The organism is Sinomonas sp. RB5, assembly GCF_054063535.1.
In genome coordinates, this window is sequence record NZ_JBSSGJ010000015.1 from 1 (window position 1) to 56,843 (window position 56,843).

Annotated in this window: 49 protein-coding genes and 1 tRNA gene (1 of these 50 running past the window's edge); 20 read left to right on the plus strand and 30 right to left on the minus strand. The window is 71.7% G+C overall.

The features are described 5' to 3' along the window. Nucleotides 1–356: 356 nt before the first annotated feature. From glgB to ACVWWH_RS15710, 3 genes are all read right to left on the minus strand, one after another. A complete protein-coding gene (glgB, locus tag ACVWWH_RS15700; protein ID WP_457317187.1) occupies nucleotides 357–4,214 on the minus strand; it encodes a 1,4-alpha-glucan branching protein GlgB in 3,858 nt (1,285 codons plus the stop codon). Continuing rightward, on the minus strand, nucleotides 4,211–6,007 hold the full coding sequence (gene treS / locus ACVWWH_RS15705) for a maltose alpha-D-glucosyltransferase (protein ID WP_457317188.1): 1,797 nt from the start codon (nucleotides 6,005–6,007) through the stop codon (nucleotides 4,211–4,213). Before treS ends, glgB begins: the two co-directional genes overlap by 4 nt. 78 nt (nucleotides 6,008–6,085) lie before the next feature. Further along, nucleotides 6,086–8,254 carry an alpha-1,4-glucan--maltose-1-phosphate maltosyltransferase gene (locus ACVWWH_RS15710; RefSeq protein ID WP_457317267.1) on the minus strand — a complete coding sequence of 723 codons (2,169 nt, stop codon included), beginning with the start codon at nucleotides 8,252–8,254 and terminating at the stop codon, nucleotides 6,086–6,088. Nucleotides 8,255–8,304: 50 nt separating this feature from the next. Between ACVWWH_RS15710 and glgP the strand changes: the two genes are divergently transcribed. Continuing rightward, on the plus strand, nucleotides 8,305–10,920 hold the full coding sequence (gene glgP, locus ACVWWH_RS15715) for an alpha-glucan family phosphorylase (protein ID WP_457317189.1): 2,616 nt from the start codon (nucleotides 8,305–8,307) through the stop codon (nucleotides 10,918–10,920). On the opposite strand, the gene ACVWWH_RS15720 is transcribed toward glgP, so the two are convergent. Genes ACVWWH_RS15720 through glgX form a run of 3 tightly spaced genes read right to left on the minus strand, consistent with a single transcriptional unit; the run spans nucleotide 10,921 to nucleotide 13,756 of the window. Continuing rightward, nucleotides 10,921–11,238: a barstar family protein gene (locus ACVWWH_RS15720; RefSeq protein ID WP_457317190.1), complete on the minus strand. Its 318-nt coding sequence runs from the start codon at nucleotides 11,236–11,238 to the stop codon at nucleotides 10,921–10,923. After that, nucleotides 11,235–11,690, minus strand: a complete 456-nt coding sequence (locus ACVWWH_RS15725) for a ribonuclease domain-containing protein (protein WP_066495499.1) — start codon at nucleotides 11,688–11,690, stop codon at nucleotides 11,235–11,237. Before ACVWWH_RS15725 ends, ACVWWH_RS15720 begins: the two co-directional genes overlap by 4 nt. After that, the gene (gene glgX / locus ACVWWH_RS15730; protein WP_066501963.1) at nucleotides 11,687–13,756 is read right to left on the minus strand and encodes a glycogen debranching protein GlgX; all 2,070 of its coding nucleotides are present in this window, start codon (nucleotides 13,754–13,756) and stop codon (nucleotides 11,687–11,689) included. The genes ACVWWH_RS15725 and glgX overlap by 4 nt, the downstream gene beginning before the upstream one ends. 174 nt (nucleotides 13,757–13,930) lie before the next feature. Between glgX and ACVWWH_RS15735 the strand changes: the two genes are divergently transcribed. Further along, the gene (locus tag ACVWWH_RS15735; protein WP_066495498.1) at nucleotides 13,931–14,725 is read left to right on the plus strand and encodes a carbon-nitrogen hydrolase family protein; all 795 of its coding nucleotides are present in this window, start codon (nucleotides 13,931–13,933) and stop codon (nucleotides 14,723–14,725) included. Between the two features lie 65 nt (nucleotides 14,726–14,790). On the opposite strand, the gene rlmB is transcribed toward ACVWWH_RS15735, so the two are convergent. The 6 genes from rlmB to ACVWWH_RS15765 form a co-directional block, all read right to left on the minus strand. Continuing rightward, complete coding sequence (rlmB, locus tag ACVWWH_RS15740) at nucleotides 14,791–15,795, minus strand: 23S rRNA (guanosine(2251)-2'-O)-methyltransferase RlmB (RefSeq protein ID WP_066495497.1); 1,005 nt, start codon at nucleotides 15,793–15,795, stop codon at nucleotides 14,791–14,793. Next, nucleotides 15,796–17,319 carry a cysteine--tRNA ligase gene (gene cysS / locus ACVWWH_RS15745; protein WP_457317191.1) on the minus strand — a complete coding sequence of 508 codons (1,524 nt, stop codon included), beginning with the start codon at nucleotides 17,317–17,319 and terminating at the stop codon, nucleotides 15,796–15,798. Nucleotides 17,320–17,384: 65 nt separating this feature from the next. Next, the gene (locus ACVWWH_RS15750) at nucleotides 17,385–17,717 is read right to left on the minus strand and encodes a hypothetical protein (protein WP_066495487.1); all 333 of its coding nucleotides are present in this window, start codon (nucleotides 17,715–17,717) and stop codon (nucleotides 17,385–17,387) included. Between the two features lie 106 nt (nucleotides 17,718–17,823). Beyond that, the gene (gene ispF / locus ACVWWH_RS15755) at nucleotides 17,824–18,309 is read right to left on the minus strand and encodes a 2-C-methyl-D-erythritol 2,4-cyclodiphosphate synthase (protein ID WP_457317192.1); all 486 of its coding nucleotides are present in this window, start codon (nucleotides 18,307–18,309) and stop codon (nucleotides 17,824–17,826) included. Nucleotides 18,310–18,337: 28 nt separating this feature from the next. Further along, nucleotides 18,338–19,105: a 2-C-methyl-D-erythritol 4-phosphate cytidylyltransferase gene (ispD, locus tag ACVWWH_RS15760; RefSeq protein ID WP_447421170.1), complete on the minus strand. Its 768-nt coding sequence runs from the start codon at nucleotides 19,103–19,105 to the stop codon at nucleotides 18,338–18,340. A 102-nt stretch (nucleotides 19,106–19,207) separates the two neighbouring features. Then, nucleotides 19,208–19,690, minus strand: coding sequence for a CarD family transcriptional regulator (locus tag ACVWWH_RS15765; RefSeq protein ID WP_066495480.1), 483 nt, complete (start codon nucleotides 19,688–19,690; stop codon nucleotides 19,208–19,210). 280 nt (nucleotides 19,691–19,970) lie between these two features. On the opposite strand from ACVWWH_RS15765, the gene ACVWWH_RS15770 reads away from it, so the two are divergent. Beyond that, complete coding sequence (locus ACVWWH_RS15770; protein ID WP_066495478.1) at nucleotides 19,971–20,597, plus strand: hypothetical protein; 627 nt, start codon at nucleotides 19,971–19,973, stop codon at nucleotides 20,595–20,597. Nucleotides 20,598–20,858: 261 nt separating this feature from the next. Here ACVWWH_RS15770 and ACVWWH_RS15775 read toward each other — a convergent pair whose 3' ends face one another. Next, nucleotides 20,859–21,539 (minus strand): response regulator transcription factor, encoded by a 681-nt coding sequence (locus tag ACVWWH_RS15775; RefSeq protein WP_066495477.1) that lies wholly within the window; start codon nucleotides 21,537–21,539, stop codon nucleotides 20,859–20,861. Beyond that, complete coding sequence (locus ACVWWH_RS15780) at nucleotides 21,536–22,717, minus strand: sensor histidine kinase (RefSeq protein WP_066495475.1); 1,182 nt, start codon at nucleotides 22,715–22,717, stop codon at nucleotides 21,536–21,538. The genes ACVWWH_RS15775 and ACVWWH_RS15780 overlap by 4 nt, the downstream gene beginning before the upstream one ends. Nucleotides 22,718–22,891: 174 nt before the next feature. On the opposite strand from ACVWWH_RS15780, the gene phoU reads away from it, so the two are divergent. Next, the gene (gene phoU, locus ACVWWH_RS15785) at nucleotides 22,892–23,551 is read left to right on the plus strand and encodes a phosphate signaling complex protein PhoU (protein ID WP_457317193.1); all 660 of its coding nucleotides are present in this window, start codon (nucleotides 22,892–22,894) and stop codon (nucleotides 23,549–23,551) included. A gap of 123 nt (nucleotides 23,552–23,674) precedes the next feature. On the opposite strand, the gene ACVWWH_RS15790 is transcribed toward phoU, so the two are convergent. The 4 genes from ACVWWH_RS15790 to ACVWWH_RS15805 all read right to left on the minus strand — a co-directional run bounded on the left by ACVWWH_RS15790 (nucleotide 23,675) and on the right by ACVWWH_RS15805 (nucleotide 26,857). Next, nucleotides 23,675–24,421 (minus strand): phosphoglyceromutase, encoded by a 747-nt coding sequence (locus tag ACVWWH_RS15790; RefSeq protein ID WP_457317194.1) that lies wholly within the window; start codon nucleotides 24,419–24,421, stop codon nucleotides 23,675–23,677. Continuing rightward, nucleotides 24,418–25,245, minus strand: a complete 828-nt coding sequence (locus ACVWWH_RS15795; RefSeq protein ID WP_457317195.1) for a class I SAM-dependent methyltransferase — start codon at nucleotides 25,243–25,245, stop codon at nucleotides 24,418–24,420. Before ACVWWH_RS15795 ends, ACVWWH_RS15790 begins: the two co-directional genes overlap by 4 nt. A 109-nt stretch (nucleotides 25,246–25,354) precedes the next feature. Beyond that, nucleotides 25,355–25,678, minus strand: a complete 324-nt coding sequence (locus ACVWWH_RS15800; RefSeq protein WP_066495466.1) for a DUF2516 family protein — start codon at nucleotides 25,676–25,678, stop codon at nucleotides 25,355–25,357. 9 nt (nucleotides 25,679–25,687) lie between these two features. Then, complete coding sequence (locus ACVWWH_RS15805) at nucleotides 25,688–26,857, minus strand: trans-sulfuration enzyme family protein (protein ID WP_457317196.1); 1,170 nt, start codon at nucleotides 26,855–26,857, stop codon at nucleotides 25,688–25,690. 148 nt (nucleotides 26,858–27,005) lie between these two features. On the opposite strand from ACVWWH_RS15805, the gene tmk reads away from it, so the two are divergent. From tmk to ACVWWH_RS15820, 3 genes are read left to right on the plus strand one after another with little or no spacing between them, the layout of a single operon-like run. Continuing rightward, nucleotides 27,006–27,668 carry a dTMP kinase gene (tmk, locus tag ACVWWH_RS15810; protein ID WP_066495461.1) on the plus strand — a complete coding sequence of 221 codons (663 nt, stop codon included), beginning with the start codon at nucleotides 27,006–27,008 and terminating at the stop codon, nucleotides 27,666–27,668. Continuing rightward, on the plus strand, nucleotides 27,665–28,807 hold the full coding sequence (locus ACVWWH_RS15815) for a DNA polymerase III subunit delta' (protein WP_457317197.1): 1,143 nt from the start codon (nucleotides 27,665–27,667) through the stop codon (nucleotides 28,805–28,807). Before tmk ends, ACVWWH_RS15815 begins: the two co-directional genes overlap by 4 nt. Nucleotides 28,808–28,815: 8 nt before the next feature. Next, nucleotides 28,816–30,354, plus strand: coding sequence for an alpha/beta hydrolase (locus tag ACVWWH_RS15820; RefSeq protein ID WP_457317198.1), 1,539 nt, complete (start codon nucleotides 28,816–28,818; stop codon nucleotides 30,352–30,354). 13 nt (nucleotides 30,355–30,367) lie between these two features. Here the strand turns inward: ACVWWH_RS15820 and ACVWWH_RS15825 are convergent, their stop codons facing one another. Next, nucleotides 30,368–31,081, minus strand: a complete 714-nt coding sequence (locus ACVWWH_RS15825; RefSeq protein ID WP_457317199.1) for an HAD-IA family hydrolase — start codon at nucleotides 31,079–31,081, stop codon at nucleotides 30,368–30,370. 224 nt (nucleotides 31,082–31,305) lie between these two features. Here ACVWWH_RS15825 and ACVWWH_RS15830 point away from each other — a divergent pair. Next, nucleotides 31,306–31,381 (plus strand) — tRNA-Thr (locus ACVWWH_RS15830). A 141-nt stretch (nucleotides 31,382–31,522) separates the two neighbouring features. On the opposite strand, the gene ACVWWH_RS15835 is transcribed toward ACVWWH_RS15830, so the two are convergent. Next, nucleotides 31,523–31,756: a hypothetical protein gene (locus tag ACVWWH_RS15835; protein WP_457317200.1), complete on the minus strand. Its 234-nt coding sequence runs from the start codon at nucleotides 31,754–31,756 to the stop codon at nucleotides 31,523–31,525. Nucleotides 31,757–32,088: 332 nt separating this feature from the next. Between ACVWWH_RS15835 and ACVWWH_RS15840 the strand changes: the two genes are divergently transcribed. From ACVWWH_RS15840 to ACVWWH_RS15850, 3 genes are all read left to right on the plus strand, one after another. Next, nucleotides 32,089–34,953, plus strand: coding sequence for a phosphoesterase (locus ACVWWH_RS15840; RefSeq protein ID WP_457317201.1), 2,865 nt, complete (start codon nucleotides 32,089–32,091; stop codon nucleotides 34,951–34,953). A 243-nt stretch (nucleotides 34,954–35,196) separates the two neighbouring features. Next, complete coding sequence (locus tag ACVWWH_RS15845; protein WP_457317202.1) at nucleotides 35,197–35,739, plus strand: hypothetical protein; 543 nt, start codon at nucleotides 35,197–35,199, stop codon at nucleotides 35,737–35,739. A gap of 104 nt (nucleotides 35,740–35,843) precedes the next feature. Beyond that, on the plus strand, nucleotides 35,844–36,152 hold the full coding sequence (locus ACVWWH_RS15850) for a hypothetical protein (RefSeq protein WP_457317203.1): 309 nt from the start codon (nucleotides 35,844–35,846) through the stop codon (nucleotides 36,150–36,152). Between the two features lie 161 nt (nucleotides 36,153–36,313). Here ACVWWH_RS15850 and ACVWWH_RS15855 read toward each other — a convergent pair whose 3' ends face one another. From ACVWWH_RS15855 to ACVWWH_RS15865, 3 genes are all read right to left on the minus strand, one after another. Further along, nucleotides 36,314–36,973, minus strand: a complete 660-nt coding sequence (locus ACVWWH_RS15855) for a cyclodeaminase/cyclohydrolase family protein (RefSeq protein ID WP_457317204.1) — start codon at nucleotides 36,971–36,973, stop codon at nucleotides 36,314–36,316. Between the two features lie 63 nt (nucleotides 36,974–37,036). Beyond that, complete coding sequence (locus ACVWWH_RS15860; RefSeq protein ID WP_066495442.1) at nucleotides 37,037–38,005, minus strand: magnesium transporter CorA family protein; 969 nt, start codon at nucleotides 38,003–38,005, stop codon at nucleotides 37,037–37,039. Nucleotides 38,006–38,057: 52 nt separating this feature from the next. Then, nucleotides 38,058–38,714, minus strand: a complete 657-nt coding sequence (locus ACVWWH_RS15865) for a hypothetical protein (RefSeq protein WP_457317205.1) — start codon at nucleotides 38,712–38,714, stop codon at nucleotides 38,058–38,060. Between the two features lie 168 nt (nucleotides 38,715–38,882). Here ACVWWH_RS15865 and ACVWWH_RS15870 point away from each other — a divergent pair, with 168 nt between their 5' ends. Genes ACVWWH_RS15870 through ACVWWH_RS15880 form a run of 3 tightly spaced genes read left to right on the plus strand, consistent with a single transcriptional unit; the run spans nucleotide 38,883 to nucleotide 42,069 of the window. Next, the gene (locus ACVWWH_RS15870) at nucleotides 38,883–39,716 is read left to right on the plus strand and encodes a slipin family protein (protein ID WP_066495438.1); all 834 of its coding nucleotides are present in this window, start codon (nucleotides 38,883–38,885) and stop codon (nucleotides 39,714–39,716) included. 4 nt (nucleotides 39,717–39,720) lie between these two features. After that, nucleotides 39,721–40,848 (plus strand): hypothetical protein, encoded by a 1,128-nt coding sequence (locus tag ACVWWH_RS15875; RefSeq protein ID WP_457317206.1) that lies wholly within the window; start codon nucleotides 39,721–39,723, stop codon nucleotides 40,846–40,848. A gap of 54 nt (nucleotides 40,849–40,902) precedes the next feature. Next, complete coding sequence (locus ACVWWH_RS15880; protein WP_457317207.1) at nucleotides 40,903–42,069, plus strand: cytochrome P450; 1,167 nt, start codon at nucleotides 40,903–40,905, stop codon at nucleotides 42,067–42,069. Between the two features lie 16 nt (nucleotides 42,070–42,085). On the opposite strand, the gene ACVWWH_RS15885 is transcribed toward ACVWWH_RS15880, so the two are convergent. Further along, nucleotides 42,086–42,814 carry a hypothetical protein gene (locus ACVWWH_RS15885; RefSeq protein WP_457317208.1) on the minus strand — a complete coding sequence of 243 codons (729 nt, stop codon included), beginning with the start codon at nucleotides 42,812–42,814 and terminating at the stop codon, nucleotides 42,086–42,088. Nucleotides 42,815–42,984: 170 nt separating this feature from the next. Between ACVWWH_RS15885 and ACVWWH_RS15890 the strand changes: the two genes are divergently transcribed. The 5 genes from ACVWWH_RS15890 (at nucleotide 42,985) to map (ending at nucleotide 47,586) form a co-directional block, all read left to right on the plus strand. After that, complete coding sequence (locus tag ACVWWH_RS15890; RefSeq protein ID WP_457317209.1) at nucleotides 42,985–43,704, plus strand: response regulator transcription factor; 720 nt, start codon at nucleotides 42,985–42,987, stop codon at nucleotides 43,702–43,704. Then, the gene (locus tag ACVWWH_RS15895) at nucleotides 43,701–45,044 is read left to right on the plus strand and encodes a sensor histidine kinase (protein ID WP_457317210.1); all 1,344 of its coding nucleotides are present in this window, start codon (nucleotides 43,701–43,703) and stop codon (nucleotides 45,042–45,044) included. The genes ACVWWH_RS15890 and ACVWWH_RS15895 overlap by 4 nt, the downstream gene beginning before the upstream one ends. Nucleotides 45,045–45,101: 57 nt before the next feature. Further along, nucleotides 45,102–45,668 carry a dihydrofolate reductase family protein gene (locus ACVWWH_RS15900; RefSeq protein ID WP_457317211.1) on the plus strand — a complete coding sequence of 189 codons (567 nt, stop codon included), beginning with the start codon at nucleotides 45,102–45,104 and terminating at the stop codon, nucleotides 45,666–45,668. A 99-nt stretch (nucleotides 45,669–45,767) separates the two neighbouring features. Further along, nucleotides 45,768–46,772, plus strand: coding sequence for an FUSC family protein (locus tag ACVWWH_RS15905; protein WP_457317212.1), 1,005 nt, complete (start codon nucleotides 45,768–45,770; stop codon nucleotides 46,770–46,772). 28 nt (nucleotides 46,773–46,800) lie between these two features. Then, complete coding sequence (gene map, locus ACVWWH_RS15910; RefSeq protein WP_457317213.1) at nucleotides 46,801–47,586, plus strand: type I methionyl aminopeptidase; 786 nt, start codon at nucleotides 46,801–46,803, stop codon at nucleotides 47,584–47,586. A gap of 19 nt (nucleotides 47,587–47,605) precedes the next feature. On the opposite strand, the gene ACVWWH_RS15915 is transcribed toward map, so the two are convergent. Next, a complete protein-coding gene (locus ACVWWH_RS15915) occupies nucleotides 47,606–50,590 on the minus strand; it encodes a transglycosylase SLT domain-containing protein (protein ID WP_457317214.1) in 2,985 nt (994 codons plus the stop codon). A gap of 158 nt (nucleotides 50,591–50,748) precedes the next feature. Between ACVWWH_RS15915 and ACVWWH_RS15920 the strand changes: the two genes are divergently transcribed. Continuing rightward, entirely contained in the window at nucleotides 50,749–51,372 is a 624-nt protein-coding gene (locus tag ACVWWH_RS15920; protein ID WP_457317215.1) for a hypothetical protein, read from the plus strand. An 18-nt stretch (nucleotides 51,373–51,390) separates the two neighbouring features. Here ACVWWH_RS15920 and ACVWWH_RS15925 read toward each other — a convergent pair whose 3' ends face one another. From ACVWWH_RS15925 to ACVWWH_RS15945, 5 genes are all read right to left on the minus strand, one after another. Then, entirely contained in the window at nucleotides 51,391–52,254 is an 864-nt protein-coding gene (locus ACVWWH_RS15925) for a sigma-70 family RNA polymerase sigma factor (RefSeq protein ID WP_457317216.1), read from the minus strand. Between the two features lie 166 nt (nucleotides 52,255–52,420). Further along, on the minus strand, nucleotides 52,421–52,666 hold the full coding sequence (locus ACVWWH_RS15930; protein WP_447421131.1) for a carbon storage regulator: 246 nt from the start codon (nucleotides 52,664–52,666) through the stop codon (nucleotides 52,421–52,423). A 36-nt stretch (nucleotides 52,667–52,702) separates the two neighbouring features. Further along, nucleotides 52,703–53,662 carry a hypothetical protein gene (locus tag ACVWWH_RS15935; RefSeq protein WP_457317217.1) on the minus strand — a complete coding sequence of 320 codons (960 nt, stop codon included), beginning with the start codon at nucleotides 53,660–53,662 and terminating at the stop codon, nucleotides 52,703–52,705. Continuing rightward, nucleotides 53,640–55,676 carry a flagellar biosynthesis protein FlhA gene (locus ACVWWH_RS15940; RefSeq protein ID WP_457317218.1) on the minus strand — a complete coding sequence of 679 codons (2,037 nt, stop codon included), beginning with the start codon at nucleotides 55,674–55,676 and terminating at the stop codon, nucleotides 53,640–53,642. The genes ACVWWH_RS15935 and ACVWWH_RS15940 overlap by 23 nt, the downstream gene beginning before the upstream one ends. After that, nucleotides 55,673–56,843, minus strand: partial view of an EscU/YscU/HrcU family type III secretion system export apparatus switch protein gene (locus ACVWWH_RS15945; RefSeq protein ID WP_457317219.1) — the 3' portion only. The gene runs 35 nt beyond the window's last position; the window shows 1,171 of its 1,206 coding nt (coding positions 36–1,206); its start codon lies off the right edge, out of view; it ends in the stop codon at nucleotides 55,673–55,675. The genes ACVWWH_RS15940 and ACVWWH_RS15945 overlap by 4 nt, the downstream gene beginning before the upstream one ends.

Sequence of the window (56,843 nt, forward strand, 5' to 3'; positions counted from 1 at the left end):
ACAGGCACATTTGACAACCATAAAAAATGGCATCAACAAACTTGGCACACTATTGAGTTCTCAAACAACACGCCGCACCCGGTAACAACCAGAACCAATCAGGCCCTCCCGGAGCAACTTCTCAAACCTACCCGCTCGCCCGCTCCGAGTCAAACCGGGCCTTGCGGCTCGATGAGCGTTCGCGAACTGTCGGGGTTGGTTGCGCCTTGCGGGATGCTTCCCGGTCTGCGGCGCGGAAAAAACTATACCACCGGCTCGCCGGCAACGCCAACCGGCCCGAGACGGCTGTGGGGAGGCATCAGAGTGCCTCCCCACAGCGGCCGCCGATAGGCCCGCGGCTGGCCCGCCGGCTGCGGCTACTCGGCCGTCTCCGTGGCGACATCGGGGACGAGGTACACGACGCCCAGCGGGGGAAGCGTGAGCACCGCCGAGGCCGGCTTGCCGTCCCACTCCCGCGCTTCCGCGACGACGAGTCCGCCGTTCGTCACGCCCGAGCCGCCGAACTCGGTGGCGTCCGTGTTGAGCAGCTCGCGCCAGCGTCCCGCCTGCGGCAGGCCCACGGTGTAGTCGATGTGCGGGTTGCCGGCGAAGTTCGCGATGCACACGAGGGGCGCGCCGTCGTCGGACCAGCGGATGAACGAGATGACGTTGCGCTCCGCGTCGTCGCCGCGGATCCACTCGTAGCCGGCCGGATCGTTGTCCTTCTCGTAGAGGGCCGGCGTGGACCGGTAGACCGAGTTGAGCTCGCGGAAGAGCCTCTGGACCCCTTGGTGCGGCTCAAGGTCGGCCATCCACCACTCGAGCCCGTGCTCCTGGTTCCACTCGGCCTCCTGGGCGAACTCGCAGCCCATGAAGATGAGCTGCTTGCCCGGGTGGGCCCACTGGAAGGCGTAGAACGCGCGCAGGTTGGCCAGCTGCTTCCACCGGTCCCCCGGCATCTTGCGCAGCATCGACCCCTTGCCGTGGACCACCTCGTCATGGCTGATGGGCAGGAGGAAGTTCTCACTGAACGCGTACACGATCGAGAACGTCATCTTGTTGTGGTGCCAGGACCGATTCATGGGGTCCTCGTGCATGTACTGGAGCGAGTCGTGCATCCAGCCCATGTTCCACTTGATGCCGAACCCGAGCCCGTTGAGCGAGGTGGGCTTTGTGACGCCGGGGAAGGCGGTGGACTCTTCCGCGATCGTGACGATGCCCGGATTGCGCTTGTAGGCGGTCGCGTTCGTCTCCTGCAGGAAGGAGATGGCCTCGAGATTCTCGCGGCCGCCGTACTGGTTGGGCCGCCACTGGCCTTCCTGGCGGGAGTAGTCCAGGTAGAGCATCGACGCGACGGCGTCGACGCGCAGACCGTCGATGTGGAACTCCTCGAGCCAGTACAGGGCGTTCGCCACGAGGAAGTTGCGCACCTCGGTGCGGCCGAAGTTGAAGATGAGCGTGCCCCAGTCGGGGTGCTCGCCCTGCATCGGGTCGGCGTGCTCGTACAGCGGCTCGCCGTCGAACCTCGCCAGGGCCCACTCGTCCTTCGGGAAGTGCGCGGGGACCCAGTCGACGATCACACCGATGCCCGCCTGGTGGAGGCGGTCGACGAGGTACCGGAAGTCGTCCGGGTGCCCGAAGCGCGAGCTCGGGGCGTAGTAGGACGTGACCTGGTAGCCCCACGAGCCTCCGAAGGGGTGCTCGGCGACCGGCATGAACTCGACGTGGGTGAACCCCATGCGCTGGACGTACTCGACGAGCTCCTCGGCCAGCTCGCGGTATCCGAGTCCGAGCCTCCACGAGCCGATGTGCACCTCGTACACGCTCATGGGGGCGTTGTGCGGATCCTTCGAGGCCCGCGCCGCCATCCACTCGTCGTCCTTGAAGACATAGTTCGACTCGTCGACCCGGGAGGCGGTGAGCGGCGGGACCTCGGTGGCGAAGGCCATCGGGTCCGCCCGCTCGACCCAGTGGCCGTGGCGCGTGAGGATCCCGAACTTGTAGCACATGCCTGCTACAACGCCGGGGATGAAGATCTCCCAGACGCCGGACGTCCCGAGGCTCCGCATCGCGTGCTCGCGGCCGTCCCAGCCGTTGAAGTCACCCTTGACCTGGACAGCCTGGGCGTTGGGCGCCCAGACCTTGAAGGACGTGCCCTCGACGTTCCCGAGCACGGAGTGGTGCCGCTCCACATGGGCGCCCAGCGCCTTCCACAGCTCCTCGTGGCGCCCCTCCCCGATCAGGTGGAGGTCGAGCTCGCCGATGCTGGGCATGTAGCGGTACGGGTCATCGACGGTGACGAGATGGCCGTCCCCGTACTCGACCTCGAGCCGGTAGTCCGGCACGTGGCCAGGGTCGGCCTCCGGGACGGTCCCGACCCACACGCCGTGCGACTCGTGGTCCAAGGGGACGCGGCCCGCCGGCGTGACCGCCGTGACGGAGCTCGCGAGGTGCTTGAGCGCGCGGATCGTCACCGTGCCCTCGTCGTCGAGATGCGCGCCGAGGACGGCGTGCGGCTGGTGGAAGGCACCGGCCGCGACCTTGGCCAGCACGTCCCGGTCGACGGGGACGGGCGCCTTCTCGCCGGCGCCGGGGACAGTCCCCGACGGTGCCTCCACGACGTCGCCTGCCAGGCTCTGGGCGCGGACCGCGCCCTCGTGCTGTGCGGCAGTCTGGTCTCCGGCGCCCTGCGCCGCTCCCCCTGCATGCTCTCCGTGTGCCACGTGCGCCTCCTCTCCGGGCGGCGGTGCCGCCGCCCCGACTGCTGACCCGCCCGGTACGCCTTCGGGCCCACCGGGGATGCCTTCCCGTGATCGGTCCTGCTCCTGGCCCGGAAGCCAGGCCCCCAGCGCCGTGCGTGCGGCGTGCAGGGGGATCTCGGCCCACGCTGGCCGGTTCCGCTCCTCGTAGGAGACCTCGTACAGTGCCTTGTCGAGCCAGAGGGCGTCGAAGAGGGCGGTGCCGAAGGGGCTGTCGCCGCCCGCCACGGAGGCGTAGCCCTCCCAGTAGGCCCGCCCCGCGGCGTCGGCCCACCCTTCCGGGACGCGCGCCGCGGGATCCGTGCGGCGCGCCGCGCCGGCCGCGTAGTCGAACGAACGCAGCATCCCGACGACGTCACGGAGGACCACGTCGGGCAGGCTGCGCTCGGCGACGGGCCGGAGCGGCTCGCCCTCGAAGTCGAGGATGGCGAAGGGCCGCTCGCTGCCGGCGAAGTGGAGGACCTGGCCCAGGTGCAGGTCCCCGTGGATGCGCTGGAGGACGAGGCCGTCGCAGGCCGCGGGCAGCGCCGCCAGGAGGGCGTCGAGGGCCGCGTCGGGCACGGCCACGCTCGCGCGCACCTCGGCCCAGGCTTCCCGCAGGCGCTCGGAGATGCGCTGGATGAACGCATCGGCGGCGTCGGCGTCGAGCGTCTCGGTGCCGAGCGTCGTGGCGAGGGCCGTGTGGATCCGGGCCGTGGCCGCGCCGAGTCCGCGCGCCGCGTCCGAGAGGTCCCGACCGTCGGCAGCGGCGTCGAGCGCGACTCCCCACATGTCCGCGCCGCCGGCCAGGAATTCGTGCGCGACGGCGAGCTGGCCCTGCTCGCGGCCCCTCGAGGGCCGCTCCCACTCGACGTCGATCCAGCCGAGCGCGGTCGGGGCGTCGGTGGCGTGGGCGCGGGCCAGGGCTGCGCCGAGCTCCACCTCGGGGTTGAGCCCCTCCGAGAGCTGGCGGAAGACCTTGACCATCGCATCGCCGGCAGCCGAACGGACCACGATCGAGGTGTTCGACTGCTCTCCCCGCAGGACCGACGCGGTGAGTGCGCCGTCGGGGAGGGCGCCCTGGCCGCTGGAGGAGCCGACGGCCTCGGCGTGGTCGCCCTGGAGCGCGGCGCCGTCCGCCATCAGGCCCAGCAGCGCCACCGAGAAGGCGGGTTCGTGCACGGCGTCGTACACCCAGACCACGGTCCCGCCGGGTCCGCCGACGGCGCCGATGAGGGCGGCCTCCCTGTCGTCCTCCGGCCGCTCGCGCAGGCTCAGCGGCACGTTGAGGATGGTGTCGAGCCGGCCGGCGCTGGCGCGGACGAAGTGCACCTCGAGGCGCGGGGCATCAGGGCCACCGGCCGAGAGCACGAGGCCGCCCACCGGGGTGAACTCGACCTCGCGGCCCTTGGCCGGGAACCACCGCTGCCCGGGGATCCACTCGGCCAGCAGCGCGTCCAGGGACGGGAAGAGGCCTCGGGCCTCGGCGTCCGTCACTGGACCAGCTCCCCGGCCGGGGGCTCAGGGACAATGACCGGCAGCGCCGTGGTCAGCGGGCTGGTCGGGACCGAGGCCGCATTGCGGACGCGCAGCCAGAAGTACCCGTGCGCGCCGAGCGTGACGTGGAAGCGCCCGTCCTGCCCGACCTGGGAGAACGGCTCTCCCCCGAAGATGTCCCGCAGGCCGCGCCCGGCGAACTCCGGCATGTCGAGCCCGGCCGCCACGGGGTGCCCGGCGAGGTTGAACACGCACAGGATGGCCTCGCCGCGCCTGCCGTGCGCCACGTCGTCGGGCATCTCCCTCAGGTAGGCGAGGACGCGATCGCTGTCCGTGGGGACGTTGCGGTAGCCGCCGAGGCCGAAGACCGGATGCGCGCGGCGCACGCCGAGGATGTTGCGGATCCACCGCAGGAGGCTGCCGGAGTGCGCCATCTCGGCCTCCACGTTCGCCATCCCGTAGTGGTACACCAACGACTGGATCGTGGGCAGGTAGAGCTTGCCCGGGTCCGCGGTCGAGAAGCCCGCGTTGCGGTCGGGGTTCCACTGCATCGGCGTGCGCACCGCGTCGCGGTCGTCGAGCCAGATGTTGTCCCCCATGCCGATCTCGTCGCCGTAGTACAGGAAGGGGCTGCCCGGCAGCGAGAGCAGGAGCGCGTTGATGAGCTCGATCTCCCCGCGGGAGTTGTCCAGCAGGGGCGCCAGGCGGCGGCGGATGCCGACGTTGGCCCGCATCCGCGGGTCCGAGGCGTACCAGCCGAGCATGGCCTCGCGCTCCTCCACGGTGACCATCTCGAGGGTCAGCTCGTCGTGGTTGCGCAGGAAGGTGCCCCACTGGGCACCGTCCGGGATGGCCGGCGTGTCCACCATCGTGTCGATGATCGGCTGCGCCCTCTGGTCGCGCAGCGCGTAGTACAGGCGCGGCATGATCGGGAAGTGGAAGGCCATGTGGCACTCGGGCTCGGTCTCGGTGCCGAAGTACTCGACGACCTCGTGCGGGGGCTGGTTGGCCTCGGCGATGATGATGCGGCCCGGGTACTTGTGGTCCATGAACTCCCGCAGCCGGGCGAGGAAGACGTGCGTGGCCGGGAGGTTCTCGCAGTTCGTCCCCTCCTCCGCGTACAGGTAGGGGATCGCATCGGCCCGGATGCCGTCCACGCCCTGGTCGAGCCAGAACTGCACGACGTCGAAGATCGCCTGCTGGACCTTCGGGTTCTCGTAGTTCAGGTCAGGCTGGTGGCTGAAGAAGCGGTGCCAGAAGAACTGCCGCCGGATCGGGTCGAAGGTCCAGTTGGACTCCTCGGTGTCGATGAAGATGATGCGGGCGTCCTGGTACTTCTCGTCCGTGTCACTCCACATGTAGAAGTCCCCGTACGGCCCGTCCGGGTCTCGCCGGGACTCCTGGAACCAGCGGTGCTGGTCGGAGGTGTGGTTGAGCGGAAGGTCGATGATGATCCGCACGCCGCGGGCATGGGCCTCTGCGACGAGCCGCTGGAAGTCGCTGATCGAGCCGAACTCCGGCAGCACGGACTCGTAGTCGGAGACGTCGTAGCCGCCGTCGCGGAGCGGGGACTCGAAGAACGGCGGCAGCCACAGGCAGTCCACCCCGAGCCACTGCAGGTAGTCGAGCCGGTCGATCAGGCCCTGGATGTCCCCGGAGCCGTCTCCGTTCGCGTCGTTGAACGCCCGGACGAGGACCTCGTAGAAGACCGCCTTCTTGTACCAGAAGGGGTCGTGCTTGAGGCCTGGCGCGTTGACGTTGAAGTTCGGCTGTGCCTGCTGGCCGATGTTCATGGACTCTTCAGGTCTCCTTAACGGCGGGTCACGCTGGTTCGGGTCTACGCCACGTTAGCGTGGCGCCTGAGGGACCGGCTACCGGCGCACGTGGAGGATGTGCGCCGGTTCGGCGTGCGCGTCGAGCCGCACGTAGTTGTGCTCCCCCCACATCCACGACTGCCCGGACAGGAGGTCGTCGACCCGGAACCTGCCCTCGAGGTCGAGGGCCTCCCGGTCGAGGTGGAGCGCCGGGAGGTCCAGGGTCACGGTGCTCTCCCGGGTCGCGTGGGGGTCGACGTTGACGACGATGATGAGGGTGTCCTTGGTCCCGTCGGCGTTCTCCTTGTGCTTGGAGAACACCACCGTCGCATCGTCGGTGCTCGAGTGCAGGGTGAGGTTCTGCAGGTCCATGAGCGCGGGGTGGGCGCGCCGGATCTCGTTCAGCCGGGTCAGGTACGGCGCGAGCGAGCGGCCTGCGGCCTCCGCGCCGGCCCAGTCCCGCTGCTTGTACTCGTACTTCTCGTTGTCGATGTACTCCTCGGCGCCGGGGCGGGCCACGTGCTCGACCAGCTCATAGCCGGCGTACACGCCCCACAGCGGGCTTGCCATCGAGGCGAGGACGGCGCGGATCTTGAAGGCGGGCCAGCCGCCGAACTGGAGGTACTCGGTGAGGATGTCCGGGGTGTTCACGAAGAGGTTCGGCCGGTAGAACGGGGCCCAGTCCTTCGAGATCATGGTGAAGAACTCCTCGAGCTCCGCCCGGGTGTTCCGCCATGTGAAGTACGTGTAGGACTGCTGGAACCCGGCCCGGCCGAGCGCCTTCATCATCGCCGGGCGCGTGAAGGCCTCGGCGAGGAACACGACGTCGGGGTTCTTCTTGGCGACCTTGCCGATGAGCCACTCCCAGAACCACACGGGCTTGGTGTGCGGGTTGTCGACGCGGAAGATCTTCACCCCGTGGTCGATCCAGAGGTTCACGATCCGCAGGATCTCCTTGGACAGGCCCTCGGGATCGTTGTCGAAGTTCAGCGGGTAGATGTCCTGGTACTTCTTCGGCGGGTTCTCGGCGTAGGCGATCGAGCCGTCGACGCGGGTGGTGAACCACTCGGGATGGGACGTCACCCAGGGGTGGTCCGGCGAGGCCTGCAGCGCGAGGTCGATAGCCACCTCGAGTCCGAGCTCCTCGGCGCGGGCCACGAACGCCTCGAAGTCCTCGAAGGTGCCGAGGTCCGGGTGGATCGTGTCGTGGCCGCCCTCGGCGGCGCCGATGGCCCACGGCGAGCCGGGATCCCCCGGGTCGGCGGTGAGCGAGTTGTTCGGGCCCTTGCGGAAGGCGCGCCCGATCGGGTGGATCGGCGGCAGGTAGATGACGTCGAAGCCCATGGCCGCCACGCCGGGGAGGCGCTCGGCGGCGGTGCGCAGCGTGCCCGAGGTCCACGCCCCCGTCGCATGGTCGCGCACGGCACCCTCCGAGCGGGGGAAGAACTCGTACCACGCGCCGCGCCCGGCCCGCTCGCGCTCGACCAGGAGGGGGAAGTGCTCGCTCTCCGTGACGAGCTCGCGGATCGGGAGGCGTTCGACGGCGGCCCGCACCTCGGGCGCCTCGCCCGCGGCGAGGCGATCCTCGACGGAGCGGGAGGCGTCGGCGAGCGTGTACGACGCCGAGCGGAGCGTTGCGCGGTCCGCCTCGCTGCGGTCCTCGTCCTCGGCCGCGGCGGCGAAGAGCGCCGCGCCCTCGGCGAGCATGAGCTCGACGTCGATGCCCGCGGCGATCTTCACGGCGGCGTTGTGGTGCCACGTGCCGTAGCGGTCATGCCAGGCCTCGATGGTGAAGGTCCACTCGCCCTCCTTGGTGGGGGTGAGGATGCCGTGCCAGCGGTCCAGGCCCTTGCCCAGCTCGCGGAGCCGGACGCGCTGCTTCTCCTTCCCGCGCGGAGAGTAGAGGACTGCGCTCACGCCGAGCGCGTCGTGGCCCTCGCGGAATGCGGTGGCGCCCACCGCAATGCCCTCTCCGGCGACGGCCTTCGCGGGGAACGCCCCGCCCTCGACCACGGGTGAGACGTCCGTGATGGGGAAGCGGCCGAAGCGGAGCTTGCCGGGAATGTGCGGTTCGAGAGCGGGCACAGGTTGTCCTTTCGCATGGCGGGCGTGGTCCCTGATGGCCTGTCCATCCGTCACGATAGCCCGGCTCGCGGACGATTGCGAAGGACGTGACCGGCCGCCGGTGACCCCGCTCCCCGACCCATACCCGCAGTTCACCGCCATGTAACGTGGCACTCTTCATCGGTGCTCGCGGCTCGGCTAGTGTGGCGCAGGTGAAGGCCATCCGTAGATTCACCGTCCGCACCGTGCTCCCTGAGCCGATCGCTGCGCTCGACACGCTCGCCACGAACCTGCGCTGGTCCTGGCACCAGCCGACCCGTGAGCTCTTCGCCGGTCTCGACCCCGAACTCTGGGAAGAGAGCCGGCACGATCCGGCAGGCCTGCTGGGCCTCGTCACCCGCGAGCAGCTGCAGCGGCTGGCCCTGGATCCGGACGTGGTGGCCCGCGTGCGCGCGGCCGAGGAGGACCTGCGCGCCTACCTCGAGGAACCGCGCTGGTACCAGGGGCTCGGGGACGCGGCACCGAGGTGCATCGCCTACTTCTCCCCCGAGTACGGGATCACGGAGGTCCTCCCCCAGTACTCCGGCGGCCTCGGGATTCTCGCCGGCGACCACCTCAAGAGCGCCTCCGACCTCGGTGTGCCGCTGATCGGCGTCGGCCTCCTCTACCAGGCCGGCTACTTCAAGCAGTCGCTCTCGCGCGATGCGTGGCAGCAGGAGACCTACCCGGTGCTCGACCCGGACGCGCTGCCCCTGACGCTGCTCAAGGAAGCCGACGGCACGGCGTGCGTGGTGACCCTCCCGCTGCCCAACGGCCGCAAGCTCCACGCCCACATCTGGCGCGCCGACGTGGGCCGCGTCCCGCTGCTGCTGCTCGACTCCAACATGCCGGCGAACGACGACGGCGCGCGCTCCATCACCGACCGCCTCTACGGCGGCGGCGGAGACCACCGGCTCCAGCAGGAGCTCCTGCTGGGCATGGGCGGCGTGAAGGCGCTGCGCATCTTCCAGCGGCTCACGGGCGGCCCGGCGCCGGAGGTCTTCCACACGAACGAGGGCCACGCGGGCTTCCTGGGCATCGAGCGGATCCAGGAGCTGATGTCCGCGTCCGAGCCCCTCACCTGGGACGAGGCCCTCGTGGCCGGCCGCGCGTCCACCGTGTTCACGACCCACACGCCCGTGGCCGCGGGCATCGACCGGTTCGATGCGGCGCAGATCAAGTACTTCTTCGATGCCGGCCTGGCCCCGGACGTGCCCACCGCCAAGGTGCTCGAGCTCGGGCGGGAGAGCTACGAGGGCGGGGACCCGTCCGTGTTCAACATGGCGGTCATGGGCCTTCGCCTCGCCCAGCGGGCCAACGGCGTCGCGAAGCTGCACGGCCGCGTCTCCCGTGAGATGTTCTCCGGCCTCTGGCCGGGCTTCGACCACTCCGAGGTGCCGATCACGTCCGTGACGAACGGCGTGCACGTGCCCACGTGGATCGACCCGAGCGTCAACTCCATGGCCGAGGACCTCGCCCCGGGCTCGGGGGTGGGCGGCCGCTGGGACGTCGTCTTCAACGTCTCGGATGAGAAGATCTGGCAGATCCGCCGCGAGCTGCGGACCCGTCTCATCGAGGACGTGCGCCGGCGCGTGCGCGCCGCCTGGCGCAAGCGCGGCGCTGGCGAGGCCGAGCTGACCTGGACCGACTCGATCCTGAACCCGGACGTCCTCACCATCGGGTTCGCGCGCCGCGTCCCCACCTACAAGCGCCTCACCCTCATGCTCCGCGACCCGGCGCGCCTCAAGCGGCTGCTGCTGGATCCGGAGCACCCGATCCAGATCGTCATCGCGGGGAAGTCGCACCCGGCCGACGACGCCGGCAAGAAGATGATCCAGGACCTCGTGCGGTTCACGGACGACCCGGAGGTCCGCCACCGCATCGTGTTCCTGCCGAACTATGACATTGCGATGGCCCGCACCCTGTTCCCCGGCTGCGATGTGTGGCTGAACAACCCGCTGCGGCCCCTCGAGGCATGCGGGACGTCCGGGATGAAGGCGGCGATCAACGGCTCGCTCAACCTCTCGGTCCTCGACGGCTGGTGGGACGAGCTCTACGACGGCTCCAACGGCTGGGCGATCCCGACCGCGAGCGGCAGCGCGAGCGCCCACGAGCGGGACGACATCGAGGCCGCGGCCCTGTACGAGCTCATCGAGTCCCAGGTGGCCCCGCGCTTCTACGGTCACGCCGGCACCGAGACGGGCGCCGAGTCCGCGGGCGCCGCGGGGCCGTCCTCGGGGCGCCCCGAGGGCGAGCCGACCTCCTGGATCTCGATGATCAAGCACACCCTCTCGTTCCTGGGCCCTGCCGTCTCGGCGGACCGGATGGTGGGCGACTACGTCACCGAGCTCTACACCCCGGCGGCCAAGGCCGGCCGTGCGGCGGTGGCGGAGGACTACCGGGCCGCGCGCGAGCTCGCCGCCTGGACCAAGCACGTGCGCAGCAACTGGTCCCAGGTCCACGTCGAGCACATCGACTCGGGCGGCCTCTCGGAGGTCCCGCAGATCGGCGACAAGCTCAACGTCAGCACCTACCTCAACCTCGGCGTCCTCAACCCCTCCGACGTGCTCGTGGAGCTCGCCTACGGGAAGGTGGACGACGCCGACCAGCTCACCGGCGTGGGCCTGACGGAGCTGGAGCCGAGCGAGCACCTCGGCAACGGCCGCTACCTCTTCACCGGCGCCGCGACGATCGAGCACTCGGGCGCGTTCGGCTACACCGTCCGGGTGATCCCTCGGCATGAGGGGCTCGCGTCCAAGGCCGAGCTGGGCCTCGTGGTCAACGCCTGATCAGGCGTCCACGACCCGCACTGTGAGGGCGTCCTCGCTCGCGCCGACGGCGTCGGCGAGGATGCCCTCCACGGCCGCGAAGGCAGGGGTTGCCCGGAAGGCCTGGCTCACCCGCCATTCGATCTCGAGCGGGCGGCCCTCGCCGTTGGCGAGCTCGGAGGCGAGGTCCTGGAGGCAGTCGTTGAGCGCGTCGAGGTTCGCCCCGTAGTAGTCCGGGAAGCCCAGCGCTATCCCGAACGCGGCGAGCACCTCGCGCTTGGACGGCGCGGCCGGGACGACCACCCGGCGGCGCTCCCCCGATGGCCGGCGTGCCGTCACTGCCCCTCCCGGATGAATCTGAACGACGCGTAGTGGTCGTCCGTGTAATAGGAGTCGCCCTGCTGGCCCGCCACGATCCGCCGCGCGCCGCGGTCCGACGAGCCGGGAGTGGGCACGGTGTACTCGTGGTAGTACCCGCTGGGCCTGGCCGGCAGGATCTTCTCGAAGTTGCTGTACACGACCCCGTCGCGGCTGTAGGGGTACGGGCCGCCCCGCGCGATGAGCGCGAGGGTGTCCCGGGCCTCGCGCGGCAGCTGGGACGCCTTCACCTCCGCGAGCCGGCTCGGATTCGCCCGCCCCGCTGGGGCCGCGGCGGAAGCGGGAGCGGAGGCGGAGAACGACGGCGACCGCCCGGCGTCGGCCGTCAGCCCGCCGCAGGCGGACAGCAGGCCCGCAAGCGCCGTGGCGAGCAGCACGAGCGGGACCGCCGCGCGGGCCATGGCCCGCGTCATGCCGCGGACCGGGCCCGGTAGATCGTCAGGGAGTACGGCTCGGCGGCGTCCTGCTGCCCGGAGGCGAACACCGTGCCGATGCGCTGCTCGGCGTGGCGCGCGGTGGAATAGCGCAGCTCGTACGCCATCGCGTGCCCCTTAGCCTCGGGGAAGGTCACCACGGTCCGCTCCGGGCTGCCGTTGACCACCACGAGGCCGTCGAGGTAGCCGTCCTTCGAGCCGAGGAGGAACTGCAGGAGCCGCTCCCGCGGGTCCTGCCAGCGGGCGGGGTCCATGGGCTCGCCGTCGGGGCCGAACCAGTGGAAGTAGTTGCTCTCCTCGCGGGCCGGGTAGCTCGGGGGCTGGCGCTGGAGGAAGTCGCGCCGGATGCGGATGAGCCAGGCCGTGTGCTCGAGCAGGTGCTGGCCGGTGGAGTCCAGGTTCCAGTTCAGCCAGGTCAGCTCGTTGTCCTGGCAGTAGGCGTTGTTGTTGCCCTGCTGCGTGCGCCCGAACTCGTCTCCGGCCGTGAGCATGGGCACCCCGAGGGAGACCATGAGCGTGGCCATGAGGTTCTTCACCGTCTGGGTCCGCGCCTCGAGGATGGACTCGACCTCGGTGGGGCCCTCGAAGCCGTGGTTGTAGGAGCGGTTGTGGGTGGCACCGTCCCGGTTCTGCTCGCCGTTGGCCTCGTTGTGCTTGCGGTGGTACGCCGTGAGGTCCGCGAGGGTGAAGCCGTCATGGGCGGCGACGAAGTTGACCGAGGCCAGTGCCGTGCGGCCCGATGCCGCGAACAGCCCGTGCGAGCCCGAGAGCGCGTCGGCGAGCCTCGCCGTCGGGCCTCCCAGTCCGCCCGCATCGAGCTCCGCCCGGTCCGAGAGCCAGAAGTCGCGGACGGTATCGCGGTAGTGGTCGTTCCAGTCGGACCAGCCCAGCGGGAACCGCCCCGTCTGCCAGCCGCCGAAGCCGAGGTCCCACGGCTCGGCGATGAGCTTGGTGCGCGAGATCACCGGGTCCGCGGCGGCCGCGACGAGGAAGGGGTGCGCCGCCGTGAACGAGTGCTGCCCGTCGCGGCAGAGGGACACGGCGAGGTCGAACCGGAAGCCGTCGATCCTGTAGTCCTCGGCCCACAGCCGCAGCGAATCGAGGGCCAGCTGGACCACGCGCGGATTCGAGAAGTCGAGCGTGTTGCCGCAGCCGGTGGTGTCGATGTACCGGCCCTGAGGATCGCAGCGGTAGTACTCGTGGTCGCCGAGCCCGCGAAAGCTGACGGCCGGTCCGTCCTGCCCCTCCTCCGCCGTGTGGTTGTAGACCACATCCAGGAGCACTTCGATGCCGGCCTGGTGCAGGAGCTTGACCATGCCCTTGAACTCGTCCTGCACCGCCTGCGGCCCGGCCGCCCGGGCGGCCTCGGTGGCGTAGGCGGGGTGGGGGGCGAAGAACGCCGCCGTGTTGTAGCCCCAGTAGTTGGTGAGGCCGAGGTCCTGGAGGTGCGACTCGTCGAGGTGGAAGTGGACGGGCAGGAGCTCGACGCTCGTGATGCCCAGCCGCCGGAAGTAGTCGATCATCACCGGGTGCGCGAGGCCCGCATACGTTCCGCGCAGGTTCTCGGGGATGTCCGGGTGGAGCATGGTCTGGCCCTTGACGTGGGCCTCGTAGATGACGGTGTCCCGCAGCGGGACGGAGGGCCGCTCCACGTCGCCCCAGTCGAACCCATTGTGGACCCGCACGTTCAGCCAGCGGCCCTCGTCCTCCTCGACTGCGCGGCCATAGGGGTCGAGGAGCAGGGTGCCCTCGCCGGGCGCGGGCACCTCCCCGGCCTCGTCGGTGCGGGCGGCGAAGGCGTACCGGGTGCCCTCGGGGATGCCGGCGATCAGGCCGTGGTGGACCCCGTCCGTGTACTCGGGCAGGGGCGCCTTGCGCCAGGTGCCGCCGTGGTCGAGGAAGTGGACGTCCACCGCGTCGAGGCCGGGGGCGTACACGGCGAGGTTGACGGTGTGGGTTGCCTGCTGCTCGGCGGATCGGCCGGGGGTGAGACCGAGCGGAAACGGCTGCGACGGCGTCACCACGAACGCCAGCGGCATCGTCATGTTGCTCATGCTCATAGCATCCTTGGCCCGTCTGGCAGGGCCGTGGTCCTTCCTCGTCGGTGCCAGGGTCGACAGAGCGTGGGGGCCGCCCCTTCAGCATGCTCATCCTAGTATCCGGACCCGAACTGCCGAGAAGGCCGGGCCTTCTGCGACGCCTTCGGACATACTGGGGGCATGCGGATCGCACTCGTCCAGCTGACCTCGTCCCGCTCCGTCGAGGACAACCTCGCCCTCGTCCGCGCGCGGACCGCCGAGGCGGCCCGCCGGCATGCCGACGTCGTCGTCTTCCCCGAGGCGACCATGCGCGCGTTCGGGCACTCGCTCACGGAGATCGCCGAGCCCCTCGACGGGCCGTGGGCCCAGGCCGTGCGCGCCGCCGCCGACGATGCCGGGGTGGTCGTGGTTGTGGGCATGTTCACGCCCGGAGTGGGCGGGACCGTCCGGAACACCCTCCTGGTCCACGGCCGCGGCGTCGAGACCCACTACGACAAGATCCACCTCTACGACGCGTTCAGCTTCCTCGAGTCGGACACCGTCACCGCGGGCAAGGAGCCCGTCACCTTCACGGCCGGCGGCGTCACGTTCGGGCTCGCCACCTGCTACGACGTGCGCTTCCCGGACCTCTTCACTTCGACGGCCGACGACGGCGCCCAGGTCCAGATCGTGTGCGCCTCGTGGGGTCCCGGGCCCGGGAAGGCCGAGCAGTGGGACCTGCTCGTGCGGGCGCGGGCCGTGGACTCCACCTGCTTCGTGGTGGCCGTGGGCCAGTCCGACCCGGAGGCCGCGGGCGTGGATGCGAAGCACGGCGCGCCGACCGGGATCGGCCGCTCCGCGGTGGTCAACCCGTTCGGGCACCTGCTCGAGCGGGCCGGGTCGGGGCCCGAGACGCTGTACGTGGACCTCGACGTGGCCCAGGTGGCGAAGGCGCGGGAGGCCCTGCCCGTCCTGGCGAACCGCGTCCGCCTCTAGGGCGGGGTCACCCCGCGGAACGCGCGAGGTCACCCCGCGGACCCGCGGAGTGACGTCGCGGAGCGCTATTTGGCCTCGGCGGCCGCCCGGCGGGTCGAGACCTCGTAGAGCGAGATCGCCACGGCCATGCCGGCGTTGAGCGACTCCATGTCGGAGTCGATCGGGATCGAGACGATCTGGTCGCACAGCTCGCGGGTGAGCCGGGAGAGGCCCTTGCCCTCGGACCCGACCACGAGGCACACGGGCTCGGTCGCGAGCGCGAGGCCGGGCAGCGAGACGTCGCCGTCGCCGTCGAGCCCGAGCACGAAGATCCCGAGCTCCTTCATCTGCCGCAGCACGGTGTTGAGGTTCGGGGCCTTGGCCACCGGGACGCGGACGGCCGCGCCGGCGGACGTCTTCCACGCCGCGGCCGTCATGCCCACCGAGCGGCGCTCGGGCACGATCACGCCGTGGCCCGAGAACGCGGAGACCGAGCGGATGATCGCGCCGAGGTTGCGCGGGTCCGTGATCCCGTCGAGCGCCACGAACAGCGGCGCGTTGGCGATGTGCCCCCGGCGCCACTTCTCGATGGTCTCCTCGGCCAGCTCGAAGGCGTCCGGATACTCGTACGGGGGGACCTGGAGGGCGAGGCCCTGGTGAATCGCATCGTCCGTCATGCGGTCCAGCTCGGGCTTCTGGGCCTCGAGCAGCGCGATGCCGGCCTCCGCGGCGAGCTTCATGGCCTCGCGCACCCTGTCGTCCATCTCGATCCGGACCGCCACGTACAGGGCCTTCGCCGGGACGCCCGCGCGGAGCGCCTCGACCACCGAGTTGCGCCCGGTGACCATCTCCTCGGCGCCCTTGGTCCGGCCGGTCCCGCCGCGCCCGGCGGCGAGCCGCCCCGGCTGCCCGCTGCGCTTGGCGGCCGAGCGCTCGGCCAGCTCCTTGGCACGGTGCGCCTTGTGGTACACGCGGTCCTCGGCCTTGGGCGTGGGGCCCTTGCCCTCGAGGGCCTTGCGGCCGTGGCCGCCGGTGCCGGTGGTGGGGCCCTTCTTCTTCCGGGTTGCTCCCGGGCGTCCCTTGGCGGCCATCTAAGCTCCCATTCGGTTGGTCTGTGCGGTGTGCGGGGCAGCGAGGCTCCAGGCGGCACCGTCTGCTGAGTCCTCGACGGCGATGCCCGCCGCCGAGAGGGTGTCTCTGATCGCGTCTGCGGCCGCCCAGTCCTTGGCGGCCCGTGCGGCGGCCCGCGCCCCGAGCTGCGCGTCGACGAGGACGGCGAGGGCGCGGTGGGCGGCGCTGTCGGACGACGGCGCGTCGCTGCGGGCGGCGTCGAGGCCGAGGACGGCGGTCATCGCCAGCACTTCGGCCAACGCCGCGGAGGACGCCTCGGCATCGCCGTCGGCCAGGGCCGAGTTGCCGCGCCGCACCGTCTCGTGCAGCACGGCGAGGGCCTGCGGGATGTTGAGGTCATCGTCCATGGCCTCGGCGAACGCCTCCGGCACGGAACCGTGCGCCTCCCCGGCCTGGCCCGCGCGAGGCGAGCCGCCGCCGTCGTACGGGGCGAAGTCTCCACCGGCCCGGGCGCTCGCCTTGGCGATGAATCCGTCGATGCGCTCGACCGCGGCCGCCGCCTCCGTGAGGGAGGTGGGCCGGTAGTCGAGCACCGAGCGGTAGTGGGCCTGGCCGAGGTAGTAGCGCACCACGCGGGGGCTGGCGAGCGCGAGCATCTCCGCGGGGGCGATGACGTTGCCGATGGACTTCGACATCTTCTCGCCCTCGTAGGTGACCATGCCGTTGTGCATCCAGAAGTTCGCGAAGCCGTCCCCGGCCGCGGCGGACTGGGCGAGCTCGTTCTCGTGGTGCGGGAAGCGCAGGTCGAGGCCGCCCCCGTGGATGTCGAAGCGGGCGCCGAGGTACTTCGTGGCCATCGCGGAGCACTCGAGGTGCCAGCCCGGCCGGCCGCGGCCCCACGGCGAGGGCCAGCTGGCCGTCTCGGGCTCGCCCTGCTTGTGGCCCTTCCACAGCGCGAAGTCCCGAGGGTCCCGCTTGCCGCGCGGATCGGCGTCCGCGGCGGCCTGCATGTCCTCGATCCGCTGGTGCGTCAGGGAGCCGTACTCGGGCCACGACCGCACATCGAAGTACACGTCACCGGAGCCGTCCCCGGCGGGGTAGGCGTGGCCGCGCTCGACGAGCCGGGCGATGAGATCGTGCATCTCCGTGATGTGGCCGGTGGCGCGGGGCTCGTAGGTGGGCCGCTGGACGCCCAGGACCTCATAGGCGGCCTCGAACTCCTGCTCGTACCGGTAGGCGAGCGCGAACCACTCCTCGCGGGGGATGTAGGTGCCCTCGGGGACGAAGTCCGGCGCGAAGCTCGCCTCCGACTTGGCGAGGATCTTGTCGTCGATGTCCGTGACGTTGCGGACCACCGTGGTCTCGTAGCCGCGGTAGGCGAGCCACCGGGTGAGCTGGTCGAAGACGATCGCCGAGCGCACGTGCCCCACGTGCGGGGAGCCCTGCACGGTGGCGCCACAGTAGTACACCGAGGCCTTGCCGGGCTCGAGTGGGACGAAGTCGCGGACTTCGGCTGTGGCGGAATCGTAGAAGCGCAGGGTCACTGGATAAGGGTATACGGGAGGGTGAGTGGGACGCGGGGCGGCCTGGTCAGCGCCGGGCAGCCGGGTCAGTTCGGGCAGACCTTGCCGATGCTGTTGAGCGCGTCCGTGAACTGCTTCTGCTGCTCGGGCGTGGCCACCGCCGTCGAGGAATCGGCGACCTTCTTCTGCAGGTCTGCCATGCCCTGGATGATCGTTCCGATCGACGGGTCCACCTTCTTGGCCAGGTCGGCGTAGTGGTCGGCGACGGCCTTGGCCTGCTGGACCTGGTTGCCGGTGGGCTTGAACTGGTCGTTGCTGAGCAGCTTGCAGCTCTCCTGGACGCTGAGGCGGCCGTCGCCCCCACAGGCGGTCAGCAGCATCGTGGCGGCGAGGGCGGTGGCGAGCAGGCCTCTCTTCATGCAGTGGCTCCCTGGGGATCGGCGACGGCGGGCGTCGCGGTATGGCGGGTGGTCGGAACGGCCCACCAGTCTAGCGGACGGAAATGGCCCCCCGGACCGGGGCGGCCTACCGGACCGGCGCGACGAGGGCGGTGGCGAGGGCGGCGACGCCCTCCCGGCGTCCCGTGAACCCGAGATGATCCGTGGTCGCCGCGCTGATGCTCACCGGTGCGCCGACGATCTCGGACAGCAGCGCCTCGGACTCTGCCCGGCGGGGCCCGAACCTGGGGCGCTGGGCGATGAGCTGCACCGCGACGTTGCCGATCTCGAACCCGGCCTCCCGCACGATGGAGGCCGCCTCCGCGAGCAGCGTCGTCCCCGAGGCGCCGGCGTACTCCGGCCGGTCGGTGCCGAAGTGCGTCCCCAGGTCCCCGAGGCCTGCGGCGGAGAACAGGGCGTTCGCGGCCGCGTGGGCCACGGCGTCCGCGTCCGAGTGCCCGGCGAGCCCGCGCTCGCCCTCCCACAGGAGGCCGCCGAGCCACAGCGGGCGGGGCTCACCCTCCGGGGCGAACGCGTGGACGTCGATGCCGATCCCGGTGCGGGGCATGCTCATGGGGTTCTCCTGGGTCAGGTTCCGGGGCTCAGCCCTGGGCGGCGACGAGGGTCTCCGCCACGTGGAGGTCCATGGGGGTCGTGACCTTGAACGCCTGGAGGTCGCCGGGCACCACGTAGACCGGGGTGCCGATCGACTCGATGAGCATCGCGTCGTCCGTGATCGCGGCGACCTGCTCGGGGTCCCACGTCGCGGCCAGCTCATGGGCGCTGCGGAGGGCGGCGACGTCGAACCCCTGCGGCGTCTGCACGGCCCGCAGCTGCTCCCGCACCGCGGTGCCCGTCACGACCTCGGCCGCGACCGCCGCCGCCTCGCCCTCGGTGGGTGCGGTGGACTTGATGGTGTCGACCACCGGGATGGCGGGCACGACGGCGCCCGCGCCCCTCTCGAGCGCCTCGGCCACGCGGTGGAACACCTCGGACGGCGTGAGCGGGCGGGCGGCGTCGTGCACGAGGACGTGGACGGTGCCCGGCGCGAGGGCCGCGAGGGCGGCGCGGACCGAGTCCGACCTCGTCTCGCCGCCCGGGACGACGGTGATCTCGGGGGCCAGCTCGCCGAGCTCCTCGGCGAAGGTGCGGCACAGCTCGGTGAGCTCCGTGTCGTCCTCCGGGACGGCGACGCAGATCTGGCGGGCGATCCCGGCGCCGGCCGCGCCGCGGAGCGCGTGCAGGAGCAGGGGGGCGCCCGCGAGCGGGACCAGCGCCTTGGGGATGCCGTATCCGAGCCTCATCCCCGAGCCCGCCGCCACGATCACGACGGCTGTCGGGGACGCGGGCTGCGGGGAGGCTTCAGTCATGGGCTCCAGCCTAGACGAACGCGGCGGGAGCCCCGGAAACGCACGAAGGCCCCGGCATCCGCCGGGGCCTTCGTGGACATCCTTGCCTCTGGGGAGGCTGCCTCAGGAGGCGAGGACCTCGTCCAGGACCGTCGCAGCCTGCTCCTCGTCCGTCTTCTCGGCGAGCGCGAGCTCGGAGATGAGGATCTGGCGGGCCTTGGCCAGCATGCGCTTCTCGCCTGCGGACAGGCCGCGGTCCTGATCCCGGCGCCACAGGTCGCGGACGACCTCTGCCACCTTGATCACGTCGCCGGAGGCCAGCTTCTCGAGGTTCGCCTTGTAGCGGCGGGACCAGTTGGTCGGCTCCTCGGTGAATTCGGCACGGAGGACATCGAACACGTGCTCGAGGCCTTCCTTGCCCACGACATCGCGGACCCCGACAAGGTCCACATTCTCGGCCGGTACTTCAATCGTCAGGTCACCCTGAGCCACTTTGAGCTTGAGATACATCTTCTCTTCGCCCTTGATCGTGCGCATCTTGATCTCTTCGATCTTGGCTGCACCGTGGTGGGGGTAAACAACCGTCTCGCCAACCTCAAAAACCATGTGGACATTCCCCTTTCCCGCAGACTAGTCTACCACGTTCCCCTTCCGGACCGGGCCTCCGGACGCCGCACGAAGCCCGGAATCACGCGGAAGTCGGGCCCTTTGGGTACCCCCAGGGGGGTTGACCCGGCTCGAAAAGCATGCTTCACGTCCGCGTCGCGCGCGCGCCGCGCGCGGTCAACAGGGCACGCTGGGGCGGCCGCGCCGAATCTACAGAACGTCGAAATTGGCGATACGCTAGGGGCGACCAGACACCTCCCACCCTCTTCAGGAGCCAGCTGTGCGTTTTTCTGCAACGAAGCCGGCCAAGCGCGTCGCTGTCCTCGCCGCGCTGGGCGTCGGCCTGCTGACCGCCACGGGCTGCGGCTACATCAACGCCCAGCAGACCACCCACATGTACTCGCCCTCGGACGGCGTCCGGGCGGACATCGGCTCGCTGCAGCTGCGCAACATGCTCGTCGTCTCGGCTGACCCGAAGCCCGCCTCGTCGGCTTCGGCCGACGCCGCGTCGGGCGGTGGACCCGGCCGCCTCGTCGGCACGGTCTTCAACCCGACCGACCAGGACATGACCCTCACGTTCAAGGATGCCTCCTCCTCGACCATGCGCATCGACGTCCCGAAGAAGGGCGAGGTCCAGCTGGCCAAGCCAGGCAACAACGTGACCCTCTCGCACGCCGGGGGCATCCCGGGCGCCCTCGCGAAGATCTCCTTCACCGCGGGCAGCACCACCCAGGACGTCCAGGTCCCGATCGTCGACGGCACCCTCTCCGAGTACCGCCAGTACATCCCGAGCCCGTCCGGCTCGGCCTCGGCGACCCCGTCCGGCTCGGCCTCCGGCCCCGCCTCGGAGCCGGCCTCCGCGTCGGCCTCCGCCTCCGCGTCCGCCTCGGCTACCCCGAGCCGCTGACCCCGAGGCCCCACCGGGCGCCGCGAGGCGTCGCCCGAGCCAGCCGCTGACGACGCCGGCCGCTCACCCCGCGAGGGTGGGCGGCCGGCGTCGTACTTCTGGAAGTCACGTCCTGAAGGTCACGTCCTGAGAGCCACATGACGTGACCTTCAGGACGTGCCTCTCAGAAGGTGACCTCCAGAAGATGACCTTCAGGACGTGACCCCCAGAAGGTGACCTACAGAAGGCGACTCCCAGGAGGTGACCTTCAGAAGGAGCGGCTCAGGGCTCGAACTTGTAGCCCAGGCCGCGCACGGTGACGAGGTGGCGCGGGTTGGAGGGGTCGGGCTCGATCTTGCTCCGCAGGCGCTTCACGTGCACGTCGAGCGTCTTGGTGTCGCCCACATAGTCGGAGCCCCACACCCGGTCGATCAGCTGGCCGCGGGTGAGGACGCGTCCCGAGTTCCGCAGGAGCATCTCGAGCAGCTCGAACTCCTTCAGCGGCAGGGACACCTGCTCGCCGTCGACGCTCACCACGTGCCGGTCCACGTCCATGCGCACCGGGCCGGCCTGCACGGTCGAGGAGATGAGCTCCTCGGGCTCGCCGTGGCGGCGCAGGACCGCCCGCACCCGCGCCACGAGCTCGCGCGAGGAGTACGGCTTGGTGACGTAGTCGTCGGCGCCGAGCTCGAGGCCCACGACCTTGTCGATCTCGGAGTCCTTCGCGGTGAGCATGATCACCGGCACGCCCGAGCGCGCGCGGAGCTGCCTGCACACCTCCGTCCCGGGGATCCCGGGAAGCTGGAGGTCCAGGAGCACGAGGTCGGCCCCGTTGCGGTCGAACTCGACCAGCGCGTCGTGGCCGTTGTCCACCACCTCGACCTCGTAGCCCTCCTTCGCCAGGAGGAACGACAAGGGGTCGCTGAACGACTCCTCGTCCTCGACGATCATGATCCTGCTCAAGCCATCGCTCCTTGCTCCGGCGGCCGTCCGGCCGCGCTCTGGTCTTCCGTGCCGCCCTCGAGGTCCGGCAGGCGCACCGTGAAGGTCGAGCCCTTGCCGGGCTGCGACCACACGGTCACCTCGCCTCCGTGGTTCTCCACGACGTGCTTGACGATGCTCAGGCCGAGGCCCGTGCCGCCGGTCTGCCGCGAGCGGGCGGCGTCCGCGCGGTAGAAGCGCTCGAAGACGCGCTCCTGGTCCTCGGGGCCCATGCCGATCCCCTGGTCCGTGACCGAGACGGACACGAGGCCGTCCCGGTGCCGGATGCCGATCCCCACCGTGGTGTTCCCCGGGGAGTACCGTACGGCGTTGTCGATGAGGTTCCGGAAGGCGTTGGTCAGCAGGTCGGGGTCGCCGAAGACCTGCGCGCCGACGTCGCCGCCCACGCGGACCTCGATGTCCTTGGCCTCGGCGGCGAGCCGGGACCGGTCGACGGCGTCGGCGACCACCTCGTTGATGTCCACGGCCTTGCCCTGGTGCACCACGTCGGCGCCCTGGAGGCGGGAGAGCTCGATGATGTCCTGCACGAGCGCGGCCAGGCGGCTCGCCTCCTTGTGCATGCGCGCGGCGAACCGGCGCACCGCATCCTCGTCGTCGGGGCTCGCCTCGAGGGCCTCGGCCAGCAGCGAGATGGCGCCGACCGGGGTCTTGAGCTCGTGGGAGACGTTGGCGACGAAGTCGTTGCGGATGCGCTCCGTGCGGGTGATCTCTGTCCTGTCGTCGGCGAGCAGGAGGATGTACTCGTCGCCGAGGACGGCGGCGCGCACGTTGACAATGATGGTGCCCTGGCCGAGCGGTCCCCGCGGCAGCTCGAGCTGCTTCTCGAGGATCACCCCGTTCCCGCGCACCTTCGCCGTCATCTGCAGCAGTTCGCGGTGCACAACCGTGTGGCCCCGGACGAGCCCGTAGGCGTAGGCGGCGGGGCTCGCGCGGACCACGCCGTCGACCGCGTCCACCACCACGAAGGCCTGGCCCAGCACGGAGAGGACATCGGCGGCGCCCTCGGGGAAGCCCGGCTCGGCGGCCGGGCCCTCCAGGAGCTGGCGCTGGCGCTGGCTCGCACTGAAGGCGAGCACGCCGAAGGCGCCGAACGACAGGCCGATCAGGGCCGCCACGATGCCGACGACGAGAGGGTCCACGATCTTTAGCTTAGGCCGCGTCCCACCCCGTGCGGACCGCCCTGCTGGCTGGGAGGGGCCGGTTCAACTAACGTTCACCTCAAGGCGGCGAACTGTTCATTGACCGCTGGAAGTGTTGATGAGTCGGAGCACCTGCCGGGGCTCTGCCCCGTCGAGCCGTGAAAGGACGCCATCGTGCGAAAGGTATTCCAGGAGGAGCTGCAGAAGGTCCATGAGGACCTCGTCGAGATCTCGCGCCTCGTGGCCACCGCACTCGATCGGGCCGTCGAGTCGCTCACGAACGCCGACGTCGAGCTCGCCCAGGAGGTCATCGCCGCCGACGCGCGGATCGACTTCCTGCAGACGGCGCTCGATGAGAAGGCGATCGAGATCCTCGCGCTCCAGGGCCCCGTCGCGTCCGACCTGCGCATCATCGTGGGCTCCCTGCGGATGAGCGCGTCCCTCGAGCGCATGGGCGACCTCGCCCGCCACGTGGCGCAGCTGACCCGCCTGCGCTACCCGGAGAAGGCCACCCCCGTGTCCCTCGCGGGCGTGTTCGCCCGGATGGCCGAGCTGGACAAGGAGATCATCAGCGAGGTCACCGCCCTCCTCGAGGACCACGACCTCACCCGCACGAGCCGTATCCAGGCCGCGAATGCCGAGCTCGACGAGCTGCACGCCGGGATCTTCCGCGCCATCGCGGACCAGACCTGGACGGGCTCGCCGTCCGTGGCGGTCGACGTCGCCCTCCTGAGCCGCTACTTCGAGCGGTTCGCCGACCACGGCGTGTCCGTGAGCCGAAAGGTCTCCTACCTCGTCACCGGTGAGTGGGACGGGGACAACACCTCCAACTGAGGCGAGGACGACGCCGGCCGCCCTCCCCAGCGGCTCCCGGAGGGCGCTCCGCACTCTCCGGGGCCCTCGCCGCTGTGGGCCCACAAGCGCGAGGTGGGCGGCCGGCGTCGTACTTCCTTCTTCTTACTTGCGGCCCTGGTTCTTGACGGCCTCGATCGAGGCGGCGGCGGCCTCGGGGTCGAGGTAGGTGCCGCCCGGGGTGACCGGCTTGAAGTCCTCGTCGAGCTCGTACACGAGCGGGATGCCCGTGGGGATGTTCAGGCCCGCGATGTCCTCGTCGCTGATGCCGTCGAGGTGCTTCACGAGGGCACGCAGGGAGTTGCCGTGCGCGGTCACGAGGACCTTCTTGCCGGCCCTGAGGTCCTCCTTGATCTCCGACTCCCAGTAGGGCATGAGGCGCTCGAGGACGTCCTTGAGGCACTCGGTGCGCGGGATGTCGTCGCCCAGGTCCGCGTAGCGCGGGTCGCCCACCTGCGAGAACTCCGAATCGTCCGCCAGCGCCGGCGGCGGGGTGTCGTAGGAGCGGCGCCAGACCATGAACTGCTCCTCGCCGAACTCCGCGAGCGTCTGGGCCTTGTCCTTGCCCTGCAGCGCGCCGTAGTGGCGCTCGTTGAGGCGCCAGGAGCGCTTGACGTCGATCCAGCCGCGGTCCGCGACGTCCAGGGCGAGGTTGGCGGTGTTGATGGCGCGCTTGAGCCGGGACGTGTAGAGGATGTCCGGCAGCAGGCCCTCCTCGGCGAGCATCTGCCCGCCGCGGCGGGCCTCCTCGCGGCCCTGGTCGTTGAGGTCCACATCCACCCAGCCGGTGAACAGGTTCTTGGCGTTCCACTCGCTGTGCCCATGGCGCAGCAGGATGAGCGTGTAGGTCATGGGGCCATGCTATCCGGCGCGACAGCGCCCCACGCGACCGTTACTTCGCCCAGCCGCCACCGGCTGGGGCCGTGGAGCACCGGCCAGCCCTGCGCCTTGACGGCCCGGCACATCGCGAGCCACCGCTGGCGGACGCCGAACGGTGCCAGGGGCGCGGCGGCCAGCCATGCGGCGTCGAGCGCGGAGAGGAACGCGTGCACGCGCTCCCCCGCCACGTTGCGGTGGATGAGCGCCTTGGGCAGCCGCTCGGCGACGTCCGAGGGCCGCTCGAAGGAGCCGAAGCGGACGGCGAGGGAGAGCGCGCGGGGGCCCGCGGCGTCGAGCGTCACCCAGGCGGCGCGGCGGCCGATCTCGTCGCACGTGCCCTCGACGAAGATGCCCTCCGGCGCGAGGCGCGAGCGGACGAGGTCCCAGATGCCCGGGACGTCGCCCTCCTCGTACTGGCGCAGCACGTTGAACGCCCGCACGAGCGCGAGCTTGCCCTCCACGGGAAGCTCGAAGCCGCCGACGCGGAAATCGAGGCCCTCGCGCTCGAGCGGCTTCGCGGCCTCGACGCGGCCCGGCTCGATCTCGATGCCGGTCAGGCGCAGGTCCGGACGCACCGCGCGCAGCCGGAGGAACAGCTCGACCGCGGTGATGGGCGAGGCCCCGTAGCCGAGGTCCACCGCGTGCGGGGCCGGCGGATGGAGCAGGAGCCGGCGCGCCTGGGTCCCGGTGATCCACCGGTCGACGCGGCGCATGCGGTTGGGGTTGGTGGTGCCCCGGGTCACGTTGCCGACGACGCCGCCGCGCACCACCCGGACGGGCCTCGCCTTCTGCACCACGCAGGCAAGCCTAGCGGCCGCCCGCACTCCCCCGGGGCGACCTCGCGGGGCGGGGTCAGCGGTGGGCGACCGCGGGGCGGGGTCAGCGGTGGGCGACCGCGGGGCGGGGTCAGCGGTGGGCGACCGCGGGGCGGACGTCGGCGAGGTAGACGCCGGCCGCGGTGACGGCGGCGATGTTGAACAGGCCGTAGCCTCCGAACCCGAAGATGAAGCCGCTGCCCTCCGGGAGGATGACCCCGAGCACGGTCACGAAGGCCGCCGCGCCGGTGACCCCGAGCCAGAAGCCCTTGGTGCGCTTCATCCGCGCCTCGAACATGGGCGCCTTGCGGATCAGGCAGTCCACGAACGCCCAGACGGCGACGGCAGCGCAGATCAGCCCGGTGACGTAGAACGAGGCGAACTGGATCCAGAAGATGAGGAATTTGCCGTCCACGCGCCCAGCCTACCGTCCGGAGTCGAGGGCCTGGCGGAGGTCGTCCCACAGGTCCTCGACATTCTCGATCCCGACGCTCAGCCGCACGAGCCCGTCCGGGACCGTGTGCGGCTCCGCGAGGTGCCGGCGGCGGCGCTCGATGGTCGATTCGACCCCGCCCAGGCTCGTGGCCGGGAGCCACAGCGCGACCCGGCCCACGAACGCGTCGGCGGCCTCGGCGCCGTCGAGCTCAATGCTGATGACCGAACCGAAGCCGGCCAGCTGGGCGGCCGCACGCTCGTGCCCGGGGTCGGAGGGCAGCCCGGGGTAGCGGACGCGCTGGACCGCGGGATGGTCCTCGAGGCGGCGCGCGAGCTCTCCGGCGGTGGCCTGCGAGCGCTCGACGCGCAGGGCGAGGGTGCGCAGCCCCCGCAGCCCGAGCCAGGCCTCGACCGGGCCGGCAATCGCGCCGTGCAGGGTGCGGTGCTGGTGCAGGCGCGCGCGCAGCTGCTCGTCCGCCGTCACAGTGACGCCGAGGAGGACGTCGGAGTGCCCGGCCAGGTACTTGGTCGCGGAGTGCACCACGACGTCGGCGCCGACGCCGAGGGGCTTCTGCCCGAGCGGGGTCGAGAACGTGTTGTCGACGACCACGAGCACGCCCGAGGCGTGCGCTGCGGCGACGAGGGTCGGGAGGTCGGCGACCTCCATCATGGGGTTCGTCGGGCTCTCGACCCACAGCACGTCCGCGCCGTCCAGCGCCGCGACGGTGGCCGCCGTGTCCTCGATGTCCACCTCGAGGAGCGTCAGCTCGCCGCGCTCCGCCTTGAGCTGGGCGAGCCCGAGGGTGCCGGAGTACGAGTGCCGGGGCGCCACGACGACGCCGCCCACGGGGACCAAGCTCAGGGCCGCGGCCACGGCGCCCATCCCCGAGCTGAACAGCAGCGCCGGCAGCGGGGAGCCCTCGAGCTTCCCGACGGCGTCCTCGAACGGCTCCCAGGTCGGGTTCGAGAACCGCGCGTACCCCCGGGCGCCCTCTCCCACGCCGCCCAGGCCCACGAAGGTCGACGAAAGCACGATCTCCGGGTTCACCGGGGAGTCAGTGCCGCGCTGGGGCCGGCCCGCGGCGACGGCCAGCGTCTCCGGGGCGAGGGCTGCGAGCGCAGCGTCGTCGAGGTGCGGGTACTCGGGGTCGGCTCTCATGCGTCCCAATCTAGGACACGCCGAGCGCTGTCCACATGGCACTCGGGCCTTTGCGGCGAGCGGCGCATCCACCGGTAACCTAGAAGCGGTGATCTCCCCCCTCGTCCCCCAGTCCAGCCCCCAGCCCAGAGTTCCGCACGGCTCCGGCCTGCGCTCCGCGCCGGGGCTCTTCGTGGCGTTCGAGGGCGGCGACGGCGCGGGCAAATCGACCCAGGCCCGGCTCCTCGCGGATGCACTCCGTGCCGAGGGGCACGAGGTGCTCCTGACCCGCGAACCGGGCGGGACGGAGATCGGCGAGAAGCTGCGCGGACTCGTGCTCGAGCACGGCCACGGAGAAATCGACCCGCGCACCGAGGCGCTCATCTTCGCCGCAGCCCGGGCCGCCCACGTGGCCCAGTCGATCCGCCCCGCCCTGGACCGGGGCGCCGTGGTGATCACGGACCGGTACATCGGCTCCTCGGTGGTCTACCAGGGCGTTGCCCGCGGCCTCGGCGCCCCCGAGGTGCGCGCGCTCAACGCCTGGGCCACGGAGGGCCTCTGGCCGGACGTGACCGTGGTGCTCGACGTGGACGAGGGCGAGGGCCGGGCGCGCCGCACGGCAGGGCGCGGCGAGGAGGACCGGCTCGAGTCCGAGCCCGACGACTTCCACCGCAGCGTCCGCCGGGCCTTCCTCGACCTTGCCGCCGCCGACCCCTCGGCCTGCCTCGTGCTCGACGCGGCCAGAGCGCCCGAGGACCTCGCGGCGGAGGTCCTCGGACGGGTCAGGGCAGCGCTCGCGGCGCCCGCAGCGGCCGGCGGGGCGCCCGCATGAGCGTCTGGGACGAGCTCCGGGGCCAGGCCCCCGTGGTCGAGCAGCTGCGCCGCGCCGCCGCGGGCGACGGGCTCACCCATGCCTGGCTGTTCACGGGCCCCCCTGGCTCGGGCCGCTCGACCGCGGCCAAGGCGTTCGCGGCCGCCCTCAACTGCGAGGCCGAGGACGTCCTGGCGCGCGGCTGCGGGCAGTGCCCCGGCTGCCAGGCGGTCCTCACCGAGACCCACCCCGACGTCGAGTTCGTGCGGACCGAGAAGGTGACGATCACGATCGACGAGGCCCGCGAGATGGTCGCCAAGGCGGGCGACCGCCCGCAGACGGGCCGCTACCGCGTGATCGTGGTCGAGGACGCCGACCGCATGGCCGAGCGGACCACGAACGTGCTCCTCAAGGCGATCGAGGAGCCCACCCCGCGCATCGTGTGGATGCTGTGCGCCCCCTCCCCCGCCGATGTGCTCGTGACCATCCGCTCGCGCTGCCGCCCGGTGGGCCTGCGCCTGCCGCCGGTGCAGGACGTCGCCGCGCTCCTCGTGGAGCGCGACGGCGCCGAGGCGCACCTCGCGCTCGAGGCGGCGCGGGCCGCCCAGAGCCACATCGGGATCGCCCGCCGGCTGGCCAACGATCCCACTGCGCGGCAGCGGCGCACCAACACCGTGCGCGCGCCGCTGGCCCTCACCACGGTCTCCCAGGCCGTGGCCCTCGCCGAGCAGCTCGTGAAGATCGCCACTGAGGAGGCGAACGCCTCCAATGACGAGCGCGACGCCGCGGAGCGCGCCCGGCTCCTCGCGACGCTCGGGGTGGCCGAGGGCGACAAGCTGCCGCCGTCGCTGCGCGCCCAGGTCCGCCAGCTCGAGGAGGACCAGAAGCGCCGCGCGAAGCGCTCCGTCACGGACTCCCTGGACCGCACCCTGACCGATCTGCTCTCGTTCTACCGGGATGTGCTGATGGTCCAGCTCGACGGCGGCCTCGAGCCGGTCAATGCCGAGCTGGCCGAGGACATCCAGAGCTTCGCCGCGAAGTCCACGCCCGAGGCCACCTTGGCCCGCATGGACGCCATCAACACCACCCGCCAGCGCATCACCACCACGAACGTCGCCCCGCTCCTCGCGGTCGAGGCGATGGCCGTTGCCCTGATCTGAGGAGACCTGTGACGTTCCCCGCTCCCCCGCGCCGCCGGCTGGCTGCCGTGCTGGCCGCGCTCGTGACGGCCCTGACGGTGCTCACGGGCTGCACCCCGTCCGCAGGCGGTCCGCAGGCCAGCAGCGATCCGGCGGCGACCCAGGGCGCTCCGGCGGGACTCGAGAAGTTCTACACGCAGAACGTCCAGTGGAGCCCCTGCGAGGGCGGCAAGTTCGACTGCACCACCGTCAAGGTGCCGGTCGACTACGCCAACCCGGGCGGCGACACGGCCGACCTCGCGCTGATCCGCCTCAATGGCCGCAACGCCAGGGGGAACCTCCTGGTCAACCCGGGCGGCCCGGGCGGCTCGGGCTACGACATGGTCAAGGACTCCGCGCAGACCATGTTCTCCGCGAAGCTGCTCGACTCCTACAACGTGATCGGCTTCGACCCCAGAGGGGTCAAGCGCTCGGCGCCCGTGACCTGCGTGAGCGATTCGGAGCGGGACGCCCTGCGGCAGTTCACGGCGGACCCCGACACCGATGCGGGCCTCGCGGCGACGTTCGCCGAGCAGAAGAAGCTCATCGACGCGTGCCAGGCGCACAGCGGGCCCATGCTCGCGCACACCGACACCATCAGCGCGGCCAAGGACATGGACATCATCCGCGCCGCCGCGTCCCGCGAGGTCCAGCTCGACTACCTGGGCTACTCCTACGGCACGTTCCTCGGCTCCACCTACGCGACCCTGTTCCCCGACCGGGTGGGCCGCATGGTGCTCGACGGCGCCCTCGACCCCTCGCTCGACAACCACGAGATCACGCGCGGCCAGGCGCGGGGCTTCGAGGCGGCGGTGCACGCCTACGTGCGCTCGTGCCTGACGCAGTCCGACTGCCCGCTCTCCGGGTCCGAGGACGCGGGGGTGGCGAAGATCCAGGCGCTGCTCGCGACGGTGCGGCAGAGCCCCCTGCATACCAACAGCGGCCGCACCATCAACGTCACCGACTTCGTCAACGGCTTCATTCTGCCGCTGTACAACGACAAGAACTGGCCGGCCCTGACCCAGGCCCTCGTGGGCGCCTTCAAGGGTGACGGCAGCGGAATGCTCCGCCTGGCGGACATCGCCGCGGACCGCGAGCAGGACGGCACCTACAGCTCCAACAGCAACTTCGCCTTCATGGCGTACAACTGCCTCGACTACTCCACGGACGCCTCCCCCGCCGCGATGCGGGCCGAGGCGGCCCAGCTCAAGCAGGACTCGCCCACCCTCGGGGAGTTCTTCGCCTATGGCGGGGTCAACTGCCGCGACTGGCCCTACAAGCCGGTCCGCACTCCGGCGCCCGCGCACTACACGGGCCAGAGCCCGATCCTCGTGGTGGGCACCACCGGCGACCCGGCGACCCCGTACGAGTGGGCCGGGAACCTCCGCAAGCAGCTCGGCAATGCGGCCCTGCTGACCTGGAAGGGCGAGGGCCACACCGCCTACGGGCGGGGCTCGACGTGCGTGGACAACGCCGTGGACTCCTACCTCGTGGACCGCAAGGCGCCCACCGACGGCACCCGCTGCTGACCGGCCGGGCCGCTCAGCGCGCTTCCGGCTCCCCCCAGAGCAGCCTCGGCAGGTCCGCGATGGAGGGCACGACGGCGTCCGCCCCGGCGGCGTGCAGCTCGCCGGCGGTCTGGGCTCCGGTGAGGACGCCGACGGCGGCGCCCGCGCCGGCCCGCCGGCCCGAGACGATGTCCGCCTCGGTGTCGCCGACCACGACGACGTCCCGGACGTCCTCGATGTCCAGCGCGAGGACCGCCGTGAGGACCATGTCCGGGAAGGGGCGTCCGCGGCCGGCGTCCTCGGAGCAGAGCGAGAGGTCGGCCAGGCCCATCCAGCCGAGGGCCTCGAGGACGCTGTTCTGGGTGTGCCGGCCGAACCCGGTCGCGAAGCACACCCTGACGCCCCGTTCCCGCAGCAGGTGCACGGTGTCCTCGGCCCCCGGGACGGCCGCCACGGCGCCGGCCGTGATCATCGCGTCGTACGCCTCCGAGAAGGCGCGGGAGGCCGCCCGGGCGGTGCCGCCGTCGTCCGTGAAGACGCGTGAGAAGAGCGCGGCGCGGTCCATGCCCGCGCTGCGGCGGGACTGGGCGAGCGCCTCCGCGAGCCGCTCTCCCTGCACTCCGCGGGCGTGCAGCACCTGTTCGACCGCTCGCTCAGCGGCGCCCCCGTCCGTCACAGTGGTGCCGTTCATGTCCAGCACGGCAAGGCGTGGCGTGCGCTCGGGGGCCGGCCGCAGGTGCAGCGTCATTGATGGGACCTCGTTCGTCTCGACGGCCCAGGATCGGCCGCGGTTCTGCCGAGCATCCCAGCCGCCGCGGTCAGACGCCTGAACGTGCCGGATACGCCGGGTGAACACCTTCGGATGCGGGGCTGGAGGCACCCGCGGACAGGCGGCGCTCCGTTTTGACCCCGGCCGAGGCGCTCGACTACAGTTGTCTCTCGGTGGTTCGACGAACGGCGGACCGCTGGAACGCCTCCTTAGCTCAGACGGTAGAGCGTCTCACTCGTAATGAGAAGGTCAGCAGTTCGATCCTGCTAGGAGGCTCCACAGCCCCTCTTTGACCTGCGGAAACGCAGATCAGAGAGGGGCTTTCTCGTGTCCCCACGCATCCCCGATCACCCAGACCAAAGCCCCGATGTGCTCGCCATCCTTGACCCAGTAGGGGCTGCGATCCCGGGCGGCGAGAGCTCATGGGTGGGAGGACGGCAACATCTGCCTCATCTGCTCAGGAAGCTCCATCCCGTGGGACGCTGCGAACTTCTCGAGGTTCGGCATCATGATCGCCGTCTGGCGCTGGGCGTCTTCGGTTGACGTGAACGCCACGTACTCGCTGTCCACATAGTTGACCGGGATGTGCCCCGGCTCGATGACGAAGGCCTCCCCTGCCTCGTAGGTCTCCTCGGTCCCATCGGCCCTGCGCACCCCGAACTTGCCCTTGATGCTGTGAGCGTCCCACCGCAGGCTCCCAGAGCCGAAGGTCCCCGGGGGTCACCGCCATGGCCTCCGCGTGGCGCTTACCGGGGGCGGCCGCTGTTCCCCCTCAGTTCAACGGCGCATCACAGGGTCTTCACAGGAATGTAAGACTCGGCGACAAGGCTTGTAAGGCCGGGATCCGGCCCTCACGCGCCTTCGTCCCTCAAGCCACCGGGGGAGCCTCCCGGACACCATCGATACCTCGCCCACTCGCGCCGCGAGCCCTCTGGGCTGAGAAGAGGAGAACCGCAATGGCCCCACGGCAAAGAGCCACCCGAAGATTGCCCACCATCCGCCACGGCGCTGCTTCCGGCCTGCACCGGCTGTCCAGGCTCGCTGAGGGGCGCAAGCCGCTCGCCATTGTCGCCGCGAGCTGCGGCATCGCGCTGCTGGGCGGCGGCGTCGCCGCCGCCTCGACGATCGCGTTCGGCCAGCACCAGGTGGGCACCGAGAGCGAAGGCGGCCTGCAGATTTCCTCGGACCAGGTGATCAAACCCATCGGCGACCGCCTGATGACCCCGTTCGGGAAGATCATGGGCTCGACCGTCAGCCCGGACGGGCACTTCCTCGTCGGAACGAGCACGGACCGCTCGGTCGACCTGCAGGTCTTCGACCTCCGCACCTACAAGCCCGTCGCAGCAGCGGGCACCATGGCGGCGACGTCGTTCTCCTCGGCCGCGAGCAGTGCAGGCTACGGGACCATGGCCTACCAGAAGATCTCCGACGGCTCCGTCGGCCAGGACGGCCCGGTCTTCTCCCCCGACGGCAAGTTCCTCTACGAGCCGGTCGCCACCGGGATCGTCCGCTACCCCTTCAACGGCGACGGCACGCTCGGCGCCGGCACCACGATCAACATCCCGACTCTGGGCGGCAAGCAGGCGCTGACCGCGGGCATGGCGTTCTCCCCCGACGGCTCCACCCTGTACGCCGCCGTGAACGGGCAGAACGCGGTCGTGGCCATCGATCCGGCCGCGGGCACCATCAAGCGGACCATCAGTACCGGCATCGCGCCGCGCCAGCTCACGTTCGTCGGCACCACGCTGTACGTCTCCAACGAGGGAGGCCGCCAGGCCGCCCCGGGAGAGGCGACGATGAACTCCTACGGAACGCAGGTTCCGGCGGACCCCAACCTCGGCACCTCCACCACCGGCACCCTCAGCGTCATCGACACCGCGAACGCCGCCGCACCGGTCGCGTCGATCGACGTCCAGCTGCACCCGACAGCGATGCACCTCGACGGCTCCACGCTGTATGTGGCGAACACGAACAGCGACACCGTCTCGGTCGTCGACACCGCCGAGAAGAAGGTGCTGCAGACCATTGCGACACAGCCGTGGGCTCCTTCGCAGGTGGGCTACGAGCCGACGGGAATCACCATGCAGGGCGATCATCTGCTGGTCTCGCTGGGGCGCGCCAACGCCGTCGCCGTCTACAAGGTCGACAAGAAGGACCCGAAGGACCCGGCCAGCTACATCGGCCTGCTGCCCACGGACTACTACCCGGGCAACGTCACCGCGGTGAACGGCCAGATCGTGGCGACCAACGTCCGCGGCATTGATGCGCGGGGCCCCGAGCTCAGCTTCGACAAGGGCCAGGGCACCAGCGTCGCGACAGGTCACGGCACGCACTCCACCACGGCCTCGCTCACCCGATTCACCCTGCCGGGGGACGAGCAGATCAAGGAGTACACGGCGACGGTGTCCCAGCAGAACGGCTGGGACGGCAGCTCAGTCAAGCAGGCCACGGCAGCAGAGGCCGCCAAGATCCCCGCGGTGGCCGTGCCGAAGCGGCTCGGGGAGCCGTCGGCCATCAAGCACGTGTTCCTGATCGTCAAGGAGAACCGCACCTACGACCAGGTCTACGGCGACATGAAGCAGGGCAACGGCGACGCGTCGCTCGCCCAGTTCGGCGCGAAGGTCACCCCGAACCAGCACGCGCTCGCCAGCCAGTTCGGGCTGTACGACAACACCTACGACATCGGCACGAACTCCGCCGAGGGCCACAACTGGATGATGCAGGGTGACAACCCGGCCTACACGGAGACCAGCGCCGGCGAGTACAAGCGCTCCTACGACACCGAGGACGACGTGCTCGGCCACCAGCGCTCGGGCTTCCTCTGGACGTCCATCCAGGGCGCCGGCAACACGGCGCGGAACTACGGCGAGTTCGACTCGGAAGAGGGCAAGCCCGCCGGCGCCACGTGGCAGAACTACTACTGCGCCGCGACCAGCACCATGGCCGGAGGCGACCCTTCCCAGCTCTTCACCCCGTCGCTGCAGATGCACGCCGGCTCGGCGATCCCTTCCCTCAACGACATCACCGACACGAACGCGGCCCCGTTCGACACCGCGGTGCCGGACATCTACCGCTACGCGACCTGGAAGCAGGACTTCGAGAAGAACGGCCCGAAGAACTTCCAGATGATGTGGCTCTCCAGCGACCACACCGGCGGCACAGCCGACCCGGAAGCCCAGGTTGCCGACAACGACCTGGCCGTGGGCAAGATCGTCGACGAGATCTCGCACTCCCAGTACTGGAAGGATTCCGCGATCTTCATCGCCGAGGACGACAGCCAGAACGGTGCGGACCACATCGACGGCCACCGCGCGCCGGTGCAGGTCATCAGCCCGTACGCAGTCCACGGCCGCACCGTGAGCACCTACTACTCGCAGATCAACATGGTCCGCACCATCGAGCAGATCCTCGGAGCCCAGCCGCTCAACCAGAAGGTCGCCGCGGCCACCCCCATGTTCGACGCCTTCACCACCAAGGCCGACATGACGCCCTACACCACGGTCCGCAACCAGGTGCCGCTCACCGAAGGCGTCAAGACCGCGCCCGCCTGCGGACTCGACACGCTGGGCCAGACCGGCGCCGCAGCCGATGCGGTGAACGCGTCGGCAGCCCAGGCCGCGGCCGTCCCAGCACCGATGCAGACCACCGCCAAGCAGTGGGAGGACTGGTCCGAGCAGCAGCACCTGACCGGCAACGGAGCGAAGGAAGACTACGCGAACCCGAACCTGTTCAACCGCTGGACCTGGTACCAGACCCACCGGTGGCAGAGCCCCTACCCGGGCGACGCCAAGATCTACGGCCCCAACGACGTTCCGGGTGTCCCCGCTGGATCGACCGACCACGACGACTGACCACCCCTGACGGTAGGCGGCAGCAGACCTGAGGCCAGAAGGCTGAGGCCCACCCCCGAGGGGGTGGGCCTCAGCCCCTTCGACCGCGGCGGCCAGGAGGGTACGGGCATGGTGGTCCTTCGCGCTGGATTCCGCGCGGGGTGCAATGCGCGCGGCCGGCACGGCTCAGCCTGCCGCACGGCGTAGGCTCTGCTCGTTGGGGGGAGCGCAGGAGGTGCTCCGCACGCCAGAAGGAGCACCAGCATGAGCTATGACCAGCAGCCTCCGCACCAGCAGCCGTGGCCGGCTCAGCCGGCAGCCCCATGGCCTGCGGCCGGGTCGCTCCTGCCTCAGGATGCCGAGAAGTCGAGGCGGTGGCGGCTCGTCCTGGGGTGCAGTTCCCTGTTCCTGGCCCTCGCCTCCGGCTTCTACGCCTCCATCAACATCGCCTCGGTCATCGGCGCGAGGCGGGCCATCGAGGCCGCGGGCCGCTACGTCCCGGCGAGCGCCATGGCGCTCGCCGCGGCGATCATCGGCGTGTTCTGCCTCCTTGCCCTCGCCTACGCGGGCATCGGCGCCTGGAACATCGCGGCCCGGCGCTCCACGGCCAAGGCCCCGCTGATCGCCGCGATCGTCCTGGCCGGCGCGGCGTTCGTCCTCATCGTCTTCTACATGGCGACCAGGTCGACCGGCGGCTTCCAGCTCGGCGGGCTCGCGCTGAACGCGCTCATCGTGTCCCGGGCCGTCACCATCCTGCGGATGAAGAAGACCCCCGCCTACCCTGCCGCCGCCCGCTGGACCAGCTGACCCGCAGTTCCGTGCGCGATTCCGGTACCAAAGTCTCATCCCAGGGCCCCTTCCGGCTGCCACAGTGAAACCAGGAAGCACAGCGGCATCAGGAGGGCCGGGCGATGATGGGCATCGATGACGTGGTCCGGGCCTGGAGCCTGGCCGGCACTCCCACGGCGGCAGACCGTCTCAGCCGCTACGCGCGGGCCCTCGTCGCCGAGCGGCCCATCGGCCCCTACAGACCCCTGGACGATGACCAGGAGGACCTGGCGATCCTCGCCCTGTACCGCGTCGACCGACCGCACGCGACCATCGGGGACCTCCACCAGATTCCCCCGCTGGCCCTCTCCTCCTACCACCAGATGCTCCACGACCTGGCGAGCGAGGGGTTCGGGCCGCTCATGCCAGTCCCCGGTGCTCCGGCGTTCTGAGGGCCATGACACAGAAGTGGAGGGGCCCCAGCTGCCAGGGCCCCTCCACTTCGCTGCGGGTTACCAGTCCGCGGTGAGAATCCTTTTTCGGGAGAGGAAGCTCACCCTCACTTGTACCCAACGCCCATTCCGGTCAAACGCCGACCCCGCTCAGACTTTGCTCAGACGCTGCCCGTCGGAGCCGCGCGGCCGCCGACGTCCGCCGTCAGACTGTCGATTCGCCCCAGCGCGCGCTCGAGCTGTTCGACGGCCCGCCACAGGTCCGGGTGCAGGTCCCTGACCTCTTCGAGGGTCCTCCCGGCCGACCGGAGGGACGCCAGGTCGAAGCTGACGTTCGTGCGGGCGCCGGCGACGGCGGCCCGGAGCGCACCGAAGGCGACCACGACGTCGGCGATGAGGGCCCGGTTGCCGTGGGCCGCGAGCCAGGCCAGATCGTCGATCGCGTCCATGGCGTGCTCGCCGAGGACGGCCGATGCCCGGGCGGCGTCGACGGACGCCCGGTGGATGGCCTCGTCCCTCTCGGGGCCCGGCTCCAGGCGGAACGCGGCCCCGAAGGCGCGCGAGGCCGAGGCGTCGTCGTCCGCCAGGCGCAGCGCCGTCTCGCGGAGCGACCGCGCCCTCGCCCGCACCGCGTCGACCTCGGCGCGCCGGGATCCTTCCGCCTCGGTGTAGCCGGCGACCATGGAGGCCAGCGAGGCCGCCACGGCGAGCATCACCCCTGTTCCCGCGCCACCTCCCGGGGAGCCGGTGGACTGGGCGAGGGCGTCCGTCCAGACGTCCACGGTCGCGGTGCGGGTGGTCACATCCTGAGGTTCGTCCACGGGGACCTCCTTTCCCCAGAATGCGCGGCGCCACACCGGCGGGCAGTCACCGCTCTCTGGGGATCAGATCCACTCCTTGCGACGGAAGAGGACGTAGAGCCCGACGCCGCCGCCGACGATCAGGCTCAGCGACAGGACGAGCCCCAGAGTGCTCTGGAATCCGAGGAACGGCACGTTCTGCCCGAAGAACCCGGTGACGGCAGTCGGGACGGCGATGATCGCGGCCCAGCTGGTGAGCTTCTTCATCACCAGGTTCATCCGGTTGCCCTGGATGCTCACATGGGTCTCGAGGATGCTGCTGACCATGTCCCGCAGCGATTCGGTCCAGTCCGACGCCCGCAGGACATGGTCGTAGACGTCCTGGAAGAACGGCTGCATCGCCGGGTCTGCGATGTCCAGGTCGCGGCGCAGGACCGTGTTGAGGACCTCGCGCATCGGGAGCACGACCCTGCGGAGCCGCACGAGGGCCTTGCGGAGCTCGAACGAGCGCCGCTGCAGGTCGTGGTCGGAGGAATGGTCGTCGAAGAGCGCGTCCTCGAGGTCCTCGATGCGCTCGTCGAGGTCCTGGACCACGTCGAAGTGTCCGTCGACGAGCAGGTCGATCAGGCCCCAGAGCAGGAAGGCGACGCCGTGGTCCGCGACGTCGGTCTCCCGGTCCCACCGCTCCGTGAGCCGGTCGGCGGAGAAGCCCGGCCCGTGCACCGTGACGAGGGCGCGCCGCGTGATGAACGCCTTGACCTCGTTCACGGCCAGGCCGCCGTCCCCGGGCTCGAGCGTCGCCTCGTAGGCGGCCAGGAACAGGTGGGTCCGGTAGCGGTCGAGCTTGGGTCGCTGGTGGTCGTGGAGCGCGTCCTCGACGGCGAGGCGGTGGAGCCCGAGGATCGTCTCCATGGCGGAGAGGTCCTCGTCGCTGGGCGACTCGTAGTCGATCCAGACCGTCGCGCCCTCCTCGGCCAGGAGCCCCTTGATCTCCTCGAGCGCGAGGTCCTCGCGCTCGACCTTGCCGTCGCGGTACAGCCGGGTACGAACCATTCCGCAATCCTAGGCAGGGCGACCTTGGTGCCAGCTGGGTCCGGGCAGCGGGTCAGAGGCCGAGGACGTGGAGGGCCGTGGTCCAGTCGTGGGCGATGGCGGTCTGGGCGGCCGCGAGCGTCACGGTGTGGGCGCAGACGGCCCGGTGCAGGGCGTTCTCCACGGCGTCCTTGGGGTTGGTCGTGCCGGTGGCTCCCGTCCTGTTGGGCTCGGGCCACAGGTTGGAGACGGAGTTCGCGCCGCCGAGCTCGAGGCTGACCAGGTGGTCATACTCTGTCGTCGCCGACGCGCTCTCGCCGTATTCGCGCAGGCTCTCGGCCTTCACCTGCGCCACGGCCGCCGAGGACGGGCGGACGGAAGCCGTGTAGCCGGCCCGGCAGATGGTCGAATCGATGGTGGCCTGGGTGACGGCCGGGTCCACGGCGCCCGGGGTACAGGCGTGGTCGGGCAGGTACTTCCCCGCGGCGGCGTCCACCGCGCGGGCCCGGCAGTGCCCGGCCGGGAGCTGCTCGTCGACGGTGACCCGCGACGGCGAGTGGACCTCCTTGACCTGCCCCGGATCCGCGGGCTGCGACGGCTGGGCGGAGGCCGAGGCTGCGGAACGGCCGTCGGCGATGGCGGTCCCGAGGGAGGCAGCAGAGCAGGCGGCAGTGGCGGCGGCGAGCGCGGCGGCCGCTGCCGCGGAGGCGAGGAGGCGGAAGGCATTCATGTCCCTCCATGTCTAAGCCCTCGGCCGGGGCTGACCGGTGGCGGCGCGCCGACAGCAGGGGCCGTCCGCCCCTAACCCTTTGGACCGGGGGCAGGGAAGATGGATGCCAGGACCGTTGCGCTGCCAGACGGGAACCTCCTGCGGTCCGCGCTCGAAGGAGGGATCTCGATGGACGTCGTTTCCCTGACCGTCCTCGTCATCGTCATCGTGGTGCTCCTCATCGCGGCGAGGATGTCGATCCGCATCGTCCGCCAGTACGAACAGGGGGTCCTGTTCAGGCTCGGCCGGGTCGTCGGGGTGCGGATGCCCGGGCTGCGGCTCATCATCCCGGTCGTCGACCGCCTGCCCCTGGTGAGCCTTCGGATCGTCACGATGCCGATCCAGTCGCAGGGCATCATCACCCAGGACAACGTCAGCGTCGACGTCTCCGCGGTCGCGTACTACCGGGTCGTGGATGCGGTGAAGTCCGTGATCGCGATCGAGAATGTCGCGGCCGCCATCGACCAGATCGCCCAGACCACCCTCCGCAAGGTGGTGGGCCAGCACACGCTGGACCAGACGCTCTCGGAGACCAGCCGCATCAACGCCGACATCCGCCAGATCCTCGACATCCTGACCACCGAGTGGGGTGTCGAGGTCACCCTCGTCGAGCTGAAGGACATCCAGCTGCCCGAGAGCATGAAGCGGGCCATGGCGCGGCAGGCCGAGGCCGAGCGGGAGAAGAGGGCCAAGATCATCGCCGCCGAGGGCGAGGCCATCTCCGCCACGGCGCTGGGCGAGGCCTCCGACACGATGATGGCCCACCCGCTCGCCCTGCAGCTGCGCAACCTCCAGAGCCTGGTGGAGATCGGGGTCGACAAGAACACCACGGTGGTCTTCCCCGCCCCGCTGATGAGCATGATCGGAGAGCTCTCGGCCTTCATCGCCCGGGAGAACCAGGCTGCAGCGGCCGCAGCGGCCGCACCGGCCGCGGACTCGAAATCCCCCGTCAAGGCCGCCTGAGCCGATGGATGCCGCTGCGGCCCCCGCCCTCGCAGGTCCCCCGGCCTCGGCCCGCCGCTCCACGACGGCGGCCGAGGACACCGTGTCCCTCGTGGCCGGGCTGTGGCTGCTGACCGGGACCTACGTGGACGGATGGGCCCACAACAATCTCGCGCACCTCGAGACCTTCTTCACTCCGTGGCACGCGGTCCTCTACTCGGGCTTCGCGGCCAACGCCGTGTGGATCGGGTCCCTCGTATGGCGCCGTCACCGCCGCGGGACCCGGTGGGCGGACGCCCTCCCTGTCGGCTACGGCGGGGCCGCCCTCGGCGTCGCCCTCTTCCTCGTCTCCGGCGTGGCGGATCTCGTATGGCACTCGGTCTTCGGCATCGAGCAGGACATCAAGGCGCTCTTCAGCCCCTCCCATCTCGGGCTGGCCACGGGCGGGTTCCTCATCCTCGGCGCCCCCTTTGCTGCCGCCGCCGCCGCACCGCCCGGACGGACGACGCCGGCCCGGCTCACCACGGCCCTCGTCAGCGCCGGGCTGTGCGGCATGGTCGCGATCTTCATCCTCCAGGAGTTCGCCGTCTTCGCGCGCCACGGGCTCATCCAGACCTACGGCCCGTCGCTGGGCGGCATCCGGGCGGTCATGCCCGCAACGTCGGCCAGCACCATCGTGGCCCTCGGCTCGTTCCTCGTCTCGACGGCCGCACTCTTCGTCCCCATCCTCCTGGCCGCCTCCCGGTGGCCGGTCCCGGCCGCCGTGCCGGCCCTCCTGGCCTTCGTGCCGTCGGTGGCCCTGCAGGCCATGGTCGGGTTCCGCGACGCGTGGCTGGTCCTCGCGGCGGCCGCCGGAGCAGCGCTGGTCGGACTCGCCTGGCTCGCTCTGCGGCCTCGGCCCGACCGTGCCGTCCGCCTGCGGGCCGCGGCGGCGATCGCACCCCCGCTGTTCTGGGGCCCCTACTTCGCGGGCGTGGCCTGGACGGACGGGCGGCTGAGCTTCTCCCCCGAGATCTGGACCGGAATCCTCGTCTGGACCGCGCTCGAGACGCTCGCGATCGCCGTCCTCCTCTCTGCCACGAGGAAGCCACCGGCCCGGGGAGCCCTCTGGCGCCGGGACGGCGGCAGGAGCAGGATGAGCGCCAGAGACTGAGCCCAGCCACCTGCGATGAGCCCAGCTACCTGCAAGCCCCGCTGGAGGAACCCCATGAGCCTTGTGTCCGAGCTGCCGGGACGCTTCGACCCCTTCCCGCTGTACCGGGAGCTGCGGGAGGACTCCCCCGTGCTGTTCGACGACGCGCAGGAGGTGTGGCATGTGTTCCGCTACGACGACGTCCAGCGGGTGCTCTCCGACCACGCCGTCTTCTCGTCGAGGATGCGCGCCGGCCGGGAACCGGACCAGAACCACCTCTTTGCCTCGAGCCTCATCAGCACGGACCCACCGCGGCACCGCCAGCTCAGGTCCCTCGTCTCGGAGGCGTTCACGCCGCGGGCGGTGGCCGCCCTGGAGCCGCGGATCTCCGAGATCGTGGACGAGCTCCTGGACCGGGTGGCCGGGACGGGGTCCATGGACCTCATCGACGACTTCGCCTACCCCCTGCCCGTGATCGTCATCGCGGAGCTCATGGGCATCCCCGCCGAGGATCGCGACCGCTTCAAGCGGTGGTCGGACGTCGTGGTGAGCCAGACCCGGGAGTACGAGAGCAGTCCGGTTCGGGCCTCGGCCCAGCAGGAGATGGCGGAGTACTTCTTCGCCATGATCGAGAGGCGGCGGCGCGATCCGGGCGAGGACCTCATCAGCCGGCTGCTCGCCGCCCAGGTCGACGGCGAGCACCTGAGCGTGATCGAGCTCCTGGGCTTCTGCGCCCTGCTGCTCGTGGCCGGCAACGAGACCACCACCAACCTCCTGGGCAACGCCGTGCTGACCTTCGCGGAATGGCCGGGCACGATCGAGCGGCTGCGGGCCGAAAGCGGAGCCCTGCCCTCGGCGATCGAGGAGGTGCTCCGCTTCCGGTCCCCGGTCCAGTCCATGTTCCGGGTCACCACCGAGGACACGACGCTGGGCGCCGCCTCCCTCCCGGCCGGGTCCCGCCTGGCCGCCTGGATCGGCTCCGCCAACCGCGACGGCCGGCAGTTCCCGGACCCGGAGACTTTCGCCCCCGATCGGCGCCCGAACCGGCACCTCGCCTTCGGGCAGGGCATCCACTTCTGCCTCGGGGCCCCCCTGGCACGCCTCGAGGCGCGGGTCGCGCTGTCAGCCCTCCTCGCGCGCCTGCCGGGCCTGTCTCTGGCTCCGGGCGCGCCCCTGGAGCGCATCGACAGCACGATCATCTTCGGGCCCCGGGCGCTGCCGGTGCAGTGGCAGCCGGCGTGACGCCCGGGGCGGCTGCTCAGCTGCCCGCGCTGGGCGACGGCGACGGCGAGGCAGGCGCCGACGGCGCCGGAGAAGCGGGCCCAGACGGCGAGGCGGGCGCCGACGGCGAGGAGGAGGCCTTGGGCTTCGCCGGGGCCTTCTGGATCGCCTCGGCGAGCTTCTTGATCCCGGCGCCGTAGGTCCCGTCGAGCGCGTGCGCCTTGATGGCCTGGGCATCGGCGACCTCCTGCGCGGGCGCGGCCCCCGCCAGGGTCCACAGGTCGTCACGGAGCTTCTGCGGCAGACGCCGGAATTCCACGGAGTACCGGTTGGCGGCGGCCCGGGCCACGGCCTGCGCGTGCTGGCCGTACTGGGCGCTGTCGTCCTGACGGATCACGACGGCGAGCACGCGCCGGAGTGCGGCCCTCGCCGGATGCTTCGCGGAGGCGGAGGCGCTCGGCGACGGCGCTGCGCTTGCCGCGGGGACTGCCGTCTGGATGACCGATGCCTCCTGGGCGGCAGCAGCTCCGGAGTCGGCCGCAGCGACGTCCGCGCCGAGGCCGTCGAGCGAGGTCAGGTCCGCCAGCGACTCGTCTGCCTGCGGCTGCGGGGCCTGCGCCGCCTGGGGCGGGGCGCTGTGGGCCTGGAGTGCGACGGCGGTGCCGCCGCCCGCGAGCAGTGCCGCAGCGAGTGCGGACGCGGCGCCGGCCGCCCAACGGCGACGCGGCCGCCGCACGGGGATGGTGGGGTCTGGCTGGGAGAACATCGCAGTGCCTTTCGCAAGTGCTGTCGTGAACGCGCGGATCCGGCATGCCTGCCGATCCGCTGCCCAGCATGGCGGACCCAGGCAAGCTGGGTGTTCGGCGGATGTTCGAGGAATGTAAAGTCCGCGGCCAGCGGCGGCCGCCACGCGCCGTCGTGCGTTTGAATGAACCTGTGGAAGATCGCAGCGGGAGCACCGGCGAGGGGCGGGGGCTGGTCCTCGTGGTCGAGGACGAGCACGCGATCGCCGACCTCGAGCGCCTCTACCTCAGCCGTGCCGGGTACGGCGTGCACGTCGAGCGGGACGGCGGGGCGGCGCTGGCGCGGGTCCGCCAGCTGCGGCCGGTGGCGATCGTGCTCGATGTCGGGCTGCCCGGCGTGGACGGGATCGAGGTGTGCAGGCGGCTGCGGGAGGGCGGCGACTGGACGCCCGTGATCTTCGTGACCGCGCGCGACGACGAGGTGGACCGCGTGCTCGGCCTCGAGCTCGGCGCGGACGACTACCTCACCAAGCCGTTCTCCCCGCGCGAGCTCGTGGCCCGGGTGAAGAGTCTGCTGCGCCGGGCGTCGGGGCCGCCGTCGGCGCGGGTGCTCGCCGTGGGGGGTGTCCAGCTCGACCTCGACCGGCGCACGGCCGAGGCCGCGGGCCAACCCGTGCCCCTGACGGCCATGGAGTTCGACCTCCTGGCCCACCTCATGTCCGAGCCCGGGCGCGTCTTCAGCCGGGAGCAGCTCCTCTCGGCGGTGTGGGGCCAGGCGGACTACGGCGGCGGCCGCACCGTCGATGTGCACGTGGCCCAGCTCCGCGCCAAGCTCGGCGCCGCCAGCCCCGTGCGGACCACCCGCGGGGTGGGCTACAGCGTCTCGGCCGATCCGGGACAGGGGCGCCCGTGAGGGCCTGGTTCGGCTCCCTGCACTTCCGGGTCACCCTGGTCATGGCCGCCGTCGCCGCGGCCGCCACGCTCATCGCGGGCCTCGTCGGGGCCCAGCTCATCCGGTCTGCGGCCGTGGACCAGGCACGCTCGAGCCTGGCCCGGGAGGCCACCGCCCTCAGCGCCTCGGGCAACGTCACCGACCTGGCGTCGCTGCGCGAGCTCGCGTTCGGCGAGGCCGGCCGGATCGCCCTCGTCCAGCCGGACGGCACCGTCACCGGCGCGGGGCGGCACCTGGTGAGTGCGGACGCCGCCGCGAAGGTCCGCGCCGGGCGGTCGGTGTCCCAGACGGAGACCGTCACCGGGATCCCCGTGGTCGTCGAGGCCCGGCCGATCGCGGCCGGCGGCGGACTGGTCCTCGCGGAGCCGGTCTCCGCCGTGACGCAGGCCGCCGGGCCGCTCGTGGCGCGGCTGGCCTGGGCGCTCGTGGTGGGCTTCGTCTGCGCCGTCCTCGGCGGAGCGCTCGTGGCCCGCTGGGTGGCGACGCCGCTCACCCGCCTCGCCTCCGCGGCGCGGCGGCTGGCCGGGGGCGAGCGGGGGGTCACGGTCGACGGCGGCGGCCCGGCGGAGATCTCCCAGGTCTCCCGCGCGCTGGGGGCCCTCGACAGTTCCCTGACCGCGAGCGAGGCGCGCCAGCGCGAATTCCTCCTGTCCGTCTCGCACGAGATGCGCACCCCGCTCACGGCCCTCCAGGGCTACGCCGAGGCCCTCGCCGACGGGGTCATCCCGGCCGAGGACGTCCCGCGGGTCGGCAGGACCCTCTCCGCCGAGACCGAGCGGCTCGACCACTTCGTCCGGGACCTGCTCGAGCTGGCGCGCCTTGAGGCCGACGACTTCCGCATCGACGTCCACGAGGTCGATGCCGCGGAGCTGCTGCCGTCCGTCGTCGAGGCGTGGCGCGGGGTGTGGGAGCCTGCCGGAATCGCGATGCGCGCCGAGGCAGCCGGCCCCCTCCTCGTCGCCACGGACGCGCGGAGGCTCCGCCAGCTGCTCGACGGGCTCGTCGAGAACGCCCTCCGGGCCACCCCGCCGGGCGCCCCGCTGGTGCTGGCCGGCCATCCGGAGCCCGGCGCCGTGGTGCTCGAGGTGCGCGACGGCGGCCCCGGGCTGGGCGAGGAGGACCTGGCCCGGGCGTTCGACCGCGGTGCGCTCCGCGACCGGTACGCCGGCAAGCGCAGGGTGGGCACGGGCCTCGGCCTCTCCATCGCCTCACGGCTCGCCTCCCGCCTGGGGGCCGAACTCGCCGCGGGGCACGCGCCCGAGGGCGGCGCGGCCTTCGCGCTCCGGCTGCCCGCGCTCTGAGCGTGCAGGGGCCGCCAGGTCTGGACATGCGCGCGCGGAGCGCGGAAGGCTGGCGCCATGCGGAAACTGAGCTACGGCATGAACGTCACGCGCGACGGCTACATCGCCGCGCCCGGGGACGACATCGGCTGGAGCGGGCCGCCCAGCGAGGAGCTGTTCCAGTGGTGGCTCGAGACGGAGCGGGCGAACACCCTGTCCCTGTATGGGCGCAAGCTGTGGGAGACGATGAGCTCCTACTGGCCCACCGGTGACCAGCAGCCCGGGGCCACTGCGGCAGAGATCGAGTTCGCCCGGGTCTGGCGGGACACCCCGAAGGTGGTCTTCTCCTCGACGCTCGGCACGGTCGGCTGGAACTCCCGGCTGGTCGCCGGCGACGCGGTCGAAGAGATCACCCGGCTCAAGGCCGAGGAGGGCGGCCCGATGAGCATCGGCGGCGCCACCCTCGCCGCCGCCGCCCTCCGGGCCGGACTCATCGACGAGTACGTCCTCGCCACCTATCCGGTGCTCGTGGGCGCCGGCACCCCGTTCTTCACCGCGCTGGGCAGCTGGATGGATCTGGACCTCGTCGAGTCGCGGACGTTCCCCGGCGGAGTGGTCCTGACCCGGTACGAGGCGAGGCGCTGACAACGGCGCCTATGCTGGGAGCAGCAGGGATCCCAGGCCCTGCGTCAGACGCAGGTGTCCCACCCGCGGATGGCGCGGTGGCAACGAAGGGAGTGCTCAGTGCGGCTGCTGGTGGCGCGTATCCGCGGCTTCGCGGCCCTCGGCCCCGCGCAGGAGGACCACTGGCCCGCCCTGAGGATGGTCCTGGGCGTCGGCATCCCCACGGCCGCACTCCTGGTGGGCGGGCACCTGGAGCTCGTGATCGACGCGGTCTTCGGCGGCTTCGCCGGGATGTACGGCCGCGGGCTGAGCCGGGCCGTCAGGCTGCGGCACCAGTCCTCGGCAGGCGCGCTGCTCGTGGCCGGCGTGGGGCTCGGATCCTCGTTGTCCGCCCTGCAGGCCCCCCAGGCAGCCCTCGTGCTCGCGGAGGCAGCGTTCGCCGGGCTCGCCTCGCTGGCCGCCGACCGCGTCGGGTTCCGTCCCGCGGGCCCGTTCTTCGCCCTCTTTGCCTTCGGAGCGTGTGCCGCGCTCGACCGTGCCGACCCGGGGGTCGCGACCGCGGTCGCGCTCGCCGCGGCGGTGTTCGCCATCGCGATCGGCGCATCCTCCCGCCGTGCCGCGGCCCGGCGCCCCGTCAGGCTGCCCGGCGCGCCGCCGTCCCTGCGGAGGGCAGGCGGCTATGTGCTCGCGGTCTCGGCGGCTGGCCTGGCCGCCCTGGCCCTGGGCATCGGGCACCCCCACTGGGCCATGGCCGGCGCCGCCGTCCCCCTCTCGGCGACGGGCTTCCACGGACGGCTGCGGCGCGGCCTGCACCGCGTGGTCGGCACGCTGGCAGGGCTCGGCCTGACGGGGGCGATCCTCACCTTCCACCCCACGCCGCTCGTGATGGGTGCCCTGGTCGTCGTGCTGCAGTTCCCCACCGAGCTGTTCATGGCCCGCCACTATGCCCTCGCCCTGTTCTTCTTCACACCGCTGATCCTGCTCATGACGCGGCTCGCGCTGCCCGGACCGGCACAGGCGCTGATTGCCGACCGGGCCGTCGAGACCGTCCTGGGAGTGCTCGTGGGGTTCGCGGTGGTCCTCATCGACGCGGGGCTGCCCCGCCGCGTGCGGGCGATGGGCTAGGGTCAGTGAGCACGAGGAGAGGCATCACATGGTCGAGATCCTGAGCCCCACGGAGCTGGAACGGGCGAGGCACACCGGGGCCCTCGTCGCGGACATCCTGCAGGCCCTCAAGGCGCGCAGCGCTCCGGGCACGAACCTGTTGGACATCGACCGCTGGACGCAGACGATGATCGCCGATGCAGGGGCGCTGTCCTGCTACGTCGACTACGCGCCGCCGTTCGGCCGCGGACCGTTCGGGCACTACATCTGCACGGCCGTCAACGACGCCGTCCTCCACGGTATGCCCCACGACTACACGCTGGCCGACGGCGATCTGCTCACCCTCGACCTCGCCGTCACCAAGGATGGCATCGCCGCGGATTCCGCGATCAGCTTCCTCGTAGGCGAGTCGGACCGCCCCGGGAGCACGGCGATGATCAGGGCCACCGAACGGGCGCTGGACGCCGGCATCGCCGCCGCCGTGCCGGGTGCCCGCATCGGCGACATCTCGTACGCCATCGGCAGCGTCCTGCGCGCCGAGGGCTATCCGGTCAACACCCAGTTCGGCGGCCACGGCATCGGATCCACCATGCACCAGGACCCGCACGTGCCCAACAGCGGACGGCCCGGCCGGGGCTACCGGCTCCGACCCGGGCTGCTGCTCGCGCTCGAGCCGTGGATCATGGAGGACACCGCCGAGCTGGTCACCGACGCCGATGGGTGGACCCTGCGCAGCGCCACGGGCTGCCGCACTGCACACAGCGAGCACACGATCGCCATCACCGAGGACGGGGCCGAGATCCTGACGCTGCCGGCGGCCCTCCGCCGCCAGTAGACCGTGGGGAGCCCGCCTCTCAGAACGTGGCCATGCGGGCCTTCACCTGGGCGACATAGGCCTTCGTGTCGTCGTACATGCCGCGGCTCTGGACCGAGCCGAGCCCCTGGTAGTAGCCGGCGATGGCCTCGTCCAGGTTCTTCGCCTCGGCCCTGAGCCAGCGGAGCATCGCGATGCCGCCGGCGATGTTGTCCGCGGTCTTGTTCAGATCGAGGTTCGGACGTCCCGTCATCCCGGCGAGCCAGTCCCGGTTGGCGGGCATGATCTGCATGACGCCGACGGCCCCCACCGGGGAGGTGACGTTCTGGCGGAAGCTGGACTCCTGTTCCGCGACCGCGAGGGCCAGGGCCGGATCCACGCCCATCTGCACGGCGGTCTGCCGGACCATGGCCTGGATCTGGGCGGCGGTCTCAGGGTTGGCGGCGGGCGGCGGAGCCGGCGAGGGGTTGGGCTTGGGGGCCGGGGCGGGCGTGGTCGGGAGCGGTGTGACGGTTCCGCTGGCAGCACCCACCGAAGCGACCACCTTGATCCCCGAGCTCCTGTTCCACTCGATGCGTCCCCCCTCGAAGTTCTGGGCAACGCCGCCGCTGATCGCGTACTCGCCGCTCGTGGGGTAGCCCATCTTGCCGCTCTCGTAGCCCATGCTTCCCCAGGCGGCCCGGATGGCGCCCATGGACTCGTGGGCCCCGGTCTTGGGGGACCACATGATGGCGCCGCCCTCGTACTGCTGGTAGACGCCGCCGTTCTTGAGGCCGCCGATCTCACCGCTCGTGGGGTAGCCGAGGGTGCCGTCCTGAGCTCCCATGCTCGACCAGACCCCGCGGATCGCGCCGAGCGACTCGTGGGCCCCGGTCCTCGGCGACCACACGATGCTCCCGCCCTGGAACGACTGGGTGACCCCGCCGCCCGCCAGGCCGCCGACTTCTCCCGAGGTGGGGTAGCCGAGCTTGCCGTCCTGGGAGCCGAGGCTCCCCCACGCCGCCCGGATGGCGCCCACCGATTCGAAGGCTCCCGTCGCCGGGGAGAACACGATGGCGCCGCCCTCATAGGACTGGGAGGTGCCGCCGTCCTTCAGGCCGGTGATCTCGGCGGAGGTGGGATAGCCGAGGTCGCCATTCTGCGCGCCCAGCTTCAGCCACCGATCCCGCAGCGGGCCCGTGGACTCGAAGGCGCCGTTCTGCGACGACCAGACGATCGCGCCACCCTCGTACGACTGGGTGACGCCGCCGTTCCTGAGGCCGCCGACCTCGCCCGAGGTCGGATACCCGAGCCTGCCCTTCTCGAGGCCGAGCCGCTGCCACGCGCCGCGGATCGCTCCCATGGACTCGAAGGCGCCGTTCTGGGGCGACCAGACGATCGCACCGTGCTCGTACATCTGGGAAACGCCGCCGCCCTTGAGCCCCGCGACCTCGCCGGAGGTGGGGTAGCCCATCTTCCCGTCCTCGAGGCCGAGCCGCTGCCACGCGCCGCGGATGGCGCCCTTCGACTCGAAGGCGCCGTTCTGGGGCGACCAGACGATCGCACCGTGCTCGTACATCTGGTAGACGCCGCCGCCCTTGAGCCCCCCGATCTCGTCCGAGGTGGGGAAGCCGAGCGACCCGTTCTCGAACCCGAGCCGCTGCCAGGCGCCGCGGATCGCGCCCGTGGAGACGCGGGCGCCCCCGGACGGCGTCCAGACCACGGCTCCGCGCTGGTACATGTGGTACAGGCCGCCGTCCCGCAGGGTGCCGATGCCGCCGAAGCCCGGGCCGAGGCCGAACTCCGCGGCCTTGGCATCCATCAGCGCCGCCACGTTGTCGGGCAGAGCGCCCCTGGCCGTGATGCTGACGGTTGCGGAGGCGGCGCCGGCGGTGTTGATGCTCACGCGGGTGCCGCCGGCGGTGGTGAAGGTCTGGCCAGGCTGCCAGGCGAGGTTGGCCGCGTACACCCCGGTGAACGGCTTGGTGCTCGGCGGGATGAGGAGGGACTCGCTCTCGTCGAGGCCGCCCTTGATGATCTGCACGCCCTTGTTGCCGGCCAGGGCCGTGGGCGCGTCGTAGCCGACCGGCGCCCGATACTGCAGGTAGTACCACTCGCCCGTGGCGGGGTCCTTGAACTTCGCCGCCCGCCGCGGGGCGGTGCCGGCCCAGGGCGTGAGGGTGTAGGTGGCGGCCGCGCCGGGGGTTCCCAGAGTGGCGATCTCGTCCCCGCGGCCCATGCCGCCGTACTCGTAGAGGTACGCGTTCAGCTGCGGCTGGCTGTAGCGGGAGAGGCCCATGACGTCGGTGCCGTCCCCGTACCCACGGGTGCTGCAGGCGCTGTCCGCGAAGCGCGCCCCGGAGCGGACGGCGTCGACCGTCCCGCTACCGCACTGGAGCGTGTTGGCATGGCCGATGCCGAGGATGTGGCCCATCTCGTGTGCGGTCACGGCGCCCGTGAAGCCCGAGGGCCGCGGGAGCAGGATCCGCCCGCTGGTCTGGCTTGCCGTCCATCCGGCCCCGAGGTTTCCCTTGCTCCCGGAGACCAGCACATCGTCCCGGGGCACGGCGAGCAGGAGGACTGTCGAGGAACCGGGGGTCCAGCCGAGTTCGCGGGACACCGTGCTCATGATGGCGGCGAAGTCGTCGCCCGAGGAGGCCGAGGTCTTGAAGCCCGTCACGACCTTGTCCACGCGCAGCGTGATGCGGCCGGCCGACATCGCGGACCAGTAGCTGCCCGCGGACGCGACCGCGTTGCGGTACGCGGACACGTCGAGCGCGGCGGTGTCGGCGGCGCTCTTGTCCTTGGTCTGCAGGGTCACGATCGTCACCGCGATCTGGGCCGCGCGCTGCGGGTAGCCGGCAGTGACCGCGGCGGCGAGGGTCGCGTGGGCGGGTGCTCCCCCGAGCAGGGACGGGGCCAGCGCGACCGCCAGCGAGGCGGCGGTGGAGGCGACGGTGCGCGCGTTCTTGGCCGCCTGGGCGCCCAGCGCATCGCTCCTGGGCCGAGCGGGTGGCTCGGCGCGGTGCTTCGGACTGCGGCGCATTGGGTAGTCCTCCATGGGCGACTGGTTCCAGTGGGAATACTACGGCGAATTTGACATGTACAACTAATGCGCCGGAATTTCCCGGTCCTAGCCCCCTTTGACATGTACAATCAGGCGTGCCCGGGAGGGACAGCCCGGGACCGAGGAGACATGCCCGCATGACCCACATCAGCCCTGCCATTGCTGCCATCGTGCTGGAGGAAGGCGACCGGTTCGCGCTGCTCGCCGGAGGCGAGGAGCGCACCGGCACGGTGGCCGGGAGGACCGACACCGGCTGCCTCCGTTTCACGGACGACGCCACGGGACGCACGGTCCTGGCGGACCTGTCCCACTGGGAGGCGGTGCGGGTCGACAGCACGAGGCTCGCCCGCCGCCCGGACATCCGGCCCCACTGGCTGCGCGACGAGATCGCGGCGGATCCCAGCCAGCTGGGCCTCGGCGCCCTCCGGCACGCCCCCCTCTCCCCGAGGGGCATCCACAGCCTCATCCTCGATGACCCGGCGACGGGGATCCGGTACGCCGTGGACATCCAGCATGGCCCGTGCGACGAGGACCAGATCGCCCGCTCGTCTGCCGCAGCGAGCGCGGAGCAGCTCCGCAGCCTGCACACCACCGTGGTCGCGGTGGTGGTGGCCGAACGGATCCCTGCGGCCCTGCGTGCGAAGGTCGAGCTGGGCATCGAGGCGCGTGCGACCGACATGGGCCGCGGGATCCGCCTTGAGATGGTCCCGCTCCCGAAGGAGTGCCCCGCGCCGTTCGCCGGGCTCATCGGGGCCGCCTGAGCCCCGTGCCCGCGCGGCCTAGGACTCGGCCGCGAAGACGGCCGGGCCGGTGAACGCGCGGGCGGCCATGGCAGCCTCGCGCCGGAGCCCGCCCCGCCGGATGCCGTTCGCGGCGGCCGCGAAGGCCTCGAGGTACGGCGCCATCCTCGCGGACCCGGCCCCCGCAGCACCCGCCACGGCGGGAGGCTCGGAGCCGCCCTGCCCCTCGCGATCGGAGAAGTGGCGCTCGAGCCCCTCACGCAGGAGCCGCATCGCCTCGCTGCGCTGCTGCGACACGGCGGAGGAGGTGATGCCGAGATCGGCGGCGACGTCCTTGACGGCCCTGCCCTCGAGGTAGATCGCGGTGACGATGGAGCGCAGGCGCCCGGGAAGCGCCTGCACTGCGGCCTGGAGGTACCGGGAGCGCTCGGCGGCGAGCACCGCATCCTCCGGCGCCACCGCCTCGGCCACGAGGGCCTCCGCGGCGTCGTCGAGCGTCCCCACAGTGCGGGCGGCGTCGGCGAAGCTGTCGCGCACCTGCTCGCGCGTGAGCCCGAGGGCGGTGGCGAGCTCGTCCTCGGTCGGCTGGCGCCCCAGCCCTGCGGCGAGCGCCTCGGCGGTCGCCTGGACGGCCTTGATCCGCTTGCGCGTGCCGCGCCCCGCCCAGTCGAGCGAGCGGAGCTCGTCCGAGAGCGCGCCCGTGATGCGCCGCCGCGCGTACGCGCCGAAGGGGACCCCGGTTGAGGGGTCGTACGAGTCCGCGGCGAGGACGAGGCCCAGCGCGCCGACCGAGGCCATGTCCTCGCGCGAGAGATGGGTGGCCCGCGCGCACAGGTCGGAGACCAGGTAGCCGACGAGCGGCAGATTCTGCAGGACGAGGCTGTTGCGCTCTCGGATATCCACGTGCACCCCTGTGAGACCAAGCTGGCGTGAAGCCCGTGGAGGGACATCGACGACCCCAGCCGTCACCTCGTTGGACATGTACATTCTTATCCTGACAACGTTGTACATGTCCATTCGCTGAGCGTGACACGCCGTGTCACGCTCGAAAAAAGGGTGTGACCGGGCCTCAGGCCTTCGCGGCGGCCCCCGGGGCAGGGGGCAGGCCGCGCAGCACCTCCGCGGCCTCGGCCTGGGTCGCGGCGCGGTTCGCGTCCGCCACGGCCTCGAAGATCTCCTCGCGCTTGACGGTGAGGTGCCGCGGAGCCTCGATGCCGATGCGGATTCCCTCGCCGCCTCGGTTCTCGAGGAAGGTGATGACGATGTCCTCGCCGATCATGATCTTCTCGCCGGGCTTGCGGGTCAGGACGAGCATGGGATTCCCCTTCCGTGGGTAGCGGGCGTGGCGCCCTCAGAGCACCGTCCGTGGTGCTGGCGATCCGTCCACCCAGCCTAGGGGAAGGCCCAGGCGGTTGACGGTGTGGGCGGTGCGGGTCTCCCCCGCGCCGAGGACCGCGAGCGCATCGACGGGCAGGGCGCCGCGCACCCTGTCGGTCCAGTCCGCGGTGTCCTCCGGTTTGTGGCGCGCGTCGACCACGAGCCAGACCTGGTCTGCGGCGAGCTCGGCGGCGCCCTCGAGGTGGGGCAGCCCGTCGGCGACCGTGCCGAGCGAGCAGGCCACGAGCGCGGCCCTGCCTGCCTCGACGGCGGCGGCGCGGGCCGTGACGGCGTCCCACCGGCCGGCGAGGTGCGGCCGGTTGGCGAGGACGACGGCGCCCGCCCCGTACAGCTCCCACCTCGCCCCCTGCCGGGGGTGCTCCGCCGGCCCCTGCTGGTCGGCCGTCCCCGCGTGCTCCGTCATCGACTGCGCGACGGCGCGGGCGGCTCCTCCCACCCCGAGGACCAGGACGAGGTCGCCGGGAGCGGAGAGCGGCGCGGGGACGTCCCCGGCGTCGACCTCGCGGCGCAGCCGCTGCAGGAGCGCCTCGAAGTCCGTGGCCTCCGTCGAGACCGCGCGCGGCGGTGGGCCGTCCGCCGGTCCTTCCGCCGGGCCGCCCGGTGTGCGGCCCCCGCGCGGCCGGTCGGCGGTGTGCAGGGCGTCCTCGGCGGTCTCGGCCTCCTCCAGGAGGGCGGCGATCCCGGTACGGGCGGTGAGCGCGTGCGGGACGGCGGGTGCCAGCGCGACGACCGGTTCGTCGTCGTCCGGAACCAGCACGGTGACCTCGATGTGCCGGCGCCCGAGGAAGCCGCCGAGGCCGCCGTCGAGGACCCGCTCGGCGCGGACGATCCGCGCGGCCGCCCCATAGGTCTCGGCGGCCTCGCGGGTGAGGTCCTCGAGGGAAGCGCCCCTAAGCTGGAACTGCTGAGCCAAGGCGCACCACCCCGATCGTCTCGATGGCCAGCTCGGCCGAGGTCACCTCGGCGTAGGAGAGCACGGGCACGCCGGCGGGCGGATGGGGCACGATCCTGCGCAGGGCGGGCCGCAGCATAGGCGCGCACACGAGCACCGCGGCCCTGCCGGCGGATTCGGCCGCGGCCACCGCGGAGCTGAGCGAGGTCAGGATCGCGTCGAGCTTGCCGGGGTCCATGACGAGCTGGGTCCCGGTCTCCCCCGGGCGCAGGTCCTGGACGAGGGTCTGCTCGAGCACGGGCTCCACGGTGATGACGGAGAGGCGGCCGTTCTCGGCGAACCGCGCGACGAGGGCCGGCCCGAGGGCGAGCCGGGCGGCCTCGATGAGCCCTTCGGGGTCCGCGGAGGCCTTGGCCCGCAGCGCGAGGGCCTCGTAGATGCGGGTGAGGTCGTTGATGGGCACCTGCTCGGACAGGAGGCCCTGGAGCACGCGGTGGAGCTCGGCGAGGGTCAGCAGCGCCGGGGTGAGCTCCTCGACCGCCGCCGGGCTCGTGGCGCGCACGCCCTCGGTGAGCACCCGGACGTCCTCCCGGGAGAGGAGGCGCGCCGCGTTGGCGGTCACGATCGAGGACAGGTGCGTGACGAGCACGCTCACCCGGTCGATCACGGTGGCGCCGGTCATCTCGGCGCTGTGGCGCATCTCGGCGGGGATCCACTTGCCGGCGAGGCCGAAGACCGGCTCGACGATGGCCGTGCCGGGCAGGGCGTCGAGGAAGTCGCCGAGGGCGAGGAGCCGTCCGGCGGGGGCCGTCCCGCGTCCGGCCTCGACCCCCGCGACCCGGATGGCGTAGGTGGCCGGCGGCAGCTCCACGCTGTCGCGGGTGCGGACGGCGGGGATGACCACGCCGAGGTCCATGGCGATCTTGTGCCGCAGCGACTTCACGCGGGCCAGGAGGTCGTCCGGCGAGCCGCCCACGAGGTCCACGAGGTCGGGGGCGAGCAGGATCTCGAGCGGGTGGACCCGCATCTGCTCGAGGAGCAGCTGGTTCGCGTCCGGCTCCGGTGCGGCGTCCGCGGCGCCGGCGGCAGCACCGGCGTCGTCCGCCGGCTTCACCCGGCGCGAGGCGAGGATGAGGGCCCCGCCGACGCCGAGGAAGGGCAGCGGCGGCATGCCCGGGATGAGCGCCATGACCACGGCGGCGCAGCCCGCGATGAGCAGCGCATTGCGCGACTGGGAGAGCTGCTTCGATGCGGCCTGGCCGAGGTCCGCCTCGGCGTTGGAGCGGGTGACGATCATGCCGGTGGAGACGGCCATGAGCAGCGCGGGGATCTGGGTGACGAGCCCGTCGCCCATCGTGAGGAGGCTGTAGGTGCCCACGGCGTCGCCGAGGGAGAGGCCCCGCTGGGCCATGCCCACCCCGATGCCGCCGACGATGTTCACCACGATGATGACGATCCCGGCGATCGCGTCTCCCTTGACGAACTTCGAGGCGCCGTCCATGGCGCCGTAGAAGTCCGCCTCGGCGGAGACCTCCGCGCGCCGCTGCCTGGCCACGACATCGGTGATGAGCCCGGCGTTGAGGTCCGCGTCGATGGCCATCTGCTTGCCCGGCATGGCATCGAGCGTGAAGCGGGCCCCGACCTCGGCGACACGCTCGGCGCCCTTGGTGACCACGACGAACTGGATCACCACGAGGATCACGAACACGACCGCGCCGATGATGAGGGAGCCGCCCACGGTGACCTTGCCGAACGCGTCGATGACCTGGCCCGCGTAGCCCTGCCCGAGCACGAGGCGCGTGGAGGCGACGTTGAGGCCGAGCCGGAACAGGGTCGCGACGAGCAGCAGGGAGGGGAACACGGAGAAGTCGAGCGGCTTCTTCACGAACATGCTCGTGAGCAGGATGACCAGCGCGAGCAGGATGTTGCACACGATCAGGACGTCGAGCAGCGGCGCCGGCACCGGCACCACGAGGAGCAGGACGATGCCGACGATCCCGATCGGCACGGCGAGCCTGGACAGGGTGCGGTTCACAGCGGGGCTCCTCGGGTGGGAACGGGCGGGGCGGGCGTGGTGGCAAGCGCGGGCGGGACAGAAAGCGTGGGCGGGCTAGCAAGCACGGGCGGGCTGGCGGGCGCGGGGCGGCCGGAAAGGACCGCCGGCCGCTGCGGGACGGTGTGGACGCCGGCTGCGGCGCCGCGGGCCTTGAGGGCCATGACGAACGCGAGGACCCCGGCCACGGCGGTGTAGAACTCGAGCGGGATCTCCTGCCCGAGCTCGCACGCGGCGTGGAGGGCCCGGGCGAGCGGGACGTCGCGCACCATGGGCACACGCTCCTGCTCGGCCTCCTCGCGGATGCGGGCGGCGACCGTCCCGGCCCCCTTCGCGACGATGCGCGGGGCGGACTTGCCGGGCTCGTAGCGCAGCGCCACGGCCACGTGGGTCGGGTTGACGAGCACGACGTCGGCACTTGCCACCGCGGCGATCATCCGGTTGCGGGACATCGCCAGCTGGCGCGAACGGCGCTGCGAGCGCACGAGCGGGTCGCCCTCGCTCGTCTTGGTCTCCTCCTTGACCTCACGCTTGGTCATGCGCGTCCTGGTGCGGTTGCGGCGCATCACGACGGCGACGTCCGCGGCGGCGAGCAGCACTCCGGCCGCGACGGCGAACTGCAGCAGGGACGCCGCGCCGCCGCCGGCCTCGGCCAGCAGCCCCGAGATGGGGAGGCCACCGGCGGAGAGCAGGACCGGCACGAGCCCCTGGACCACGTTCCACAGCACGAGGCCCACCACGGCGGTCTTCGCCAGGGCCTTCACGCCGCCCCAGAGCGCCTGGACGCCGAACATGCGTTTGAGCCCCTGGGCGGCGTTGAAGTTCTCGAAGGAGGCCTTGAACCGCTTCACGTGCACGCCGCCCTGCAGGGCCGAGCCGGCGAGCACCGCGGCGAAGACGGCCGCGACCAGCGGGCCCACGGTGCCGGCGAGCGAGCCGAACCCGTCGGAGAGGGCCGCGACGGCCTTGGCGGGGTCCGGGCTCGCCGCGACGGAGGCGGCGGTGAACAACTGGGCGGCGCCGGCGTCCGCGGCGCGGGAGACGGTGGAGGGCAGCATGAGCGCGCCGACGCCCACGGCGAGCCACGCGGTGAGGTCCTGCGAGCGGGAGAGCTGGCCCTTGGACCGGACCTCGCGCAGGCGCCTGTCG

Coding starts and splice junctions, on each gene's coding strand:
- treS (WP_457317188.1), bottom strand. CDS start 6,007: ATGAACATCGGCCAGCAGGCACAGCCGAACTTCAACGTCAACGCGCCA.
- ACVWWH_RS15710 (WP_457317267.1), bottom strand. CDS start 8,254: ATGGCGGTGAACTGCGGGTATGGGTCGGGGAGCGGGGTCACCGGCGGC.
- ACVWWH_RS15725 (WP_066495499.1), bottom strand. CDS start 11,690: ATGACGCGGGCCATGGCCCGCGCGGCGGTCCCGCTCGTGCTGCTCGCC.
- glgX (WP_066501963.1), bottom strand. CDS start 13,756: ATGACGATGCCGCTGGCGTTCGTGGTGACGCCGTCGCAGCCGTTTCCG.
- ACVWWH_RS15735 (WP_066495498.1), top strand. CDS start 13,931: ATGCGGATCGCACTCGTCCAGCTGACCTCGTCCCGCTCCGTCGAGGAC.
- rlmB (WP_066495497.1), bottom strand. CDS start 15,795: ATGGCCGCCAAGGGACGCCCGGGAGCAACCCGGAAGAAGAAGGGCCCC.
- ACVWWH_RS15750 (WP_066495487.1), bottom strand. CDS start 17,717: ATGAAGAGAGGCCTGCTCGCCACCGCCCTCGCCGCCACGATGCTGCTG.
- ispF (WP_457317192.1), bottom strand. CDS start 18,309: ATGAGCATGCCCCGCACCGGGATCGGCATCGACGTCCACGCGTTCGCC.
- ispD (WP_447421170.1), bottom strand. CDS start 19,105: ATGACTGAAGCCTCCCCGCAGCCCGCGTCCCCGACAGCCGTCGTGATC.
- ACVWWH_RS15765 (WP_066495480.1), bottom strand. CDS start 19,690: ATGGTTTTTGAGGTTGGCGAGACGGTTGTTTACCCCCACCACGGTGCA.
- ACVWWH_RS15790 (WP_457317194.1), bottom strand. CDS start 24,421: ATGACCTACACGCTCATCCTGCTGCGCCATGGGCACAGCGAGTGGAAC.
- ACVWWH_RS15805 (WP_457317196.1), bottom strand. CDS start 26,857: ATGAGAGCCGACCCCGAGTACCCGCACCTCGACGACGCTGCGCTCGCA.
- ACVWWH_RS15815 (WP_457317197.1), top strand. CDS start 27,665: ATGAGCGTCTGGGACGAGCTCCGGGGCCAGGCCCCCGTGGTCGAGCAG.
- ACVWWH_RS15825 (WP_457317199.1), bottom strand. CDS start 31,081: ATGACGCTGCACCTGCGGCCGGCCCCCGAGCGCACGCCACGCCTTGCC.
- ACVWWH_RS15845 (WP_457317202.1), top strand. CDS start 35,197: ATGAGCTATGACCAGCAGCCTCCGCACCAGCAGCCGTGGCCGGCTCAG.
- ACVWWH_RS15850 (WP_457317203.1), top strand. CDS start 35,844: ATGATGGGCATCGATGACGTGGTCCGGGCCTGGAGCCTGGCCGGCACT.
- ACVWWH_RS15860 (WP_066495442.1), bottom strand. CDS start 38,005: ATGGTTCGTACCCGGCTGTACCGCGACGGCAAGGTCGAGCGCGAGGAC.
- ACVWWH_RS15865 (WP_457317205.1), bottom strand. CDS start 38,714: ATGAATGCCTTCCGCCTCCTCGCCTCCGCGGCAGCGGCCGCCGCGCTC.
- ACVWWH_RS15870 (WP_066495438.1), top strand. CDS start 38,883: ATGGACGTCGTTTCCCTGACCGTCCTCGTCATCGTCATCGTGGTGCTC.
- ACVWWH_RS15875 (WP_457317206.1), top strand. CDS start 39,721: ATGGATGCCGCTGCGGCCCCCGCCCTCGCAGGTCCCCCGGCCTCGGCC.
- ACVWWH_RS15880 (WP_457317207.1), top strand. CDS start 40,903: ATGAGCCTTGTGTCCGAGCTGCCGGGACGCTTCGACCCCTTCCCGCTG.
- ACVWWH_RS15885 (WP_457317208.1), bottom strand. CDS start 42,814: ATGTTCTCCCAGCCAGACCCCACCATCCCCGTGCGGCGGCCGCGTCGC.
- ACVWWH_RS15900 (WP_457317211.1), top strand. CDS start 45,102: ATGCGGAAACTGAGCTACGGCATGAACGTCACGCGCGACGGCTACATC.
- map (WP_457317213.1), top strand. CDS start 46,801: ATGGTCGAGATCCTGAGCCCCACGGAGCTGGAACGGGCGAGGCACACC.
- ACVWWH_RS15915 (WP_457317214.1), bottom strand. CDS start 50,590: ATGCGCCGCAGTCCGAAGCACCGCGCCGAGCCACCCGCTCGGCCCAGG.
- ACVWWH_RS15920 (WP_457317215.1), top strand. CDS start 50,749: ATGACCCACATCAGCCCTGCCATTGCTGCCATCGTGCTGGAGGAAGGC.
- ACVWWH_RS15930 (WP_447421131.1), bottom strand. CDS start 52,666: ATGCTCGTCCTGACCCGCAAGCCCGGCGAGAAGATCATGATCGGCGAG.